Raw genomic sequence first — 57,671 nt, 5'->3', positions numbered from 1 at the left:
CGATACCCCCCGTGCCGCCGGCTCCCCCGCGCCGGCCGCCCCCGGCGGCCCGCCGCCGCGCTACGGCACCCGTCCGACGATGAAGGACGTCGCCGCCCGCGCGGGCGTGGGCCTCAAGACCGTCTCCCGGGTGGTGAACGGCGAACCGGGCGTCACCCCCGACACCGAGCGGCGCGTTCAGGAGGCCATCACCGCCCTCGGCTTCCGCCGCAACGACAGCGCCCGCATCCTGCGCAAGGGCCGCACCGCCTCCGTCGGCCTCGTCCTCGAGGACCTCGCCGACCCCTTCTACGCCCCGCTCAACCGCGCCGTCGAGGAGGTGGCGCGTCGTCATGGCGCCCTGCTCATCAACGGCTCCAGCGCCGAGGACGCCGAACGGGAGCGGGAGCTGGCGCTCGCCTTCTGCGCCCGCCGCGTCGACGGCCTGATCGTCATCCCGGCGGGCGGCGACCACCGCTATCTGGAACCCGAGATCGCGGCGGGCGTCGCCACCGTCTTCGTCGACCGCCCCGCCGGGCTCATAGACGCCGACGCGGTGCTCTCGGACAGCTTCGGCGGCGCCCGCGAGGGCGTCGCCCACCTCATCGCGCACGGCCACCGCCGCATCGGCTTCATCGGCGACCAGCCGCGCATCCACACCGCCGCCGAGCGACTGCGCGGCTACCGCGCCGCGATGGCGGACGCCTCTCTGCCCGTGGACGAGAGCTGGGTCTCGCTGGGCTCCACCGCCCCCGAGCGCGTACGGGCGGAGGCGGAGCGCATGCTCGCCGGCCCGCGCCCGGTCACCGCGCTGTTCACGGGCAACAACCGGGTGACCGTCACCGCCCTGCGCGTCACGGCCCGCCTGCCCCGCCCCGTCGCCCTGGTCGGCTTCGACGACCTGGAGCTGGCCGACCTGCTCTCGCCCGGGGTCACCGTGGTCGCCCAGGACGCGGCCCGGCTGGGCCGTACGGCCGCCGAGCTGCTGTTCCGCCGGCTCGAGGGCGCCGGCGAGGCGCCGCGCCGGGTGGAGCTGCCGACCCGCCTCATCGTGCGCGGCTCCGGCGAACTACCGCCCGCCGGCGACTGACCCGGGCGCCGCACGCCCCGCCAGCGCGTGGAGCTCCTCGCGGCCCAGCCCCGTCAGCGCGGCGACCTCGTCCGCGTCCACCGCGCCGCAGTCCAGCCCGCGCAGCAGGTGGCCGCTCAGCGCCCGCGCGGTGGCGGGCTCGTCCAGCACGGCGCCGCCCCCGGTGCGCGCGACATACGCGGCGAGGCGGGCCGCGTCCCGCTCGAGACCCTCGCGGTGGAAGGCGTAGACGGCGGCGTAGCGGGTCGGCAGATGGCCGGGATGCATGTCCCAGCCCTGGTGGTAACCCCGCGTCAGCGACCGCCGTACGAGCCGGTGGTGCAGCCGCCACGCCGCGTGGACCTGTGCGGTGTCCCCGACGGGCAGCACGTTGGTCGAGCCGTCGGAGAGGCGGACGCCGGTGCCGGCGGCGGCGACCTGCATGACGGCCTTGGCGTGGTCGGCCACCGGGTGGTCGGGCGACTGGTGCGCGGCGTCGATGCCGCAGGAGGCGCTGTAGTCGAAGGTGCCGTAGTGCAGGGCGGTGGCCCTGCCGTCGGCGGCGTCGATCAGCCGGGCGACGGTCGCCCGCCCGTCGGCCCCGAGGATGGCCTGGGTGGTCTCGATCTGGATCTCGAAGCCGATCCGCCCGGGCGCCAGCCCGCGGGCCTTCTCGAACTCCCCCGCCAGCTGGGCCATCGCGGCGACCTGCTCGGGATAGGTCACCTTGGGCAGCGTGAGAACGAGCCCCTCCGGGAGCCCGCCCGCGGCCATCAGCCCGGTGAGGAAGACGTCGAGGGTCCGTATCCCCCGCTCGCGCACGGCCGCTTCCATGCACTTCATGCGAATGCCCATGTACGGCGGGGCCGTGCCGTCCTCGAAGGCCGCCGCGACGAGCCTCGCCGCCCGTGCCGCCGCCGCGTCCTCCTCGGCGTGGGGGCGCGGCCCGTACCCGTCCTCGAAGTCGATCCGCAGGTCCTCGACGGGCTCGCGCGCGAGCTTGGCCCGTACGCGCTCGTGGACCGGCTCCGCCTGCTCGGTGGGCAGTCCGAGGGCGCGGGCGAACGCCCCGGCGTCGGGGGCGTGTTCGTCGAGCGCGGCGAGCGCCCGGTCGCCCCAGGACCGGACGGTCGCGGCGTCGAAGGCGTCGGCCGGGACGTAGACCGTGTGCACGGGCTGGCGGCTGCCGGGGTCGCCCGGGTACCGGCGCGCGAGCTCGGCGTCCACGGGGGCCAGCAGCGCCGCGACGCGCTCGCCGGCCGCGCTGGTGAACGTCGTGGCGACGCCCTGCTGCTGCCCCATGCGACACCCCTTCGCACTTCCGCTGCACGGAATCAACTGTCCGTCGGGCGAAGCTATCCGGGCCCGCGCGGACGGTCAACGGTGCCGTCACGTCCGGCCGGCGTCAGGCGGCGGGCGGCTCGAGCCCCAGGGAGCCGGCCAGGTCCAGCATCTCGTCGCGGTAGAGCGCCCCGGGGTCGGCGGCGACGGGCGACAGATGGCCGTAGAGCTCGAGCGCCAGCAGCCCGTGCATGCGCCCCCATGCGCGCAGCGCCAGCGCGATGGCCGCGGGCGGCAGCCCGGGGTGCTCGGCCCGGACGCGGGCGCCCAGTTCCTCGCCGAAGTCGGACCACTGGTGACGGTCGTGGCGGTGGGCGGCCCGGGCGTGCGGCCACGCGTCCGCGATCAGTCCGACCAGCCCGTCGCAGGCGCGGCCGCGCGCCAGGGCGCCGGGACCGCCTTCCGGCGGCCGGTAGCCGGGGACCGCATCGCCGTAAATGAGGCGGAAACCCTGGGGGTTGGCGAGCGCCCAGGTGCGCAGCGCCTCGGCCCAGGCCAGCAGGCGGCCGGCCGCGTCGTCGGCCGGCCGGGCGTCGCGGGCCGCCTCCACCGTGTCGACGAGGTCGGTGTAGACCTCGCCGATGAGCGTGGTGACGAGGTCGTCGCGGGTGGCGTAGTAGCCGTAGATGGCCCCCGCGGTCATGCCCATCTCTCGCGCGATCGCCCGCAGGGAGATGGCGTCCGGGCCGCCCTCGCCCATGAGCTTCAGCGCGATCGTCCTGATCTCCCGGGCCGTCTCGGCCCGCAGTCGCTCGCGGCGATTCAGCGTCTCGTTCCCCACCGTTGACACTTTACGGCACGGAGTTACTATCAGCCGTACACAAACTGAACGGCGTGTAGTGAATGCACACCGTGCACTGGGGAGGGGATTTCCATGGACATCGGGGTTCTCGGCGCCACCGGTCTCATCGGCCGGGCGGTCGTGGCGGAGGGGCTGCGCCGCGGCCACCGGGTCACCGCCGTCACGCGGGATGCGGCGCGCGTTCCGGCGGACCGCGGCGGCGCGACGTGGCGGGTCGCGGACGCCGGCGACGCGGAGGGGGCGGCGCGGGCCGTCGCCGGGCTGGACGTCGTGGTGAACGCCATCGCCCCGGGGGGCGACATCCCCGACCAGATCGCGCACGCCCACGTACTGCCGGACACCGCCCGGGCGTTGCTGAAGGCGCTGGAGCGCCACCCTGCCACCCGGCTCGTCGTCATCGGCGGCGGTGGCAGCCTGGAGTCGGCGCCGGGCGTACGGCTCCTGGACGACGAGGAGGGCTTCGCCCGCGTCCTGACGGATGTTCTGCACGTGCCCGCCGCATACCGCGCGGTCGTGCTCGCCCACGCCGAGGTGCTGGACCTGTGCCGGTTGTCGGACCGGAACTGGACGTATCTGAGCCCGTCGGCCGGCCGCATCGAGCCCGGCGAGCGCACGGGCCGCTACCGGGTGGGCGGCGACCAGGCGCTCCCACCCCTGGAGGGCGCGGGCGACATCTCCACCCAGGACCTGGCCGTGGCCGTGCTCGACGAGATCGAGACGCCCCGCCACGTCCAACGCCGTTTCACCGTCGGCTACTGAGCCGGGCGTCCGCCGTCCGCGCGGCGGGGCCCGCGAGGCTCGGGCCCACCGGGGCCGAGCGCCGGGCTCAGCGCGCTCCCAGCACGCTCAGGCCCGGCACGAAGGTCACCAGCACCGGTACGAACGGGACCAGGGCCGCGACCGCCGTCAGCCGCAGGCGACGGGCGGCCGTCAGGCGGGGAGCCGGGGACAGGAGGCGGTGGACGCGGTCGGGGACGTGGGAGAGGGGGGTGGGACAGGGGCCGAACACCCCCCGGTCCTCGTTGAGTTCGACCAGGGCCAGGGCCGTGGCGAGGCGGCCGGAGCGGCGGGAGGCGCTGTCGTCGGCGGCCAGCTCGACGAGGTGGTGGACCTGGTCGCGGAACGCGGCGAACACCGGGACCTGCGGGAAGCCGTTGGCCAGGGCCGCCGAGCAGTGCAGGAGCCAGTCGTGGCGGGCGCGGGCGTGGCCCTGCTCGTGGGCGAGGACCGCGTCCAGCTGGGAGTCGTTCAGGCGGCGCAGCGCGGCCGTGGTGATCACGAGCTGGGGCGCGGTGCCGGCCCGCAGCAGCCAGGCCTCGGGGTGGTCGCCCTCGAGGACCACGAGCGGCTCGGCGCCGCGGTCCTCGCCGGGCAGCCGGGGGGACCGTACGAGCAGCTCGGCGCGGCGGCGGCGCCGGCGGGCGCGGGCGTCGCGGATCTCGCGGGTCAGCATGGCGGCCGTCCACACGGCGCCGGAGGCGAGGGCGACAGCCAGCGGGGCGGCCCAGGGCCCGTAGGCGGTGAGGGCGTAGGCCTCCATCACGCCGTGCGGGGCGGGCGCGAAGACGTTGCCGCGTACGGCCTCCCAGGCCGCGGCGGCGCTCAGCGCCATGGCGAGCGCACAGCACAGCAGCACGCCGGCCACCACGCATTGCCAGACCCACAGGGCCAGGACGGGTTCGCGGTCGGGCCAGTCGGCGCGGGTCAGCACGCGCGGTGCCATCGCCGCGGCCAGGCCGCCGAGGACCAGCAGCGCGAGCGGGACCATCATGCGTTCACCCTATGAGGAGGCGGCGGGGCCCGGATACGCGTCGGCACGTTAAGTGACGTACACCACGCGAGCCGTGAGGCGCTCACATGGTCAGCAGCATCGCCAGCATGCCGATGCCCATGGACAGCCGGCAGGCGTCGGTCAGCTCGCGGCCGCAGGGCCGCTCGCGCGGCGGGCCGGGCCAGGGGGCGTCCTGCGAGGCGATGGCCGTCACCGGCACCATTCCCGCCGCGGTGCGCACGACGTAGACCGCGAAGTAGACCAGCAGCAGCCCGGTGACCAGGGGGTTCCCGGCGGGTTCCCGGAGGCCCGCGCCCGCGGCGCCCGCGGTGTGCCCGGCGTGGGCGGCGCCCGGGGATCCCGCCATCGCGAGCGCCATGTAGACCATGGCGAAGGCGCCCACCGCGTGGTGCAGATGGTGCATGCCGGCGCGGCCGCCGCGGGCCAGCGCCAGGGCCCGCAGCCCCACCGCCCCGAAGACCAGGGCGAACGCCACGTGCCCCCACGGCCGGGTGTCCAGGGCCGCGGCCGGGACCGCCATGACGGCCATGCCCAGTCCCATCAGCGCGTCGCCCCCGGCGGCCCGGCGCTCCCCCGCCGCGCCGGCCCGCATCCTGAAGAGGCAGTACGCGCCGGTGGCGGCGCACAGTGCGACCAGCAACCACCCCACCAGCGGCGGTCCGTGCACGGCACACCTCCCCGGCTCCCCCGGACGCGACCCACCCCCGGAGAATGCCCACGGCGACCGCCGCGCACGGGAGCGCACGGGCGCACAGGGGGCGCGCAACGCCCTCCCGCCGCGCGCCCGCGCTGCTCCGGGGCCCGTCAGATGCCCGGGCGGTAGCGCATCGGATGGCCCTCCGGCACCTCCACCACCGCGATGCGCACGCCGTCGGGGTCCGCGATCCACATCTCGATCAGCCCCCACGGCTTGCGCTCGGGGGGCTCGATCACCTCCACCCCGCGCAGCAGGAACTCCTTGTGCGCCGCCGCCGCGTCCGCGACCTGCATCCACAGCTCCAGCCCCGGCCCGGGCGGCGTGTCCGACCGCCCCGAGACCTCCAGGAAGCCGCCGCCCAGGAAGTAGACGACCCCGCGTTCGGGGCCCGTGCCGAACTCGCGGTAGACCGCGAGGCCCAGGGCCCCGCCGTAGAACTCCCGCGACCGCTCGGGATCGGTCGGCCTCAGCAATACCCTGCTGCTCAGTACGTGCACCATGCCCGCGACTGTACGCACGCCTCCTCCGTTAGGGTCGTACATGCGCCCGAAACCGCACGGAGAGGACCACGGGACACCATGGAGACCGCCAGGAGCCGTACCGCAGAGCCGACCTTCCGGGCCGCGACCGCCGTCGACGTGCCCGCACTCGTCGAGCTCGTCGAGTCGGCCTACCGCGGGGACGCGAGCCGCGCCGGCTGGACCACCGAGGCCGACCTGCTCGAGGGCCAGCGCACCGACCCCGAGGGCGTCATGGCCGTGGTCACCGACGAGAACAGCCGGCTGCTGGTCGCGGACGTCGACGGCGAGACCGTCGCCTGCTGCCACGTCGAACACCGCGGCACCCACGCGTACTTCGGCATGTTCGCCGTCCGCCCGACCGCCCAGGGCGGCGGCCTCGGCAAGCTCGTCATGGCGGAGGCCGAGCGGCTCGCGCGCGCCGAGTGGGGCGCCGCCGAGATGCACATGACCGTCATCAGGCAGCGCGACGAGCTGATCGCCTGGTACGAGCGCCGCGGCTACCGGCGCACGGGGCGGATGAGCCCCTTCCCGTACGGCGACGAGCGGTTCGGCATCCCGCAGCGCGACGACCTGGAGTTCGAGCTGCTGGTCAAGGACCTGGCCGCGTAGGGCCAGGCCCCGCCTAGAGCCGCCCCGCCTCCGTCAGGCGCCGCAGGAAGCGCCTGGTGCGCTCCTCGCGCGGCGCGCCGAACACCTCGTCCGGCGTGCCGCGCTCGAGCACCACCCCGCCGTCGAGGAAGCACACCTGGTCGGCCACGTCCCGGGCGAAGCCCATCTCGTGCGTGGCCAGGACCATGGTCATCCCCTCGTCCTTGAGGTCGCGCACCACGCCCAGCACCTCGCCGACCAGCTCGGGGTCGAGCGCCGCCGTGATCTCGTCGAGCAGCAGCAGCCGGGGGCGGACCGCCAACGCCCGGGCGATCGCGACGCGTTGCTGCTGGCCGCCGCTGAGCCGGTCCGGGTACTCGCCGGCCCTGCCCCCCAGGCCCAGCCGCTCCAGCAGCTCGCGGGCCCGCTCCTCGGCCTGAGCACGCGGCACGCCGTGGACGCGGCGCGGGGCGAGGGTGATGTTCTCCAGCACCGTCATGTGCGGGAAGAGGTTGTACGCCTGGAAGACCACGCCGATGCGGCGGCGCACGGTGTCGGGGTTCACGCGCGGGTCGGTGATGTCCTCGCCGTCGAGGAGGATCGCGCCGTCGTCGATCTCCTCGAGCAGGTTCGCGCACCGCAGCAGCGTCGACTTGCCCGAACCCGAGGCGCCGATCAGCGCGGTGACGGTGTGCGGGGCGACGTCGAGGTCGACGTCGCGCAGGACGACCGTGCTCCCGAAGGTCTTGCGCACCGCTTCCAGGCGCAGCACCGGCTGCCCGTCCAGCGGTGCGGGCCGCTCGCTCATACGATCCCTCCCTGGGCCCGGCGGCGGTCCATCCGGGCGGTCACCGCGTCGGTGAACCGGGTCATCGGGATGGTGAGGGCCACGAAGATCAGCCCGGCGACCACGTACGGGGTGTAGTTGAAGCTCTTGCTCGCGCTGATCTGCGCCGCGTAGACGGCGTCGACCGCGCCCGCGACGGAGACCAGCCCGGTGTCCTTCTGCAGGGAGACCAGGTCGTTCAGGAGCGGGGGCACCACGCGCCGCACGGCCTGCGGGAGGACGACGTGGCGCAGCGTCTGGCCGCCGCTGAGCCCCAGCGAGCGGGCTGCGGCGCGCTGGCTGGGGTGGACCGACTCGATGCCGGCCCGGAAGACCTCGCCGACGTAGGCGGAGTACGTCAGGACCAGGGCCGTCCCGCCCAGCAGCACCGGGTCGGTCGTCACGCCTTGGAGGCGCAGCGCCGGGACGCCGAAGACGACCATCAGCAGGCAGATGATCAGCGGCAGGCCGCGGAAGAAGTCGGTGTAGGCGGTGGCCAGGGCCCGCAGCGGGAAGAACACCGGGCCGCGCAGGGTGCGGGCGACGGCGAGCAGCATGCCGAGGGCGAGTACGGCGGCGCCGCAGACGAGGAGCAGCCGGACGTTGAGCCAGAGGCCCTCGAGGACGTGCGGGAGGGCCTCGCGGGCGTAGTGGGCGTTGAAGAAGGTCTCGCGGGTGCGCGGCCAGCCGGGGGAGTTGACGACGACGAGGAAGAGCACGACGACGGTGGCGAGCGTGCTGACGGCCGCGACGGCCGCCGCCCGGCGGGCCCGGGCCCGCTTGAACCGTTCGCGTTCGAGGCGGCGCGCGGACGGCACGTACGCGTCGTGCGGCTTTGCGGGCGGGTCGTGGGGGGTCCGTGCCGCCGGCACGGTGTCCTCGGGCGTCACTTCAGCACCGGTGCGTCGGCGGCTTCGGACAGCCACTTCTTCTCCAGCCGGGCGAGGGTGCCGTCCCGGCGCAGGGAGTCGACGGCGTCGCTCACGCAGCCGGTGATGCCGCTGCCCTTGTCGAGGACCAGCCCGAAGCGTTCGGCCGCGGCGCCCTTGGCCTCGAACTGCCCGACGATCTTCGCTTCCGGTACCTCCGCCGAGGTGATGTAGAAGGCGGTGGGGAGGTCGACGACGATCGCGTCGACCTGGCCGTTCTTGAGCGCCGTCTTGGCGAAGTCGTTCTTCTGGAACACGGCGGGCGCGCGGTCGGGCCTGATGACGTCGTTGACGACGTCGAGGCTGGTGGTGCCCACCTGGGCGCCGAGGCGGGCGTGCTTGAGGCCCGCCACGTCCTTCGCCCCGGCGGCCGGGGAGTCCTTGAGGGCGACGACGGCCTGGCGCACGTCGTAGTAGCCGGAGGAGAAGTCCACCGCGCGGCGGCGCTCGTCGCTGATGGAGACCTGGTTGATGTCGAAGTCGAACTTCTTCGCCCCGGGGGCGACGGCGCTGTTGAACGGCACGGTCTGCCAGACCACGTCCGACCGGTCGTAGCCGAGCCGGTCGGCGACGGCGTAGGCCACGGCCGACTCGAAGCCCTTGCCGCCGGCCGGGTCGTCGTCCTGGAACCAGGGCGCGTAGGCGGGCTTGTCGGTGCCCACGGTCAGCTTTCCGGGGGCGCGGGTGTCGAGCCGCCCCTTGGCGCAGGCGTGCGCACCGGGGGCGGGGCGGTCGGTGGACTTCGCGGCGTCGGTGTCGTCCTGCGGGGCGCAGCCGGCGGCCGCGGCGAGCAGCACGGCGAGTGCGGCGGCCAGGCGTCCGGCGTGGGTGGCGGCGGGCATGGCGCGAGACTGGCAGCGCCCTCGATGATCTGTCCAGGTCAGGACCGGGGATCGTCCGAATGGCGGAAGGTTGTTGCGGCTTCGTGAATTGCGGCCGGGCCGGGAAGGTGCTCGCGGCGGCCGCCTCGCGGCTCCGCCCGGGGCCGCCGGTCATGGCCGGAATCCGACTAGGACGCCGTCCGTGACGGGAGTGTCAGGAGCGACGGAAAGCCGCTTTCGCTCCCTCGGACGGGGGAAGCCCGCAGGAAAAACAGCGGTGCGACCCGGGGGTCCGCAGGATAATTTATCGCTCAACCCCTTGAGCCGGAGAAGCTGACACAGATACGGTGTCTTAACGCCAGGTTCTCCCGAGGAGGGTTAGTCGTGACGGAAATTATTGCGTCGACCGCAGCAAAATCCGACATTTTGTCTGTGGATCGCGTAGTGGAGCACCCGGCCTGGGGCACGCTCAAGGCCGCGGTGGAGACGATCCGGCCCTGGCAGTCCGCCGACGGCTCCATCGACCTCGCCGCGGAGGGCGCACCCCCGGGCCAGGCCGTGCGCGCCGAGTTCGACACCGTCATAGCCGCGATCGAGCAGCTCTCGCCGCTCCTGCCGCACGACGCCGCCTACCACTCCGCGCTCGTGGCCGACCTGCGCCGCTGGGCCGACACGGGCTTCGGCGTGCCGGACTTCCTCGACTCCCTGCTGGCCTTCCAGCCCGCCGCCCAGCGCGCCGACGGCCTGCAGCACCTGGTCGTCTTCCCGATGTACACCCAGAACGGCAACCCCGACCGCAACCTCGAGGCCGTCGTGCTGCGCGTGGTGTGGCCGGAGTGGCTCGCCGAGCTGGAGCGCACCCGCTACGACAACCCCCTCTTCCTCGGGATCACCTTCGAGGACTTCACGGCCGGCTACGACACCAACTCCGCCGTGCTCTTCCCCGAGACGATCGCCGTGCGCGAGGCCCCCGAGCGCTTCACCTGGGGCGGCATCTTCTGCGACCGCGAGGCGGCCCGCTTCCGCCGCATCACCGAGGCCGCCGTCGAGACCCTGCGCCTGGACCTGCCCGCCGACATCGCCGACATGATCGACGACCAGGAGCGCTGCCAGCAGGCGTTCGTCCTGTGGGACATGGTCCACGACCGCACCCACAGCCACGGCGACCTGCCCTTCGACCCGTTCATGATCAAGCAGCGCCAGCCGTTCTGGATGTACGGGCTGGAGGAGCTGCGCTGCGACCTCACGGCCTTCAAGGAGGCCGTCAAGCTCGAGGCCGACGGCTACGCCCAGGCCCGTGACGTGCAGTTCGCCGTCCTCTTCGACCGGATGTTCCGCTTCCCCATCACCGGTGAGCGGGACCGCAACTACGACGGCCTCGGCGGTCAGCTCCTCTTCGCGTACCTCCACAAGCACGACGTCGTACGCTGGACGGACAACACACTGCACATCGACTGGGAGCGCGCCCCGCAGGTCACCAACCAGCTGTGCGGCGACATCGAGAAGCTCTACCGCGACGGCATCGACCGCCCCAAGCTCGTCCACTGGCTCGCCGCCTACGACCTCGTCTCGTCCTACCTCTCCCCCCACCCCGGCTCCACCTGGGCCAAGGGCCCCGACGCCCTCGACCTCTCGCTGCCGCCGCGCAAGCTCGTCGATGACGTGCTTCCGGACGAGTTCCCGCTGAGCATGTTCTACGAGGCCCTTGCCAAGAAGCTGCGCGGCGTGATCGTCTCCACCAAGGGGATCACCGCGGCGGACATGGAGCGGGTGGCCGCGTGAGCGAGGGACAGAAGGAGGCGACGACCATGAGCACTCCCGGCAACGGCAATGGCCGGCTGGAGGGCGCCGTCGTGGCGGTGGCGGGAGCGGCCGGCCCGGCGGGCCGCGCCGCGCTGCTGGCGCTGGCGGAGGCCGGGGCGACCGTGGTCGCCTCCGACGCGGACGCCGCGCGCCTCGCCGAGGCCGTGGACGCCGCCCGCTACGCCCACGGCGGTGCGACCGTCACGGGCGACACCGTGGACCTGCTCGACGTCGAGGCCACCCGTGCCTGGGCCGACCGCACCGAGAAGGAATTCGGCCGCGTCGACGGCCTGGTCCACCTGGTCGGCGGCTGGCGCGGCTCGGCGACCTTCGCCGAGACCGACCTCGCGGACTGGGAGCTGCTCGAGAAGCTGCTCATCAAGACCGTCCAGCACACCTCGCTGGCCTTCGAGGGCCCGCTGGCCCGTAGCGGCAAGGGCCGCTTCGTCCTGGTCAGCGCCGCCGGCGCCAGCCAGCCGACCGCGGGCAACGCCGCCTACGCCGCCTCCAAGGCCGCCGCCGAGGCGTGGACCCTCGCGCTCGCCGACTCCTTCCGCAAGGCGGGGGGCGACGACGCCCCGCCGGCCGCCGCCACCATTCTGGTGATCAAGGCGCTGGTGCACGACGCGATGCGCGCCGAACGACCGAACGCGAAGTTCGCGGGCTTCACCGACGCCAAGGACCTGGCCCAGGCCATCGTCGGCGTCTGGGAGCGGCCCGCCCAGGAAGTGAACGGAACCCGTCTGTGGCTCACCCCGCAACCGTGACCGAGGCCCCCTCGGCCCAGACCGACGCGATACGCCGCCATGACCCGCGGGTGCGCGGCTTCGCCAGCGACAACTACGCCGGCGCGCACCCCGAGATCCTGGCCGCGCTCGCCGTCGCCAACGGCGGTCACCAGGTCGCGTACGGCGAGGACGACTACACCGCCCATCTCCAGGACGTGATGCGCGCCCACTTCGGGCCGACCGCCGAGGCGTTCCCGGTCTTCAACGGCACGGGCGCCAACGTCGTCGCCCTGCAGGCCGCGACCGAGCGCTGGGGCGCGGTCATCTGCGCCTCCTCCGCGCACATCAACGTCGACGAGTGCGGCGCGCCCGAGCGCGTCGGCGGGCTGAAGCTGCTGCACGTGCCCACCGAGCACGGCAAGCTCACCCCCGAGCTCATCGACCGCGAGGCGTTCGGCTGGGACGACGAGCACCGCGCCCAGCCGCAGGTCGTCTCGATCACGCAGACCACCGAGCTGGGCACCTGCTACACGCCCGAGGAGATCCGCGAGATCTGCGACCACGCCCACGAGCGGGGCATGAAGGTCCACCTGGACGGCTCGCGCATCGCCAACGCCGCGGCCACGCTGGGCGTGCCGCTGCGGGCCTTCACCACCGACGCCGGGGTGGACCTGCTCTCCTTCGGCGGCACCAAGAACGGGATGGTCTTCGGCGAGTGCGTCGTCGTCCTCAACCCGGGCGCGGTCAGGGCGATGAAGCACCTGCGCAAGATGTCGATGCAGCTCGCCTCCAAGATGCGCTTCGTCTCGGTGCAGTTCGAGGCGCTGCTCTCGGGCGATCTGTGGCTGCGCAGCGCCTCGCACGCCAACGCCATGGCGGCGCGGCTGGCCGAGCGCGTACGGACCGTGGAGGGCGTCGAGGTGCTGCACCCCGTGCAGTCCAACGCCGTCTTCGCCCGGCTCCCGCACGACGTGAGCGAGCGCCTGCAGAAGCGCTACCGCTTCTACTTCTGGGACGAGACGGCCGGCGACGTCCGCTGGATGTGCGCCTTCGACACCACCGAGGCCGACGTGGACGCGTTCGCGGCGGCGGTGGCGGAGGAGATGGCCAAGCGCTAGCCGGCCCTGCCGTACGAACGAGCGAGCCCCCTGCCATGGGTCATGGCAGGGGGCTCGCTCGTGGTGCGGCCGGGCGCTAGCTGCGGTCCGGGCCCCCGGCCGGGGCGGGCGCCGTGCCGCCGAGGTGTGCGGGGATCCACCAGCTGTCGGCGGGGCCCTCGGAGCGCACGGGGTACGCCCGCTGCGCGGCCTCGAGCAGGTCCTGGACGCGGCCGCGCACCCGCTCGGTGACGGAGTCCGCGCTCTCCTCCCGGCCGGCCGTGAGGGGCTCGCCCACCCGGATCGACACCGGGATGTGCTGCCGGCTCAGATTGCGCTTCTGCCCCTTGGTCCACAGCCGCTGGGTGCCCCACAGCGCCATCGGCACCAGCGGCACCCCGGCCTCCTGGGCCAGCCGCGCCGCGCCGGACTTGAAGTTCTTGAGCGTGAAGGAGGTGGAGATCGTCGCCTCCGGGAAGACGCCGATGATCTCACCGGAGCGCAGGGCGGACAGCGCGTGCTTGTACGCGTCCAGGCCGGCCGAGCGGTCGACGGGGATGTGCTTCATGGCACGCATCAGCGGACCGGACACCTTGTGCCGGAAGACCGACTCCTTGGCCATGAAGCGCACCAGCCGTTTGGCGGGCCGGGCCGCCAGACCGCAGAAGACGAAGTCGAGGTAGCCGATGTGGTTGCTCACCAGCACCGCCCCGCCGCGCTGCGGTATGTGCTCGGTGCCCTCGACGTCGAAGCGCAGGTCCAGCGCCTTGAACATGGTGTGGGCGAAACCGATCACCGGCGGGTAGACGAGCTCTGCCATGCGGGAAGATCCTTCCGGGCGGGGCGGGGGAGGGTGCTCCCGGCTGAAGTGTTCACAAAGCCGCGACGCGGGGGTTACGCGAGCGTAGGATTCCGGCTTTCGCCAGATCGTGCCTGAATGCCCGGGCCGGGGGCCAGCCGGGACGCCCCGGCGGCCGGGAGATCCTCATCACGTCGGGAAATTTCCCCGCTCCCCCGGGTGCTGCACCCTGGAAACCGGACAAGTGCGGGGACAGCCGCGGGAAGGGACGAGCGTGCCGGAGCGGGACGGGGAGACCGTGCGGCTGAGTGCCGCCGACATCGGCGCGGAGCTGGGCGAGCGGGCCACGCTGGTGCAGTTCTCCAGCGCCTTCTGCCAGCCCTGCCGGGCGACGCGGCGCGTCCTGGGGGAGGTCGCGGCGATGGTCGACGGCGTCGCCCATGTGGAGATCGACGCCGAGGCCCGGCTGGAGCTCGTACGGGCCCTCCAGGTCCGCGCCACGCCCACCACGCTGGTCCTGGACGCCGGCGGCCGCGTGGTGCGCCGCGCCGCCGGACAGCCGCGCAGGGCCGACGTCATCGCGGCCCTCGGCTCCGCCGTCTGACACGCCGTGGCGCCCGGGGCCTCAACGGTTCGCGGGGCCGGGGCGTCCCCTTTCGCCGCGTTGGGCAGATCACAGTCGACCGGCCTTGCGTTCGCTGGACACCCTCGGTGTACTGACGAGTAACATTCTGGTCGGGGGCCGAGCCCGCACCCGCCGGAGTCCGCCCCCACAAGGCGCCTATGCTGCCTGCCAAGGCAGCTTTGATAGAGACGATGCAGTAGGAGAGCCGGCGTGAGCTTGAGGATCGTTGTCACTGTGAAGTACGTGCCCGACGCCACCGGCGACCGGCACTTCGCCGAGGACCTGACCGTCGACCGTGACGACGTGGACGGTCTGCTCTCGGAGCTCGACGAGTACGCGGTCGAGCAGGCGCTGCAGATCGCCGAGGAGGCGGACGACGCCGAGGTCACCGTTCTGACCGTCGGCCCCGAGGACGCCAAGGACGCCCTGCGCAAGGCGCTGTCCATGGGCGCCGACAAGGCCGTCCACGTCGAGGACGACGACCTGCACGGCACCGACGCGCTGGGCACCTCCCTGGTGCTGGCCAAGGCCCTCGAGCACGTCGGCTACGACCTGGTGATCTCCGGCATGGCCTCCACCGACGGCGGCATGGGCGTGGTCCCGGCGATGCTCGCCGAGCGCCTGGGCGTGCCGCAGGTGACCCTGCTCTCCGAGGTCAAGGTCGAGGACGGCAAGGTGACCGGCCGCCGCGACGGCGACTCCGCCAGCGAGCAGCTCGAGGCGGCCCTGCCGGCCGTCGTATCCGTCACGGACCAGTCCGGCGAGGCCCGCTACCCCTCCTTCAAGGGCATCATGGCCGCGAAGAAGAAGCCGGTGCAGTCCCTGGACCTGTCCGACCTCGGCATCGAGGCGGAAGAGGTCGGTCTCGAGGGTGCCTGGACCACGGTCGACGAGGCCACCGAGCGCCCGGCCCGCACCGCCGGCACGGTCGTCAACGACGAGGGCGAGGGCGGCAAGAAGCTCGCCGAGTTCCTCGCGGGCCAGAAGTTCATCTGAGCTCCTGACACCCGATTCCTCAACCGCCCTCGCAATTCCCGCAGGAGAGCAGATCCATGGCTGAAGTCCTCGTCTACGTCGACCACGTGGACGGCGCCGTCCGCAAGCCCACCCTCGAGCTGCTGACCCTCGCCCGCCGCATCGGCGAGCCCGTCGCCGTGCACCTGGGTGCCGGCGCGGACACCGCCGCCGCGACGCTGGCCGAGTACGGCGCGGTGAAGGTGCTCGCCGCCGACGCCGCCGAGTTCGCCGACTACCTCGTCGTACCGAAGGTGGACGCGCTGGAGGCCGCGTACAACGCCGTCTCCCCGGCCGCCGTGCTCCTCCCCTCCTCCGCGGAGGGCAAGGAGATCGCGGCCCGCCTCGCCGTCCGCATCGGCTCCGGCATCATCACCGACGCCGTCGACCTCGAGGCCGGCGACGAGGGCCCGGTGGCCACGCAGTCCGTCTTCGCGGCCTCGTACTCCACCAAGTCCCGCGTCACCAAGGGCACCCCGGTCATCACCGTCAAGCCCAACTCCGCCGCCCCGGAGGCCGCCCCGGCCGCCGGCACGGTCGAGCAGCTGGCCGTCTCCTTCGGCGAGAAGTCCACCGGCACCAAGGTCGTCTCCCGCACCCCGCGCGAGTCCACCGGCCGCCCCGACCTGACCGAGGCCGCGATCGTGGTCTCCGGCGGCCGCGGCGTCAACGGCGCCGAGAACTTCGCCATCGTCGAGGCCCTCGCCGACTCCCTCGGCGCGGCCGTCGGCGCCTCCCGCGCCGCCGTCGACGCCGGCTGGTACCCGCACACCAACCAGGTCGGCCAGACCGGCAAGTCGGTCTCCCCGCAGCTGTACATCGCCGCGGGCATCTCCGGCGCCATCCAGCACCGCGCCGGCATGCAGACCTCCAAGACGATCGTCGCCATCAACAAGGACGCCGAGGCCCCGATCTTCGACCTCGTCGACTACGGCGTCGTCGGCGACCTCTTCGAGGTCGTCCCCCAGCTGACCGACGAGATCAAGACCCGCAAGGGCTGATCGGTCCCCATCGCTGTAGCCAGGAAGCCCCGCCGAGTGATCTCGGCGGGGCTTCCCTCGTGTTGCGGCTCCAGCACCATGCCGGCTGCCGGGCGGTGCGCTCGCGCCGACTGGTCGAGGGGCGGCCTGAGCTCAGGTCAACGAGCTGCGAGCCCGCCCCGGCCAGCGCGGAAGTCACGCCTGGTTCGCACCTGGGGGCCATGTGAACGAGTCCGGTGGCCGGACCAAACACGCGACGGCCGACTTGATGTCCTCATCCGTAAGAACAATCAAGTTCCAATCGACCACCCGGATCCAGAGCATGCCGACCCGGGGGGGCCGACTCCAGCGCTTCGAAGAACCCGTTCCATCCGAATCTTCCGTATCGGACGGCGTCGATGCTGGTGTACCTGTACCAATAGTTCATCGAATCACCGCCGCCGCCCAAATGGTGACCTCGTCGGCCGACATACTCAGTTCCCGGCCGTTACCGACAACGCGCCACTGCCCGTCCCATCGCACCATCCACTTCTCGTTCCGGTGGTTCCGCAGCTCAAGATAGGCATCCTGGGCACCCTCAAGGAGCCGCAGCTCGTGCAACAGGTAGTCCGGCGAGACGAAGGCCGGCAGCTCACCGATCGTTCCTGCCCCGGTTTGCGGGTTGTTGAAGCGCACCAGCACAAACGGACTGGGCTTGCGGTTCAAATCCGAGGACTTGAGCATGCGACTGAATCGCTCGGCAGCCTGATCCGCCGATTCAGTACCCGAGATCTCGGATGAGTAGCCCGGAAAAACACCGAAAACAACGCTGTTGAGATCCGGATCTCCCGGGAAAAGCCGATGGACCTCCGGCCTGATCCGGCCGATGACATCGAAATCACGTCCAGGCCAGGAGAAGCCCGGCAGGGCGATCAACGGTTCCAGCCGCCCAACGATCTCGTCCTCCCGTTCACGTACGAACTCAAGGACGGCGCGACACAGTTCCGCATCATACGAATCCTTTGTGTTCAGCCTGAACACATGCCGACGGTCTGAACTCAATGCCGCCAACAACACGAATCCGGGGGCGGGGGACCACTCCCAGGCGTCCGAAACACCTGGAAGCGGCCCCGCATTGGGAAGCGCAGACAGTTTGGCGACGATGTCCATCATCAGGATTCCCCTGCTTCTAGCTATAGCGGCTGTAATGACGCTGGGCCGACAAGGAGCAGGAATCTGGCCCACATGCGCCTGAAGTCTTCTTCCTCGCTGTCCTCAAGCATGGAAGAAGACTTCGCCTGCCAGTGTGCGGCCGTTAACCCAGCGCCGCCACCAGTGCCTCTACGTAAGCAGACCCAACACGCCTGGATGCCGCCATCACTTCGCGCAGATTGACGAGGCCTCCACTTGTTCACCTTGTCATTCGCGCACTGTCAAGGTCACGCCCATGGACTCTGCGGAAGGTCGTCCACCAAGCCCTGAACCACTCCGAACACCTCCTGCATCGCAGCCACGAGATCATCTGGAGTCAGCGCCTCTCGCTTGAAGGCGTTCCACGCGGTCTCAAGTTTTTCATGCTCTTCCAGAAGCGCCTCGAGAAGGTCCAGCAGATCGCCTTCCGAGTGAGACTGCGACGTGTCCCCGACGGCCGAGAACCACCAGGTGATTCGGACGTCGTAAGTGATGATCCGCCCTGCGAGCTCTCTGGGGCGATATCCCATGGCCTTGGGCCATGTGAGGAGCTCCACCATCATCTGGGTAAAGGAGGGATGTTCGACCATCACTGCCCCGCACCTTCCGGAGGAAAGTTCTTCCTGATCCACGGGACCACGTATTTGTGTGGGTGGGCCTTCGCCCCCACCTGCTTCGATGACTCTGCTGCAATAGGTGATGCAGTTGTTGGTCAACCTGTCGTACGCACCTTGGCCCTTGCTTCCTCTGTGCGCCTTCTTCGCATAGGCGATCGCTGCCTCAGGGTTGGGCAGATCGAATTCCGCGGCTCCTCGATACGTACCGGCTATGGAGGAGGTGTGCGGCATCGGCTTGAGGATTCCGCCAGGGTCCATGGCATGGGTGTTGAATGACTCCCCTGACCCTGTCCGAATCTCCACCGTGTAGTGAGGGCCGTCCGCCAGCTCGTACTTGTGCACGGTAGCAGTGCCGCAGTTGTGCACCAGCACGGGCGCAGCCCCCGCCAGCACGTAGTACGTGTGCAGTCCGTCGACAGTGAGGTCGCGATAGTTGCGGGCAGTGCCGTTGCTTCGTTCGCTGGCGACACGAGCGGGGGGTCTATGACCAGACGCGGGGTGCTCTACCACATCGTCTGCGCAGCGGGTCCTGCTGCGGATGCGGTGCGGCTGGTATCGGCTGCGACGGAACACGGCTGGGATGTCTGCGTCATCGCCACCCCGGCTGCTGCCATGGAGCAGCTGGCGTCGCGCGGGCGAGCTGAATCACAACCCTCCGGCTGATGCGGTCATCGTCGCGCCGATGACGATGAACACGGCCAACAAGTGGGTCGCCGGCGTCGCCGATACCTGCGCCCTGAGCGTCCATGGCGGAGGCCGTGGGGCTCGGGATACCGGTGGTGGCGCTGCCGTTCTGGCCGACGGCGCTTGATGGAGACCCGGCAACAGAGCGCTCCGTGGAGGTGCTGCGGAGCACGGGGATCCGGGTGCTCTACGACGAAGGTGAGTCGACACCTCACCTCCCCAACACGGAAGCCTCGTCGAAGCAATTGATCCGACGAGGCTTCCCCACGTCTCAACGAGAGGTGTTAATCGATCGGATCAAGCTCCGCGCCCTCAGCAACCGACTCCGACTCGAGAAAGTACCTGAGGCCCTTCTCTCGCTCAGGCCACTCGAAGGTCTGGGAGAGCTCCGGCCACATGTCTGGGGTCAGCTCCCAACGGCCGATGTCATCGTCAGAGCCGCCCAAATCGAAAAGAGAACGGGCAATGGCCAGTTGCTTGCGGTTGGAAAGAATCCGGCACTCTACAGCACTGTCCTGACCGTACCCCACAAGAACGTAGCGTACCCCGCTTACCCTTACCACCCCATTTCTTCTCTCTTCTACTGTTCCTACTGATCCACCTGATGTGATCCAACAGGCTCGCGGCATTTGGATGCGGAGCATCCAAGCCTCCCTCTCGACGTACTGAAATGCAGTAGGTCAGGCAGTCATTCACTTACACGACGTACGGGCTACCGGTCGATCCCAGTCCCTCTTGGTACGGCATCGCACCACCGCATCAGGAAGATTGAAGACATGAGTCTCCGTCGGCTGCTTGGATCCGCCGCGAACCTTGATGATGGTGTCGGTTTCCGCCTTGTTCGGCACGAGATGGGTGTGGGAAGCGGAGCTTCCGTCCGAGAACTCAATGCTGAAATGGACGTCGTTACCTCTGCCGTACTGATGCAGTCGTGCGCTACCCGTGTTGTAGTTGTGAACCAGGACCGGCGTGGCGCCCGCCAGCACATAGTACGTGTGCAGCCCGTCGACCGTGAGGTCGTACGTGACGGCGTCCGCGTGGTAGAGGCGAACCCCCGGACCTCGACGTTGGCCGTCTCCGTCTGGAGAAGGTCACCGTCGTGCAGATCCTTCGCCTCGGCGAAGGAGGACTGCGTCTGGTCGTAGCTGTGCGCCGTGCCACAACTGGTGGACGGGCGCTTCACATCAGCCGCGATGGCGCCACCGACCGCGCCTGCCACCGCACCGCTGGCTGGTACCACATGCCAAGGGCTGATCGGTCCCTTCGGGATTCCGATTACTTCTCAGGCCCCCGCTCCGGCTCACGCCGGGGCGGGGGTTCGTCGTTGGCCCTGCGACGCAGCCGCTGGGCGGCTGACTCCAGCGCTTGGCGTAGATCGTCAGGGGCGGTGAGGGCGGCCGTCGGCGTGTCAGCGTCCGACTCAGGAAGAACCCACACCCGCTTTCCGAGGCACTTGTCGGGCGGCGGTACGAAGAGCTCGGCGCCGACCGGGTAGACATGGAGTCCTGGTGCTCCGGCAAGGCGGTACCCGGTCCCCAGGGGAACCAGCCACCACATGGCACGCTCGGCGCCGCCCATCACGTAGGGGCCGATGTGCCGACACCGGGCTTTGAGCTCGGTGATCACAGCGGTGGCCAGCGTGAAGTCGATCCATGCCAGGTCCCATCGGCGTCCGACGACGAGCGGCGCGGTCCGGCCGGCGGCCCAGAGCATGGTGGTGAGGTCGGGGTCTGCCGCCGCCTCGTGCAGCCAGTGAGCGAAGGGAGTCTTGATCCGCATGCTCAAAGGACACCGCTGATCACGGCCGTGGCCAGGCCGGACATGCGGACGCGTGACCGGACACCTGGCAGGACATTTCCGAGTTGCCCGGTGAGCCGGCGGACCATCTTGGGGGACAGCACTCACGGAGGTGACCGTGCCGGGGCAGACGGGGAATCCCGTGTTCGTACAGGCTCGCATCGCGGCAGGACTCCACACTCAAGAGGAGTTCGTCGAAGAGTTCGACGACATGGGCCGCCAACTCGGACTCAACGTGACCATCTCGGTCCGTCAGGTGCGGCGTTGGGAGTCCAAGCGGCCGGGGTGGCCTCACCCTGCGGCCCGCGCAGTCCTCCGGGCCCTTCTCCGCCGGGATGCCGAAGCGCTCGGATTCAGCCGGCCCGTCCGGCTGCTTCGGCACACTGCATGCGCCGGGACGTCGGACGATGGTCCTGTGAAGAGGCGCGAATTCGTGACGTACTCATTGGCGGCGATCACGGCCGTACAGGCCCCGGCTCTGCCGGAGGATCTTCTGGCGGAACCAGTGGTTGACCCGTTGGACCAGTTGCGAGACGTTCTGACCGGACAGGTAGTGCCACCAGACCTCTTGTTAGCCCTCAGTACTTGGCTCGCGCCACAGCTGCGGCGAAGAGACAAATTCAACGCTGCGACTACATAGGGGTGTCGCAGCGTCTACCGCGTCTCCTCGCGCAGTTGGAGCCCGAAAGCAGACGAGGGGCCGAACAGCGGCGGGTCGACAGACTCATGGTGGATGCCTACCACACTGCGGCGTCACTGCTGCTGAAGAGCGGTGACGCACCTTCGGCCTGGATCTCGGCTGAGCGCTCCATGGCAGCCGCCCGGCGAGTCGGAGACCCAACAGCGATTGCTACGGCGTCACGCATTCTCACCCATGCGGTGGCGGCGGTAGGACACCATCGTCAAGGCGTCGGAGTGGCCGTGCGGGGAGCGGACGAGGTGTCCGCGGCAGTGAACAGCTCGCAGCCTGACATGGTCGCGGTCTTCGGAGCGTTGTTGCTGCGGGGCCGCCTGGGCTGCCTCTGCCTCGAACGACAGGGATACGGCCTCGGCTCTCCTGGATGAGGCAGAACGAGCGGCAGCCCTGATGGAGGAGTCCAATCGCCGGTGGACCGCGTTCGGGCCGAACAGCGTCCTTCTTCAAAAGGTCACCATCGCTCTGACTTTGGGAGATGCCGGCAAGGCTCTGATGGAAGCGCGGAGGGTGAAGGTGAGGACATTGGCCGTGGCGGAGCGACGAGCCGTCTTCTCGACGGATGCAGCGCGCGCCCTTCACGCATGTGGGAGGACGCAGAAAGCCACGGCTGCGCTGCCGGCTGCGGAGCGGGAGGCACCGCAGGAGGTGCGGTCTCGTCGCGTGGTTCGAGAGCTGATCGGGGAATTGCTGACGCCCGACCGAAGGGGAGAAGCAACCTTGCTTCGGCCGCTGGCGTCGCGAGCAGGGGTTCCGCTATGACGGATACCCGAGTGCTCTACCTGCGCTGCTGGACCCGCCTGCGATGCAGTGCGGCTGGTTCTTGCGGCGTACCCCTGGTGTCTGGCACTGAGCACAGTGGAGGATCTGCTGTAAACACCATGAAGCCCCTGCCGGAGGGCACTCCGGCAGGGGCTTCAGGACTTCCTTATCCAGGTATTGCGGTCACCTTGCTGAGCTTGTGTTTGGCCAGTTGGCCCTCAACGACTGCGGACAGCGACTCCACGTCCTCAGCCCTTGCGGACAGACTGTCGAGCCACACGCTCGCACCCGGCCAGTCAAGGGGCAGCCTGTCCTTCGGCCAGAGGGCCACGAGCGCCTCTGCCAGACGCAATCCGGACTCCACCAGGTCGACCCTTGCGGCAGCAGCGGAGAGGAGGACACTGTCCTCGACCTCCACCACAGCGGGCGGGATCCCTTGGCTCTGCCGCTCAAGAGCAACCGAGTGGTAATTCCCGACGATTTCCTCCAGGGTCGGAGGTTCGACAAGGGAAAGGACGCTCTGTTCAGTCAGCCGGTCGGCCATCAGGCGATATTCGCTCTCATGGTGGGAGAAACGAACACATTCAGGCCGACCGGACGTCCCCTTCAATCTCTGCCCGAGGGTCAGAGACACCACTGGGAAGTCACGGGTAAGTGCGTGGACGTGAGCGGTGGGAATGTATTCCTTACCTGACGTGGATCCATCCAAGCAAATACCTTGCACGACGGGCCCGACTCTCCTGAGCAGACGCATCGGCCGCCAGCGGGTGAACCCAGGGAACACTGCAGCCCAGTCTGACGTGACACGCTTGGCGGTCACTACACCCGACCTTGTCACGGATTCACCTCAATCGTGAGCGATGCACCGGGCACATGATTGGCGTTCAGGTTAGCCTGCCGCTGACCGATTCCCCTGCCGGGGTTCTTAAGGAATTTGTAATCGTAAATGGTACCAGACGCCGGATCATACACGTCGGGCCGAGCACTCCCCGCAGTCCCCTTTGGAACTTGAACTCCGTTCAAGAAACTCTCCTCCACCAGCAAGCCTCGACTTCCGTAGATTCCCTGATAGCGATTGAGAAGCTTCTCTGCATAGGTGTGCTTCTTGGTACCAGGGACTGCACCGCTCCCACCGATCCGTGCCTCTGCCCGGGTGGCTATCGCTTGGATGAGCTCCAAGTCAGAGGGGTTCGTGGAACCATTACACGCGCACGGATTTCCGTTGGGTGCAACACCACCGTTGCAGTTGTGCACGAGGACAGGCGTGTCCCCGGCCACAACGTAATACGTGTGCAGCCCGTCGACCGTGAGGTCGTACGTGACGGCATCAGCGTGGTACAGCCGGACCGCCTTGACCTCGACGTTGCCGTCTTCGGTCTCCAGCAGGTCGCCCTCGTGGAGGTCCTTGGCCTCGACGAAGGAGGACTGGGTCTGGTCGTAGAAGGGGTGGTGGTAGGTGGTGGTGATGGTCGACGGGGAAGGCGTCGACGCGGTGGCCGTGGTGGGGGTCAGGACCGCTGCCGCGGTGGCCACCGTGGCAGCGGCGGTCGCGGCCTTCTTCAGGACTCGGGATCCCAGGCCACCGGTCTTGGTGGTCGGGGCGACCGTGACGTCCACGAAGTCGCGGTCGGTGCGGGTGACGATGACCTTGTCGACCTTGTGGGTCTCCGTGGTTCCCGGCTTGCCCGGTACCGCGTTCTTGACCTGGTCGCCGGCCTTGATCTCGTCGATCCGCTTCGACGAGCCGTCGGCCATGGCCACACGGGTCTCGCCCGTGAAGCTGTGCGCCGTGCCGCAGTTACTCGACCGGCGCAGGGCACCTGCGAGGGCGCCGCCTATCGCACCGCCGATCGCCCCTTCCGCCGCACCGCTGGCTGCCGCCCTGCCCGCACCCGACCAGGAGCAGCCCGCTCCGCTGCGGGAGCAGCTGATGCCGTACTCCGTGGCACCGACCGAGCCGCCCGACAGGCCGCCTACCGCGGCACCTTCAAGCGTGCTGGTGACGACCTTCGGCAGGATGCTGCCGAGCGCCGACTCCGCGAGCTTGCCGCCGAGTGCGCCGCCCAGGGCGCCGCCGATCGCGCCGCCGGCGGCGCCCATGCCGACCGCGCCCGCGAAGGCGCTCACCGAGCAGCCGCCGGACTGGCCGGACATGCACTTCGCGCCCTGGCTGATGGCTCCGCCGACGGCGCCGGCCAGTGCGCCGCAGCCGGCGACGCCGATGATTCCTCCGACACCGGTGGTGACGGTGAGCGCGGCTTCACAGCCGGCGAAGACGGCGGCCGAAGCGGCGAACGAGGCGATGGCCGCCGCGTGGTTCTTCACGAAGACCGCGGCCGTACGGACCGCCTTCGCCGTCGCGTGGTACGTGGTCTTCACCGCTTGGACGGTGTGGTGATAGGCGTGGCTCACCACGTGTTTGGTCACGTGATAGGCGTGACTCGCGGTGCGTCTGACGTAGCGGTAGCCGTCGTGGACCACCCGGCTCACCCGGGACACCTGCCGGTGCGCGTAGCGCGACGCCGCGTGGTAGGTGTGCTTCACGTACGACGAGGCGCGGTGGTACGAGCTGGAGACCCAGCTGGAGGCGTGCTCATAGGCGCTGGTCGCCCAGGACGAGACGGTGCTGGTGACGCTGCTCGTCCAGGACGAGAAGCTGTTCCAGCCGCTCGAGACGGCGGACGTGGTGCTGTGCCAGGCGCTGGACGCCTTCTTCTTGAGGTTGCCCCACCAGCCGTGGCCGGAGGGGTCGGTGCCCTTGAGGGGGTTGTCGTCGACGTAGGCGAACGGGTTGGCGGTGACCGAGTTGGGGACCGGGTCGAAGGCCATCGTGTCGCGGTTCATGAACTGGCCGGTGGACGGGCTGTACCAGCGGGCGGCCATGTTGACCTTGCCGGTGGTGTTGTCCGTCCAGCCCGACTGGTAGCCGAGCCGGCCCTGCGGGGCGCCGGTGGTGCCCGTGGGGTTGCCCAGCGGGTCGTAGCCGGTGGAGCCGGTCAGCTCCGTGCCCGTGGCCGTGAAGTTGCCGATGACGTCGTCGTGCTGGTCGGTCAGGGCGAGCACGCCGCCGGTGGACGCGCCGGGCGTGCCGATGCCGGTCAGGCCGCCGTCGGGGGTCCAGGTGTAGGTGTTGCCGCCGTCCGAGGCCACGGTGTTGCCGGTACCGGTGTAGGCGAAGGAGGTCTTGGCCCCGTTCGCGCCGGTGGCGGTGACGACCCGGCCGAGGGCGTCGGTGACGTAGGTCTGGGTGCCCTGGGTGAGCTGCTGGTCGAAGGCGTCCGAGGCGAAGGCGGTCGGCGTGCCGGTGGCCGTCGACTGCTGGGTCATGGTGCCCCGGGCGCTGTACCGGTAGGTGTTGGTTCCGTCGCTGGTGAGCTGGTCGCGGGCGTCGTACGTGTACACGTTGGACCCGGCCCGGATCCGGTTGCCGGCGTCGTCGTAGCCGTACGCGGTCGTGGTGGTGCCGTTGTTCCAGGAGGTGAGGCGGTCGGCCCAGTCGTAGGTGTAGGTGTTGTTCGACGGGCCGGCCAGGCCGTTGGTGGTCTTGCTGGTGGTGTTGCCGTTGGTGTCGTAGCCGTAGCCGATGGAGGCGACGGTGGCACCCGCGGCGGTCTTGAGGGTGTCGTCGGTCAGCCGGTTCAGCTTGTCGTAGCCGAACCTGCGGACGTTGCCGTCCTTGTCGCCCTGCGCGTACTGGATGCGGGACGGCTTGGAGAGGGCGTTGTAGGTGTAGGTGAGCCGGCTTCCGGTGGCCGGGTCGGTCAGGGTGGACAGGCGGCCGGCGGTGTCGTAGCCGTAGCCGGTCGTACCGGCGGCGTCGGTACGGGCCGTGACCAGGCCGTCGCCGTTGTAGGCGAAGGAGCTGGAGCCGGAGGTTCCGGCGGTGGTCAGCAGCAGGTCCCGGTCGTTGTAGGTGAAGGTGTTGGACGTTGCCGGGACGGTGACGCTTCCCGTGAGGGCGCTGGTCGCGGCGGAGGTCATACGGCCCTCGGCGTCGTAGCCGAAGCTGCGGGTCGCCGTGCCGATCTCGGCACCGCTGCCGGACTGGATCGTCAGATTGCCCAGTGCGTCGTACTCGGAGGTGACCTTCACCCCGCCGGGCGCGGTCTGCGTCACCGGCCGGCCGGCCGCGTCGTAGGACGTGGTGAACGTCGAGTCCGCAGCGCTGGTGTAGCTGTAGGTGGACGTCGACACCGGCGGCTCGACGACCGACTCGGGCAGGTTCCAGGAGTTGAACGTGTAGTAGCGGGCGTTGCCGCGGCCGTTGGTGAAACGGGTGCGGTGGCCGGCCGGGTCGTAGCCGAAGCCGGTCGTGATCGAGTGCGTCGCGTCGACCGGCTGGACCTGGCCGGTGACCTGGCCGAGCGCGTCGCGCGTGAAGGTGCTGGTGTGCTGGTTGGCGTCCGTGGAGGACAGCAGCTGACCGGCGGCGCTGTAGGTCGCCGACCGCGTCGAGAGCACCGTCTTCTTGTCGGTGTCCAGCGACTGCGTCCGGACCGGGTTGCCCAGCTGGTCGTAGGTGACGGTGTTCCACGTGCCGTCGGGCAGGCCGACGGCCGTCTTCTGGCCCTTCAGGTCGTAGGTGTTCTGCGTGGTGTTGCCCGCGGCGTCGGTGACCTGCGTGATCTCACCGACACGGTTGTAGCCGTAGCTGGTGGTCACACCGTTCTGCGAGGTGGTGAAGGCGAGGAAGGCGCCGCCCGGGTTGCTCGCGGAAGCCGCGTAGGAGTGGGTGGTCGTCGACGTGGTCGGGTTGGGGAAACGGTCCAGGACCGTCGTGGTGAGCTTGCGGCCCATGAAGTCGTACGTCGCCTGGGTCTGCGCGCCGGTCGGTGACGTCACCGACAGGGCCTCGCCGTTGGCGTCGTACACGGTGCGGGTGACGCGCTTGTTGGCGTCCGTCACCTGCACGACGTCGCCGAGCTGGTCGTAGACGTACCCGGTGGTGTGCTTCAGCGGGTCCGTGATCAGCGTGACGTTGCCGAGTGCGTCGTACGTCCAGTTCGTCGTGGCACCGGTGATGGGCGTGCCGGCGCCGGGCGGCGTGTAGCCGGGCAGGGTCTGGGCGGACTTGCGGCCCTCGGCGTCGTACGACGTGGTGACGGTGTTGCCGTTGGGGTCCTGCGTCTCCGTCTGGTCGCCGAAGGTGTCGTAGCCGACCATGGTGGTCGGGTGCACCAGGGCCGGTGCCCCGCCGTTGATCTCCGCATTGACCGCCGGAGCGACGGTGACGGTCTGGTGACCGGCCTCGTCATGGGCGTAGCTGGTGACGTTGCCGTCGGGGTCGGTCATGCTCACCGGCAGGCCCCGCTTGTCCAGCTTCCAGCTCGTCGTCGCCTGGTCGCTGGACGCCGTGGTGCCGCCGGAGCGGTCGGCGCCGTACAGGCGGGTGACCTCGTCGCCGGACAGGGCGCGGGGATAGGCCTGGACGTTGTCGATCGCGCCGTTGACCTGGTTGTACAGGCCGCCGCCGATGGTGTGGAGTGCGCCGAAGGTCGTCTGGCCGGGGGCGTTCCAGGGGCTGGAGTTGGTCGCCGTGCCGGCCTGCCGGCCGTTGACGTAGAGCTTCATCGCGCCGGTGTCCGAGTCGAACGTCGCGGCGAGGTGCGTCCAGGCTCCGGCGGCCGCGCTGCCGGCCGGCGCGAACGCGGCCGGGTAGGCGGCGGTGGGGCCGTCGTTGGTGCTGGTCGCGAAGGCCCAGGCCTTGGTGGCGGCGCTGTAGCCGAGGTAGAGGGACTGGTGGTTGGCCCCGCCCTGACCGACGAACGTCTGGTCGTTGGAGGTCTGGCTGTTCAGCTTGACCCAGGCGGAGACGGAGTACGACGAGGCGGTGTTGAGCGCGGGACCGTTGGTGCCGATCACGCTGCTGGTGCCGTTGAGCGAGGCCGCTCCGTCGTTCCAGGCGACGCTCGTCGCGACGGCCGTGTTGCCGGTGCCGGAGGCGTCGGTGACCGTGCTGCCGGACGTCTGGTTCAGCTGCCACCATCCGGTCGGGCGGCCGACGCCGTCCTGCCGTATGGAGCGACCGGTCAGGTTGCCCATCGCGTCATAGGTGGAGCTGGTGGTGTGGACGGTGTCGCCGCCGTCGCTCAGGGTGCTGGTGGCGACCCGGTCGTCGGGCGTGTACGACACCGTGGTCGTGCGGTTGACGCCGGCCGGGTCGACCGTGGTCGCGGTCACGCGGTCGGCGGCGTCGACGGTGGATTTGGTCACCGTGGCGCCGTTGTTGGTGGCCTGCTCGATGAGGTTGCCGGCCGCGTCGTAGGTGTTGGCCTGCTGGACGAAGGTGTTCTTCCCCGCCGCGTCGGACTTGGCGATCGTCGCGGTGAGGTCGTTGCCCGTGTAGGTGTACGCGGTGGTGTTGCCCATCGCGTCGGTGATGGACTGCAGCCGCCCTGCCGGGTCGTAGGCCCGGGAGGACTGGACCAGGTCCTTCGCCGGCGAGGGGTTGACCGGGTCACCCGTGTAGCCCTTGAGGGTCTGGGTGAGCAGGTGCCCGTTCGCGTCGTAGGCGTAGGCGAGGGTGCTGCCGAGCGGGTCGCGCTCCGTGGCCTTGTTGCCGTACGCGTCGTAGGTGAAGGTCGTGGTCGCCTTCGTCGCGTCGGTGCTCGTCTCCAGCTGGTTGTACTGGTTGTACGTGGAGGAGACGGTGCGCGGCGCGTCGCCGCCGGAGAGGTCGGCGACGGTCTGCGAGGTGACCAGTCCGTCCGCGTCGTAGACCGTGGTGGTCTTCGCCTGGTGGACGGCACCGGTGACGCGGTTGGTCACCGCCGGATCGGTCTGCTCGACGACCTGCGACTCGGCGTCGTAGGTGTACCGCGTGACCAGGCCGTTGGGGAAGGCGTCGGAGACGGTCTTCTTGGTGACCGGCCGGCCGAGGTTGTCGTAGCCGAAGCTGGTGACCAGCCCGTTGGGGTCGGTGGTGGAGGCGACGTCGCCGTTCTTGAAGTAGCTGATCGTCGTCGTGGCACCGCCCGGCGAGACCGTCCTGTACGGCAGGCCCTTGGGCGCGAAGCCGCCGTCGGCCGCCGCGATCGACGTGCCGTCGGTGTAGGCGACGGTGGTGGTCCGGCCCTTGGGGGAGCCCGGCACGGCCGGGGTCGTCACACCGGTCTTGTTGCCCGCCGCGTCATAGGAGAACGACGTCAGGTACGTGTCGTCCGTCGCGGAGGACGAGCGGCCGTCGCGCACGGTGGCCGGCAGGTCGTTCTGCGGGTTCGGCGTCAGCTGTGCGCTGGTGTCGTCCGGCAGATACGTCATGTACGTCGTCGAGCAGGCCTGCGCCGCCTGGTTCTGGCACGTGGTCCGGGCGACCTCGTTGCCGCGCACGTCATGTCCTGTGGTGACGACGTTGCCGTTGGGGTCGGTGACCGTGTGCTGGAAGCCGGCGGTGTCGTAGCCGTAGGTGGTCCTGGACCCGCGGCCGTCGATCTGTGCGACGGTGCGGTTGCCGTTCCACAGGTCGTACTGGTAGGTGACCGTCTTCGTCCCGGGGTCGGTGACCTTGACGACCTTCAGCGGGGACAGCCCGTTGGCGTTGCGCCCGGCGGACCAGTGGGCGGCGGCGTCGCCGCCGCTGAGCTCGGTCCGGTAGAAGGCGGCTTCCGCGATCGAGCCGGGGAAGTAGCCGAGGGCGTTGGCGGGGCGGGCGGGCCAGCCGTTGGACTCACCGGCGCCGATGTAGTTGTATCCGGCGGCCGAGCCCTTGAGCGCGGCCGTGGTGGAGCCGACCTGGACGCCGTCGAGGTACAGGTGCTGTCCCTTGCCGGAGCCGGTCAGCAGGGTGTGGTGCCACTTGCCGTCGTTGACCGGTGCGGACGAGGTCATGCCGCCGGAGACGCCGTTGGTGTCCCAGAACTTGCCGTGCAGCTTGCCGTCGGTACCGACGTAGAGCGCGGGAGTCCAGTCGTTGGCGGTCGGGTTCGGGCCGTTGACGGCCGCGCCCGACTGGCTGAAGAGGACGCCGCCCGCGGTGTTGCCCTGCGGGTCCTGAACCACATCTCCGCCGAGTTCGGTCCCGTCTGCACCTGCTGGCTCGCGGGCAGCTGGACGAACGAGGACGACCCGTTGAAGGCCGCGCCGGTGGAATCGGTGAAGGGCCCCTCGGAGCCGAGCGTGACGTTCGCGTATGTCGCCGCGCCGGAGTTCACCTCGTTGGCTGCCTGTCCGGCACCGGCCGAGTCGTCGAGCCGGTAGTAGGCGGCCGGGGCGGAACCGAGGACGGAGGAGCGGTAGACCTCGCTGGAGCCCTGCACCGTGGGCGCGCCCATGGCCCAGGTGCCGCCATTGGAGTCCGTCAGGCGCGTGACGTCCGCGGTGATGGGGTCGTAGGAGACCGAGGCGAAGGTCTTGCCCGAAGGGCGCACGACCGAGCTCAGCAGGCCGGCCGGCTTGGTGGCGGCGCGGTACAGGTCGGTGACCTCGGGCTGGCCCAGCGGCTTCCCGTAGAAGGAGACGTTGGACAGGGAGCCCTTGAAGTAGCTGCCGTAGAACGTCGTCGAGTTGGGGTGCGGCTGGTCGGGCCAGGTGTGGCCGAGGTAGCCGGTGCCCAGGTAGACGTTGCGGTACAGCCAGGGCATGGCGTTGCCGTTGCTGCCGATGGACTGGTAGCCGGGGGCCGTGCCGATCTTGTTGCCGTCCAGCCACATGGTCTGCGCGGTCCAGGAACCGGCGAGCACGACGTGGTGCCACTTGCCGTCGGTGACCGACGCCGAGGTGGTGATGGGCTTGGTCTGCATGTCGTACCAGAACAGACCGTTGAGCTTGCCGGAGCTGCCGACGTACAGCGTCGGCATGAAGTTCCCCTGCGTGGAGGTGTCCTTCACCGGCTTGTCGGAGGAGGAGAAGAGCACTCCGGCCGTGCTCGACGTGGTCCTGAACCACAGCGAGACGGACTGGGACGACGACGCGTACAGGCCCAGGTTCGGCAGCTTGACGGACGAGGACGTGCCGTTGAACTCGGCGGCGGTCATGCCGCTGCCGGCCAGCGGTCCGGGCGCTCCGAGGGTGACGTTGCTGTAGGTGGCGTTGTCAGCGCCGGCCTGGGAGAGCACGGCGCCGGCGGCCGTGGTGCCGGAGGTCTCGGCGAGCGGCCAGTACGAGGCGGGGCCCTGGTCGAGGACCTGGTTGTGGTACTGGGAACCCGAGGCGTAGCCGTAGCGGGCACAGCCGGTGACGTCGACGGGCGAGCACACCTGGGTCAGCTGGTCGCCGGTGTAGGAGTACGTCCAGGTGGCCGCGGTCGACGGCTGCCCCGCGGTGGCCGGGTCGGTGGCCACGGTCGCCACGTGCGGCGCGGTCGCACCGGAGGGCGTGGACCAGGTCAGGAACAGGGACCGGCCGGAGACGGCCGAGGTCATGGTCGTGATGCGGCCCGAGGACCAGGTGAGCTTCGTGGCGCGGCCGTTGGCGTCCGTGATGGACGTCAGTCCGTACCCGCCCGATCCGAGGGACTGGGTGAAGGCGTAGACCGTGGCGCTCTTGTCGGTGAGCGTGTAGCCGCCGCCGGAGACGGGCGCGAAGGTGGCGAAACGTCCCTGCGGTGGGGAGAACGAGCCGTCCGGGTTCTTGCCGTAGCCGACGGCCGATCCGTCGGGGTAGGTCACCTGGACGCTGGTCACCGCGCCGGAGGAGTCGTACTGCTCGGCCGCCCTGGAGTCGAAGATGCTCGACCAGCTAGCGCCGAAGGCACCGGTGACCCGGGGGTCACGGGAGTTGTAGTCGCGGGTGACCGTCAGGGACGGACCGGGGGTCGAGACGTCGGCGTCGGTGGCCGAGGTGGTGTAGTTGCCGATGGCCGGGCTGTAGCCGTGGCCGTCGGTGTTCTGGGACAGGCTCGCGGTCACCGCCGGCTGTGGCACCTGCGTGGTCATCTGCTGCCAGTTCGGGCCGGCCGAGTAGTTGGTGCCGTCGAAGGACTGCACTTCCCAGTAGTAGGACCTGCCCCACTTCAGCTTGCCGGCCGGCACGGTGTAGGAGCTGGAGCTCGTCAGGCCCGAGTCGGCGAGCTTGTTGCCGTCGGTGTCGTAGACCTGGAAGTTGAACTTCGGCGCACTGCCGAGGTTGGGGTCGGTGGACCCGACCGCCGTCAGCTGTGGGGTCAGGGTGTTCACCGGGGCGTTGTTCGCCGGCGTCGTCCGGTGGATCTGGGGCAGGGTGGCCCCGGTGTAGGTGATCTGCAGCGAGGGGAAGCCGTCGACGTTGTTCATCGACCCGAACTGCTTCCAGTGCAGGTTGTCCGAGGTGGACGCGTAGACGGCCAGGCCGTAGTCGTTGGTGGCCCCGGAAGCCGAGGCCCAGTTGTTGAAGACGCCCGTCGACAGCGGCACCGTCAGCCGGTCGCCCTTGGCCGTGTCCCCCTTGGTGTTGCCGCAGCTGTTGGGGACGTTCGGCGTCAGGTTGCCGATCGAGGAACCGTAGGAGGGGCCGGGCCAGCTGGTGACCTGCTGCGGCGCCCATGCCTTGGTGACCGGCGCGACGTCGAAGCGCTGCGGAGTACAGGTGGAGGACCAGATGGCGAACAGGCTCAGCTTCGCGTCCGAGACCGTGACCCGGGAGTTGTCCAGGCCCAGGTTGGGGAACTGGAGGTACGACACCGCGGAGTGCGGACCCGAGTCGAAGGAACCGACCTTCATGGTCAGCTCCATCGAGTGGTCACCGGGCTCGCCGGACTCCGCGTAGGTGGTGATGGGGCTCTCGTTGTTGACCGACGGGTCGACCACGACGGGGAAGACGCGCTTCTTGTCGTGCAGCCAGGAGGCGTCCAGCGTCATGCGCAGCGCCGTCCTGCCGCCGGACTGCACCAGGCGGTAGGTGACCGCGTGGGTGGTGGCGTGGTCGCCGGAGGCGCGGTCCACGTGGGAGTCGTAGGCGTAGGCGGGCGGGATCACCACCGAGGCCTTGCCCTTGGCGTCGAGCAGCTGGACGGAGCCGTTCTTGGTGAGGACGGGCCGCAGGCCCTCGGCCTGAAGCGGGAACGTCCACTCGTTGCCGGCCTTGGCCGAGCGCAGGACCAGCGCCTCCTTCAGGCCGACGGGGCCCGAGTGGAGGTCGAGGTCGGTGTCCGGCAGGACGTTGCGGTAGTGGGCGGTGGATCCGGAGACCTCCGGCTCGACCGCCGCCGCACCCTGCAGACCGTAGGCCAGCGCGTGCTTGCCGTCGGGCGCGACGCGGGCCAGCGCGGAGTCCGTGGCGCGGGGGGCGAAGTCGACCGCGATGGAGTTCGCGCCCTGGTGCAGGCGGCCGTCGGAGCCCTTGCGCACCGTGGTGTCGATGCGCTGCCAGTCGCCGTGGCCGTCCCGGTAGTTGACCGGCGCCGGCGTGAGGCTACGGGTGTAGGACCCGTCCTCGTTCTCGTAGTAGTCCGAGGTGGCCGTGGACTTCGAGGCGACGCGCTTGCTGGTCCTGGCGCTGAAGCCCAGCCCGCCCTTGCTCGGGCCCTTGGTCACCTTGCGCGCGTAGGGCTCGTAGGCCGGCAGCTCGCCCTTGCCGTGCCGCGGCTTGGTGCCGGCGCCGCGGCCGGCGCGGGTCGAGGCCGCCGAGGCGTTGTGGCCGCGGCCGGCGGCGCTGCCCGACGCCTGCTGCGGCGTGCGGTCCCAGTGCGGGGCCTTACGGCCGGTGAACCAGGAGGTCAATCCGGACAGACCGGGCTGGGACAGCGGCTCGAGCCGCGCTCCCATGGCCACGGCCTGTTCACCGGTCAGAACCGTGGCGAGGGCCATGAGGACGGCCATGGCCACAGTGCGGAAGAGACGTGGATATCGATGTCTCCACCGGCCTGGCCGGTGGAGAGCTCGGGGACGCATGAAAACGACTCCATTGAAGATCAACTGCAAAACAGCTGACCTTCACCCATGGGGGTCGTTTCACGCCAGAGTCATGATCATGACCTTAAGATTTCTTTATCTCCCCGAGACCTGCCATGACCTGCGAAAACGGACCATTCACGAATGGTCTACACCAATCGGTCAGTCCTTCGGCTTGTCCTGAACCGCCTCCTTCACCACCCGCGCGGCGGCGGCCCGCGTGCCTTCCGTCCGCGGAATCACCGTCACATTCCCCTCGGTCCTGCCGTCCCCGACCACCGCGAACCGCGTTTTCGGGGTCCGTCCGGCGACGTCACGCGTCGCCGCCACCGGTGTCCCGCCCACGGCGATCACGACGTCACACCGTCGCTGGACGAGGGTGTTCACGTAGGGCACGGCGTTCGCGGTGGTGTCCGGACCGAACACCGGAAGGTTCATCACCTTCGCCTTGGTGGCGAGGGAGGCGTCCTCCATCCCGGCCCAGACCGGGGCCGCCTCACGCCCCGTCACCCCCTGACCGTCGGTCAGCAGACAGGCGCTGTGAGCGCTGTACTGGCGAGCCCTGGGCGCGGGATCTCCGTCGTCGCCCCCGCTCAGCACGACGGCCGCGATCACCCCGCCCACCAGCACCACTGCTCCGGCCCCGGCGGCCGCCCATGACCTGCGACGCATCGCGCGTGTCCTCTCTGTGGGACCGGGCCCGCTGCCCGGTCGTCGATCCGCGCGAGCATAGGCACAGGCCGCGGGCGAGCCGCTCGCCGGGGGTGCGGCTCCTTGGCACGCGGGGGGGGGGCGTCCGGCGGCAGGCGGGGGCACCGCGCTCCGGTCCGCGCTCAGGAGGCGGGGACGTTCGCGTACCGTACGGCCCATGGCATCGGAGCCCGCACCCTCGCGCTGGATGGTGAAGGCATCGGCAGTCGCATCCGCCGTCGCCTGCCTCGTCGTTCTCGCCGCGTGCGGAGGTGGCGGCGGGCCGGCGGACGAGGACGAGGGCCGGGGCGAGGAGACGGCCCGGTCGGCGTTCGAGGAGGGCTTCGAGGCCGGCCAGGAGGTGCTCGAGGAGCACGGCAAGGGTGCGGCCGTCCGGGAGACGGTGTGGGGCGGGTGCGAGAAGCGGGCCGAGGAGGCCGGGACCGGGTATCCGGACGACTGGGTGCGCGGATGCAGGAAGGGTGTTCAGACCTTCTCCGGCGGTTGACGTCCCTCGCGCGCCAACGGGTGGCACAGTTGCCCCATGAGCAATCTTGATCTTCACCCGGCGGCCACCCGGTGCGGTGGTCGGGACGGGGTGGGTGCGGGGCCCGTGCGGGAGTTGTCGGCGGGCAAGGAAGTGCGGCTCGGGGAGAGCACGATGGTGCGGCGGTTGCTGCCCACGCTCGGGCGGCGCATGGTCGGGGCGTGGTGTTTCGTCGATCATTACGGGCCCGACAACGTCGCGCAGGCGCCCGGGATGCAGGTGCCGCCGCATCCTCACATGGGGTTGCAGACCGTCAGCTGGCTGCACGACGGCGAGGTGGTGCACCGTGACAGCCTCGGCAGTGTGCAGACGTTGCGGCCGGGGCAGTTGGGGCTGATGACGTCGGGGCGGGCCATCAGTCACTCCGAGGAGTCGCCGCGGGAGCACGCGCCCGTGCTGCACGGCGCGCAGCTGTGGGTGGCGCTGCCGGAAGCGCACCGGCACACGGCGCCGGCGTGGGAGCACCACGCCGCGCTGCCGGAGGTGACCGGCGGCGGAGGTCTCACCGCCACCGTCATCATGGGCGAGCTGGACGGTGCCGCCTCCCCCGGCACCGCCTTCACTCCTCTCGTCGGCGCGGACGTCGCCCTCGCCGCTGGGGCGTCGGCGCGTCTGCCGCTCCGGCCGGACTTCGAGTACGCCGCGCTCACCATGTCCGGTGAGGCCGAGGTGGACGGCGTGCGGCTCGCGCCCGGCTCGATGCTGTATCTGGGGTGCGGGCGGACCGATCTGCCGCTGCGGGCGGACGTGGACAGTTCGTTCCTGCTGCTCGGCGGCGAGCCGTTCGAGGAGCGGATCGTCATGTGGTGGAACTTCGTCGCCCGGACGAACGACGAGATCGCGCAGGCGCGGGAGGACTGGATGACCGGCGATCGCTTCGGTGACGTCCACGGCTACGACGGCGACCGGCTCGGCGCTCCCGCCCTGCCGCCGGTGCCGCTCAAGCCGCGGGGAAGGGTGCGCTGACCTCGGGCGCGGTTTCAGGACATGGCGGTGAAGGCGAACCCCCGGTCGCTGTAGTAGCCGTCGTCGTCACAGGTCACGATCCGGGTCCCGAACCGGTCCCGGTGCCGGACGACGGCGGTCTGCCTCTCGCCCCCGTCCGCCGCGCACACCACGGACACCACGGTCGGGGCGGAGGCGAACGGGCCGTCGAAGTAGACGTCGTACGTGCCCGTGCCGGCCTTCTCCACCCGGAACCCCGCGCCCGAGACGACCTGCCCGTCGGCGCCGACGACGCCGTGGACGACGGTGACCGGCCCCATCTCCGCCCCTCCCCCGCCGGCTACGGGGCCGTGACGCGCCGGACGGCGTCGGTGATGATGTCGACGGCGGTGTCGATGTCCTCCAGGCTCTGGGCGGCCGTGACGTTCAGGCGCAGGCGGGCCGTCCCGGCGGGGACGAGGGGCGGCACGGCGGCCAGGACGTACAGGCCCTCCTGCTGGCACAGCCGGCTCACCTCGATGGCGACCGCGTTCTCGCCCAGGATGACCGGCACGATCGCGCTGCGGCTGTCGGTGGTGCGCAGCCCCTCCTTGCGCACGCGCTGGCGCAGGTGGTCGAGGTTGCGGTGCAGCCGCGCCCGGCGCTGGTCGCCTTCCCGCCGGACGAGGCGGATCGCGGTCAGGGCGGCGGCGGTGTTCGGGGGCGAGGGGGCGCCGGTGTAGACGTAGGCGCGGGTGGTGAAGCGCAGGGCCTCGATGATGTCCCGGGGGCCGGCGACGAAGCCGCCGGAGGCGGGGATGGACTTGCTGAGGGTGCCCATGACCAGGTCGGCCGCGTCCGGCAGGCCGTAGTGGTCCTGGGTGCCTCCCCCGTGGGGGCCGACGACGCCGAGGCTGTGGGCCTCGTCCAGGAACAGCAGGGCTCCGTAGCGGCGGCAGAGGTCCGAGACGGCGGGCAGGTCGACGAGGTTGCCGTCCATGCTGAACACGCCGTCGGTCACGACGAGTTTGGCCGCCTCGGGCGGGGCCTGGGCCAGCAGGTCCTCGAGGTGGGCGGGGTCGTTGTGGCGGTAGACCTTGACCTGCGCGCCGGCGTTCTTCGCCGCCAGGCAGCCGTCGACGATGCTCGCGTGGTTGCGCTGGTCGGACAGCACCCAGTCGCCGGGGCCCGCCAGGGAGGCGATCGCGGAGTAGTTGGTGACGTACCCCGAGGCGAACACCAACGCGGCCTCCCGGCCGACCCATTCGGCGATCTCGTGTTCCAGTTGCCGGTGGAGCGTGAGGCTGGCTCCCCAGACGCGGGAGCCGTGTCCCCCGGTCCCGAAGGTGTCGATCGCGTCCTTCGCCGCCTGATTGACGCGCGGGTCGTCGAGCAGGCCCAGGTAGTCGTAGGTGGCCAGCATGATCGGGTGGGTGCCGTCGGTGAACCGCACCCGGGAGCCGTCCAGCGCCGCGATCGTCTTCTCGTACATCCGGCGCGCGTCCCCGGTCTGCAGCGCGTTCCGCAGCAACCGGTCGATGATTCCGTGCGATGTGTTCGTGGCAGGAGTGATGACAGGCTGGTTCGTCATGAATCCCCCTCGAGAAACGGCACAAGGCCATGAGACGGGAACGCGAATATGCGTCCCGCATCGCGCGCCGCGGACTCCACACGCGCCGCACCATTGATTCACGACACTAAGGACAGGCTTCAAGCGGTGTCAATACCGCAGCATTCCCGCCGAATTATGAGATGAATTGAGGATGTCGCCCGGCGGCCGTCAGCAACCGGCCTCTCCGTACATGGCGTGTTCCCAATCGGTGACGGTACTGCAGAAACGGCCCCATTCATCGGCTTTCAGTTCCATGAACAGCCGTGAGATTTCCGGTCCGAGTGCCCGGGTGACGACCGGATCGGCGGCGTACCGCTCGAGCGCCTCCCCGAGCGTCAGCGGCACCGTGCCGAAGCGGTCGCTCCCGTCGCCGGCGACGGCGCCCTCGGGCGGGCCGGGATCCGTTCGGTTCACCAGGCCGTCCTCGATCGCGGCGATCAGGACCGCGTGGGAGAGGTAGGGGTTGACCATGGCGTCGGGCAGCTTGAACTCCAGGCGCCCGACCGCCGGCACCCGTACGGCGCAGGTCTTGTTGTCCATGCCCCAGTTGATCCGCAGGGGGGCGAGGTGCCCCTCGTCCGCGTAGCGCTTGTACGAGTTCACGGTCGGCCCCATGACCGCGGTGGCGGCGACGGCGTGGGCCAGGACGCCGCCGAGGGCGTGCCGGGCCGTCTCGGTGAGGTGCAGCTCCGACAGGCCCGGGTCCACGAAGACGTTCCGGCCGTCGCGCCAGAGGCTGATGTTGTGGTGGCAGCCGTTGCCCAGCTCGGCGGCGGCGCGCTTGGGCAGGAAGCTCACGGGGACGCCGGTCTCGCGGGCGACCTGCCGGCAGATCTGGCGGTGGACGATCAGGCGGTCGGCGGTCCGGTCGGCGCGGTCGAACATCCAGTTCAGTTCCAGCTGGCCGGGGGCCTCGCAGTTGCCCTCGGTCATGTCGATGCCGAGGGCCCGCCCGTACTCGATGACCTTCTGGTAGACCGGCCGGTACTGCTCCATGTGGTCGACGTGGTAGATGGTGCTGACGGCGTGCGGGTCGCGGCCGGCGGCCGCCCCGGGGAGCGCCCAGGTCATCTCCGGCTCGCAGCCGCTGCGCAGCTCCAGGCCGGTGCGCTCGGTGAAGCCGGCGTGCACCCGCTTGAGGTTGCCCCGGGCGTCGGCGGCGAGCGGCCGGCCGCTGACGTCTTCCGGCATGTGGGCGGATTCGTACAGGTCGCAGAAGAAGAAGCCGGTACGGGTGTCCCACGGCAGGACGCCGAAGGAGTCGAGGTCGGGCATCGCGGTGCACTCGGTGCCCTCCACGCCGGCGCCGAGCATGGTGCCGGACCGGTCGACCCGCGCGTCCGTCAGGATGGCGCGGTGCATCTGCACGCCGTTCTCGATGTGACGGACGAGCTGGGCGGCGGGCGCCACCTTGCCGACGACGCGGCCGGTCAGGGTCACGGTCTGGTGGTACACGTACTCCACCCGCGACTCGGCGATCCGCTCCTGGACCGTCCTCACGGCCGCCGCGCCGGCGTTCCGCTCACGGTGCTCGTCCAACCCGGTGGGAAGGCTGCCGGTCCTCATGGGCGTCTCCCGCTGAATGAAGCCATGCCGCACAAAGTGAACATATGGGAACCAGGCAAAGCTATGTCCCTACGACCGGAAGCGCGACCGCAGGGGCGTAGCCCAGGTCCCGTACCGCGTTGCCGATGGAACAGCTCCAGTCGGCGGCCCGCAGGTCGCCGAGGCGGTCCCGGGTCATCGAAGGGCTGCGGCCCCGCCGGCGGGCGGACGATTCGGCCCAGCTCGCGGCTGCCGCGGCCAGCGGGCGGGGCATTCCGGCGATCCACACCCTCCGGCGGCGCAGGACCCGTGCGACGGCGGCACGGATGTCCTCGGCGCGGTGGTCGGCGCCGTCGGAGATCTGGTACACGCCCTGCCCGGGCGTGCCGGGAGCGACCGGCCTGCCGTGCTCCGCGGCGGCCAGGAGGGCGGTGCACACGTCGTCGACGTGGACGACGCTGAGGAGGCGGGGGGCCGCGGCCCATGTCACCAGGACGGCCGGCGCGGCCGTGGCGACCGCCAGGCCCGGCAGGAACCCCAGGTCCTCGCCGGGCCCGTGGACGAAGGTGGGCCGCACGATCACCCCGGGCACCCGGCCGGCGGCCTCCAGCAGCACCCGCTCGCCCCCGAGTTTGCTGCGCCCGTACCAGGAACGAGGAGCGGGACGGTCCCCCTCCGCTCGCCGGCGCCCCGGAGCCGAGGGGCCGCCGGCCGCCAGTGAGGAGCAGTAGACGACGCGCGGCGGACGGGACCGCTCGGCCGCGGCGGCGCACAGGCGGGCGGTGCCCTCGGTGTTGACCGTGAGGTAGTCGGCCGCCCGGGCGGCGTGGGTGACGGCGGCCAGGTGCAGCACGCGGTCGACGGCGCCGAGCGCCCGGGACAGCGCCTCGGGGTCGGTCAGGTCCCCGACGACGACACGGACGACCGCGGGGGAGGCCGGCAGCCGTCGGCGGTCGCGGACCAGAACGGTCGCGTCGTCTCCCCGGGCCGCGAGGTGGTCCAGCAGCCGCCGGCCGATGAACCCGGTGGCGCCGGTGAGGAGGTAGTGCATGCGGCGGCTCCCCTGCTGCGTACGAAAGGCTCCGACCGTCCGTGGGGCCGGCCGCGACCAGCGTGACCCGGCCGTCGGCGCCCCGCACCCGCGGCGGCGAGGAGGCGTCCGACGGGTGGCACTCCCGGAGGAACACCGATTCCCCGGGAATTGGTTCGCCTGCGGGGAATTTCAGTGAATCCTCAACGACCGCATCACCCGGACGGCCCATCGGACAATCTTCCGCGTTTACCCCGCCATTCGCTGGAGATTCCTATGGAGGGGGAGTTCGTGGCCGCGGCCGAGCACTCGGGATGCCACTGAAGCCGAGCCCCCGTATATCTGCGTCCCGCATCACGTCATACGTCGGACCGGAATACTCTCCGGCGATTTCCTCGCCTCCGCGCCCGGAACGCATCGCACGCACAGGGCGAACACCCGCCGAATTCGCAGCCGACTACCGGTTTTGACGACCCGCCATGCCATCAGAGGGGGATTTCGCATGAGCGACAGCATGACGACGACCCATTATGTGCACCGGCAAGGAGATGCGGTGACCCGCTTCTTCGTGGCCGCGCCGGACTCGGGCCGGCGCCCCGCGAACGGCGGGCTGCGCCTCGCCCCGGGGCTGGAGGACAGAGCGGCACGGGCGCTGGCCGAGCGGCTCGCCCATGAGATGGCCGTCAAACACGACCTGTACGCCACGGGGTTCTGCGGCGCGAAGATCGTGGTCGTCGGCTTCCCGTCGCGCTCACGGTTGTGGCCGGCCGTGGCCGACGCCCTCAACCGCTTCGGCGGATCCGTCCTGACCGGATGCGACATGGGGGTGGAGTGCGAGGACATGCGGTCGCTGTCCGGTCTGACCCCGCACGTCCTGTGCGGCTTCCGCAATCCGTCCGTCGACGTGAACACCGCCACGGCCGCGGGAGTGGTGGGCGCGGTGGACAGCGTCGCGGACGCGCTGGGCAAGGAGCGGTCCGGCCTGTCGGTGCTGGTGCACGGCGTGGGGAAGGTGGGCGCGCGGGTGGCCGCGATCCTGCGGGACCGCGGGGCCGAGGTGTTCACCCACGACATCCGGCCGGAGGCCGTGGTGGACGGCTGCGTGCCGGTCGGGGACTGGCTGGGGCGGCCCGTGGACGTGCTGGTGCCCTGTTCGGGAAGCGGGCTGATCGACGAGCGGACGGCCGAGCGTCTGCCCTGTCGCGCGATCGCGGGCGCCGCCAACGCGCTGCTGACCCGCCCCCAGATCACCTCCCGCATCCTGCGCCGGCGTGGCATCACGCACCTGCCGGGACCGATCGTCAGCTCCGGCGCCGTGATCTGCGACTCCATCGAGTACTACGCCCCCGCCGCGTTCCACGGCGCGCGCCCCGAGGAGCTGTACGCCTTCGTGGGGCAGCGGACCTCGCGGATGGCCGCGCGCTTCCTGCGGCGCGTGCGGGACGACCGGCACGGCAGCGCGGCGCGCATCGTGAAGGAGATGGCGCAGGAGGGCAGGAACGCCCCGCCGTGCTCGGCGCTCTTCGCGCCCGTGGGATCCGCCGCATGAGCGCGGGCATCGTCGTCGTGGGCGGGGGCATGGCCGGATGCGCCGCCGCATGGGCCCTGGCGGAGCGGGGCGAGGCGTGCACGGTGGTCGAGTCCACGCACCCGGGCAACCCGGCCGGGGGATCGTCCGGCACCAGCCGGATGTTCCGGCGCATGTACTCCGACGCCTACTACGCGCGCCTGGCCCGGGCATCGCTGCGCGCGTGGCGGCGCCTGGAGGCGGACAGCGGCAACACCCTGCTGGCGGAGTGCGGCCTGCTGTTCTTCGGCGACCGCGGCGAGAAGGACTCGGTCGAGGGCAACATCCCCGGCGCACGCCGGGTGATGAGGGAGCAGAACGTGCCGTTCGACGAGCCGGACACCGAACGGATCGCGGCCCGCTGGCCGCTCCGGCCGCCCGAGAACTCGGAAGGGCTCTTCGAGGCCACCGCCGGCACGTTGCACTCCCGGCGCGCCCTGGAGGTCATGGCGGGTCGCGCGGTGCGCGCCGGGGCCGACTTCCTCAACAACGAGACGGTCACCGGCATTCACGGGGCCGCCAGCGGCCGGCGGCCGCTCACCGTGACGCTGAGGAGCGGGCGCGTCCTCGCGGCCGACCGCGTCGTCCTGGCCGCCGGGGCCTGGACCAACCGCCTGCTCGCCCACCTGGGGTTCAGGATCCGCATGGAGCTCTGGGGAATGCTCTGGGCCCACTACGCGGTCGACGCCTCCCTGGCGGCGTCCTACCCCCAGTGGTTCTGCTTCAAGCCGCCGTCCGGCGCCGACGAGGGCCTGTACTACGGCTTCCCGGCCGAGGGCGATCCCCCGGTCATCAAGACCGGCGTCGACTGGTGCCCGCCGGCCATGCGGGCGACGGATCCCGACCGGCTGCCGGACGCCCCCGACCCCGAGGTCGCGCGGCTGCTGGACACGTTCCTCCACACCCACCTCACGGGCGTGCGGCACTGCGTCGGCCGGTACGTCAGCCCGTACGCGATGACGGCGGACAACGGATTCGTCCTGGATACCGTGCCGGCCGACCGGCGGATCACGGTGTTCGCCGGCGACTGCGGCCACGCCTTCAAGTTCGCCCCCGTCCTCGGCCACCTGATGGCCGACCTGGTGCTCGGCCGGCCGCCCGCGATCGATCCGGCGCCGCTCAGCATCACCCGCGACGCCGTGGGCCTGACCGCGATCTGACACGGGAACACCCGTGCACCCCCGCCCCGTAGACACCCGGACACACGAAGGAGGCCACGCGATGCCTCTTCCCTCCCGGCCCACCACCCCGAATCCCTCCCGGCCCGCCGCCCTGAATTCCTCCCGGCCCGCCGCCCTGACCGAGTACGTCCTGGAACACGCCCCGCGACCCGGCGGCCGGACGGCGCTGATCGACGCGCACACGGCGGCCACCACCCCGTACGACACCCTGCTGACCGCCATCGCCCAGGTGCGCGCCGGTCTCGCCGCCTCCGGCGTCACACGCGGCACCGTGGTCGCGCTGCAGATCCCCAACGGCGCAGCGCTCCCGGTCCTGCTGCACGCCGCCCTGTCCCTGGGCGCGGTCGTCACCCCCATCGGGGTGCTCAGCAGCCCGCAGGAGACCCGGCGCCAGCTCGCCCACAGCGGCGCGGCCGTCCACGTGACCTGCCCGCCGGGCCGCCCGGCCCACGGCCCGGGGCGGCCGGGCCCGCGCACCTTCACCCTGGCGTCCGCCGGCGCCGACCACGACTTCGCCGGGCTGCGGCACGACACGCCCCCGGCCGCCGGGCCGCCGCCGTGCACGGGCCGGGGCGGGGACATCGCGCTGCTGCCCTACTCCAGCGGCACCACCGGCCACCCCAAGGGCGTCATGCTCAGCCACGCCTCCCTGGTCGCCGGCATGGCCGCCATGGCCGCGGCCCACCGCGTCGGGGCCGACGAGACGGTCCTGGCCACCGGGCCCCTCACCCACGTCTACGCCCTGCAGTGCGCTCTGCACCCCGCGCTGCGCGCCGGTGCCCGCGCGGTCACCATGCGGCGGTTCGAACTGACGCTGATGCTGCGGCTGATCGAGGAGTACGGCGTGACCCGGATCTACCTCACGCCCGCCGTGCTCGCCGCCCTGGCCAGGGCACCCGAAGCCGCGGCCCGGCACGACCTGTCCACCCTGCGGCTCGTCGTCTCGGCCAGCGCGCCCCTGGGAGCCGGCCTGCACCACCGGGCCGAGGCCCTGCTGCGGGCGCCGGTCGTCGAGGGGTTCGGGATGACCGAGACGGGCAACTGCACCCACATCGTCCCCGACGCGTGCCCTCCGGCCGTCGGCACCGTCGGCCGCGCCCTGCCCCGTACGGAATGCCGCATCGTCGCTCTCGGCACCGGCTCTCCCCTGGGCCCCGGCTCCGTGGGCGAGCTCCAGGTCCGCGGCCCGCAGACCATGACCGGATACCTCGCCGACCCCGGGGCCACGGCCGCCGCCCTCGGCCCCGACGGCTGGCTCCGCACCGGCGACGTCGGGCTCCTCGACGGGGACGGCAACCTCCGGCTCACCGGACGGGTCAAGGAGATGATCAAGTACAAGGGCTATCAGGTGGCGCCCGCCGAGCTGGAGGACGTCCTGCGCGGCCATCCGGACGTCGCGGACGCCGCCGTCGTCGGCGTGCCCGACCCGGTGGCCGGGGAGGTGCCCAAGGCGTACGTGGTCCTCAGGCGCCCCACGTCCCTCGAGGCCGTCCGGCAGCACGTCGCCGAGCAGGTGGCCCCGTACAAGAAGATCCGGCAGATCGAGAGCGTCGAGAGGATCCCGCGCTCCGCCACCGGCAAGATTCTGCGCCACCGGCTCACCGCTGCCCCGCCCGCCGGCGCGGCGCCCGGCACCGCGCCGGCCGGAGTCCGGTCCCGCCAGGAGGGTGGCTTGCCGCGGCCCGCCCGGTGAGCCGCCCGCCGGCCCCGGCCCTCGTCGAACATCCTCGCCCCACGGCCGCGTCCACCGCGCACGGGACGGGCCGGACGCGTCGACGCCCGTTCGGAGGCAGGGATGGTTCTCGGTTCACGCCCGGCAGTCGTCCGGGGGCTGGTCGCCCTGGGTGCCGTCGCGCTCCTCGCGACCGGGGCCGCCCCGGTCCACCCGGCGGCGAACCGCCCGGGATCCGCGGCCCCGGCCAAGAACGCCGTCGCCACCGGCTACGGCGGCGCGGTGGCCAGCGTCGACGCCGACGCCACGGCCGCGGGCATCGAGATCCTGCGCCGTGGCGGCAACGCCGTCGACGCGGCCGTCGCCACCGCCGCCGCCCTCGGGGTGAGCGAGCCGTACGCCGCCGGCATCGGGGGCGGCGGGTACTTCCTCCACTACAGCGCCAAGAGCCACGAGGTCCACGCGATCGACGGCCGTGAGACGGCTCCGAGGAGCGCCGACCGCCGCCTCTTCCTCGAGCACGGCAAGCCGATCTCCTTCGCCGACGCCATCACCAGCGGTCTCGCCGTCGGCGCGCCGGGCACGCTCGCCACCTGGGACCGGGCCCTGCGCGACTGGGGCAGCCGCTCCATGGGGCAGGTCCTCGAGCCCGCCGAACGACTCGCCCGGCGGGGCTTCGTCGTCGACGACACGTTCCGCCGCATGACCGCGGTCAACGCCAAGCGCTTCTCCTCCTTCCCCGACACCGCCCGGCTGTTCCTGCCGGGAGGGCGTCCGCCCGCGGTGGGCACCGTCCTGAAGAACCCCGACCTCGCCGCGACCTACGCCGAGGTGGGCCGCAAGGGAGTGGGGGCCTTCTACCGCGGGGCCATCGGACGCGACCTGGTCCGGGCCGTGCGCAAGCCGCCCGCCCGGCCCGCGGACCGCCGGCTCGTCCGCCCGGGCCGTCTGACCACCGCCGACCTCGCGAAGTACCGGGCCCTGCGGCAGAAGCCGACCCACGTCCGCTACCGCGGCCGGGACGTCTACGGAGTCGCTCCGGCCGCGGCCGGCGGCACCACCGTCGGCGAGGCGCTGAACATCCTGCGGCACACCGACCTGTCCTCCCTGAGCGAGGACCGGTACCTGCACCGTTTCATCGAGGCCGGCCGCCTCGCCTTCGCCGACCGGGGGCGCTGGGTCGGCGACCCGGCGTTCGAGCGCGTCCCCACCGCCGGGCTGCTGTCCCCGCGCTACGCCGACTCCCGCGCCTGCCTGATCAAGGACGGCAGGGCGCTCACCAGCCCGCTCGCGCCCGGAGACCCCAGGCACCCGAAGCCGTGCGACGGCACCCGCGCCCCGGCCCGTGCCGCTGCCCGCGCCGCGCACGAGGGCAGGAACACCACGCACCTGACCGTCGCCGACCGGTGGGGCGACATCGTCTCCTACACCTTCAGCATCGAGCAGGCCGGCGGCAGTGGCATCACCGTGCCGGGCCGGGGCTTCCTGCTCAACAACCAGCTGACCGACTTCTCCTTCGCCCCCGCGAACCCGGCCGTCCACGACCCGAACCTGCCCGGCCCCGGCAAACGGCCGCGCTCGTCGATGGCCCCGACCATCGTGCTGAAGAACGGCCGGCCCGACTTCGCGATCGGCTCACCCGGCGGCGCGACGATCATCACCACCGTGCTCCAGGTGCTCATCGGCCACGTGGACCGCGGCCTGCCCCTGGCCAAGGCCATCGCCGCGCCACGGGCCAGCCAGCGCAACGAGGTGGCCACCGAGCTGGAACCGGCGCTGTACGACAGCCCGCTGCGGGCCCGGCTGGAGAGGATCGGCCACCGCTTCGTCGTGAATCCGGCGAACTACTTCACGCTCAACCCGGAGATCGGCGCGGCCACGGGAGTGCAACGGCTGCCGGACGGGCGCTGGCTCGCGGCCGCCGAACCGGTCCGTCTCGGCGGCGGATCCGCCATGGTGGTACGCCCCTCGCCGGCGCACTGAGCACTGAGCCCGGATCCGGTCGGGCGATTGCCCCCGGGCGGGAGCGCCGACGACGCCGTCCGGGCGATACTGGCCGCGTTCCTGCCCGACGGGGGGTCACGTGACGGGCACGCCGATCGAACGACCGGAGGGGAGAACGTGCGGACGAACGGGAAGGACCAGGAGGCCACGGAGACGGGTGTGGTGACGGGGGTCAGGGGGGTTCTCTTCGACTTCTCCGGGACGCTCTTCCGCGTCGAACCCACCGCATCTTGGCTGCGCGCCGCCCTCGGCCGTGCCGGCGTCGCGGCCGGGGACGAGGACGTCGCGCGTCTGGCGGCCCTGCTGGAGGAGGCCGGCGCCCAGCCCGGCGGCACCCGCCCGTGCCGTGTGCCGCCGCACCTCGCGGACGCGTGGGCCGGGCGCGACCTCAGCCCCGAGCAGCACCGGGCCGCGTACACGGGCCTCGCCCGCCAGGTGCCGCTGCCGGGTGCCGGGCTCCACGAGGCGCTCTACGCCCGGCACATGGAGCCCGCCGCCTGGCGGCCGTACGCCGACGCCGCCGACGTCCTCGGCGAGCTGCGGCGGCGGGGCGTGCGCACGGCCGTGGTGAGCAACATCGGCTGGGACCTGCGGCCGGTCTTCCGCGCGCACGGCCTGGACGAGCTGGTGGACTCCTACGTCCTGTCGTACGAGCACGGGGCGCAGAAGCCGGAGCCGCGGCTGTTCCGCGTGGCGTGCGAGGCGCTCGGGCTGCCGCCGGGCGAGGTCCTCATGGTCGGTGACAATCAGCGCGCGGACGGGGGTGCCGGACGCATCGGGTGCGCGGTGCGCTTCGTGGAGCACCTGCCGGTCGAGGAGCGGCCGGAGGGCCTGCGGCCGGTGCTGGGCCTCGCGGTCTGACGTCCGGGCGCTGCGCCGGCCTCACTCCGCCTCGCGCGCGGCGCCCGCCCACGCCCTGAGCGCCGCGCGGTCGGCGAAGCGGCCGACGTTGCGGTCCAGGCCCCCGTCCCAGCTGTACTGGTGGAAGGTCCACGGGTGCTGTACGGCCGGGTGGCCGGGGGCGTGCGCGGGATCGGCGATCCACAGCCCGTCGCCCGCGTCGCTGGTGGTGTCCCGGTTGAACCAGTAGTCCCGGTTGCAGTAGAGGACCACCTTGTGGCCGCTCGCCTCCTGGCGCACGTGGCTCAGCCAGCGGTCCTTGTCGCGGCCCCAGACGTCGGGGTGTTCCCAGTCGAGGGCGAGCACGTCGCCCTCGCGTAAGGCTATTTTGCCGAGGAAGTAGTTCCCCTGCGCCGACATGGAGCCGGGGGTGACGTAGTGGTAGTAGCCGACGACCAGGCCGGCCCGCCGGGCCCGGTCGCGCTGCTTGACCCATTTCGGGTTGGTGTACGACGTTCCTTCCGTCACCTTGACGAAGACGAAGTCGTAGCCGTCGACGGGGTAGTTCTCGCTGTTGTGGCTGCTGACATCGATGCCGTGAAGCATGCCGGTCACCTCCGGTACCGCGGACGAACGACGGAGCGTGGGCAGTATCGGTCCGTACCGGCGCTACAGCGAGAGCTTTGGCCCTACGTTTTTCCGCCGTGCGGCGTCACGGGCCCACCGGCACCCGGGGCCGCCGGCTGCCGGCCGCCGTGTGCAGGGCCAGGGCGGCCAGTGCCTCGGGGGCGCCGCGCTGGCCCCTGATGCCGGGGAAGGCGTTGATGTCGACGATCACGGGTGCGCCGCCGCCCGCGTCGAGCAGGTCGACGCCGTAGACGTCCAGGGCGAAGACCTCCCCCACGCGCCGGACCACCTCGAGCCACTCGCCAGGCAGTTCGCCGAGGCCGAGCGTGCGGGTGCGCTTGTCCGCGCCGCCCTCGGCCAGTTCCGAGCGGCGGAGCCCGGCGAAGATCTCGTCGCCCACCACCCACATCTTGTGGTCCCAGCCGCTGTTGGGCGTGAAGGGCTGGATCACCACCGGCTCGTCGGGCCAGCGCGCGGCCAGCTCCCGCAGCCGCTCGGAGTCGTCGACGCGGGCGACGAGGTCGTGGCGGCGGCTGTGGCGGCTCTTGACCACCACGGGCCAGGCGGGCTCCCCCGCCGGCCCCGGCAGCCGCAGCGAGGGCTCGGTGCGGGTGGTGACGAACGGCAGTCCGGCGCGCAGGGCGACGTCCGCCATGGCGGTGCGGTCCTGGCAGAGCTCGGTGGCGGCGGCCGAGTTCAGCACGGGCGCGCCGTGCTCCTCGAGGTGGCGGGCGTAGGCCAGGGCGCGCGGTGTGCGCGTCTTCAGCAGGTAGACGTCGGCGAGCGTCGCCGGGTCGGGGAGGTCGTCCGCGGCGCCCGGGTCCAGCCATTCCACGGTGTGGTGGGACGTCAGCAGGTCCGTGGTCCGGGCCAGGAGCGGGTGATCGGGGGCGGGCGTCAGCAGGCAGATCCTCATGCGCGGCCGCCCAGGCCCCGGGCGGCGGCGACGGGCGCGGCCGGTGGCGGGACCGCGGGCGTCCGGTCCGCGCCGGCCAGCCTCAGGACGGCCCGGGCCACCCTGGCGACCGCGTCGGGCACCTGCCGGAAGCTGGGGAAGTCGTTGACGTCGACGACCACCGGGCCGTCGGGGCCGAAGACGATGTCCACCCCGTACAGGTCGAGGCCGAAGGCCGCGCCGACCTCGGCGGCGATGTCCGCCACCTCGCCCGTCAGCGGCACCTGGCGTTCGCGCGCGGGGTGGTCGGGGTGCAGGGGGCTGCGGCGCTCGGTGGCGTACAGCTCGCCGTCGACGCAGTACACCTTCAGGTCGACGCCCGCGTTGGGCACGTACGGCTGGGCTATCAGCATGCCGCCCGCCTCGGACGTCCCGGGCGCGGGCAGTCGCTCCGGGTCCGGTACGAGCCGTACCGCGCGCCCCGAGCTGCCGTCGGCGGGCTTGACCACCAGCGGGTACGCGCTCGCGGGCAGCTCGGCGAAGTCCTCGGCGCGCATCGCCGCGTACGTCGGCGGCACGGGAAGGCCGCGGGATTCGGCGATCACCGCGGCCAGGGCCTTGTCCCGCACGCCGCGTATGGCGCGGGCGTCGTTGACCGTGGTCAGGCCCACGGCCGCAGCGCCTTCCAGCAGCGTCAGCCCCGGGCCGCCCGACACCGTCTTGAGCACCCAGGCGTCGTGCCGCCCGGCACGCACGGTCTCGGAGAGCGTCATCAGCGAACCGCCCGGCCGCAGCACGTCCACCCGGTGTCCCCAGGCGGTCAGTTGGCGGATCACGTCCACCGGCATGCCGTCGTACCGGTACTGCTCCTCCACCAGGAAGCAGAGTCTCATGTGCTGCATCATCCTCGATATCCCGGACATCCGCCGATCCGCTCTCCCCGGCAGAACTTGACGGCTCAGGATGTCATGGGCGCGAGGGTGGAACGTACAGCGCCGACCGCGGCCGGTCACGGGGGCGAGCGGAACGCCTCCAGCAGCCGCTCGGCGGCCAGGCTCGCCGTCAGGGTGCCCTCCCGCACCCGCTGTTCCAGGTCGGGGCCCAGGCGGCGCACCCCGGGGTGGGCGCGCAGCTCCGCCAGGAGCTGTTCGCGGACCATGGTCCAGGTCCAGTCGACCTGCTGGTCGCGGCGGCGGGAGGCGAGTTCGCCGGTGGCCTCCAGAACGCGCCGGTGCTGCTCGATCCGCTCCCACAGGGTGTCCAGTCCGGTGTTCTCGCGGGCGCTGCAGGTCAGGACGGGCGGGTTCCAGGCGGCGTCCGGGGACTGCATCAGGCGCAGGGCGCCGGCGAGCTCGCGGGCGGCGGCCTTGGCGTCGCGTTCGTGCGGTCCGTCCGCTTTGTTCACGGCGACGAGGTCGGCCAGTTCCAGTACGCCCTTCTTGATGCCCTGGAGCTGGTCGCCGGTGCGGGCGAGGGTGAGCAGCAGGAAGGTGTCGACCATGTTGGCGACGGCCGTCTCGGACTGGCCGACGCCGACGGTCTCCACCAGCACCACGTCGTACCCGGCGGCCTCCATCACCACGATGGTCTCGCGGGTGGCCTTGGCCACGCCGCCGAGCGTGCCGGCGGTGGGCGAGGGGCGGACGAAGGCGGCCGGGTCGACGGCGAGCCGTTCCATGCGGGTCTTGTCGCCGAGGATGCTGCCGCCGGTGCGGCTGGAGGACGGGTCGACGGCGAGGACGGCGACGCGGTGCCCGAGTCCGGTGAGCATCGTGCCGAGGGCGTCGATGAAGGTGGACTTGCCGACCCCGGGCACGCCGGTGATGCCGATCCGCCGGGCCGCTCCCGCGTGCGGGAGCAGCTCGGTCAGCATGCGCTGGGCGAGGGCGCGGTGGTCGGAGCGGGTGGACTCGACGAGCGTGATGGCGCGGGCGATGGCCGCGCGCTTCCCGTCGAGCACACCCTTGACGTAGGCGTCGATGTCGATCGCGCGGGCCATCAGGGAAGCGGCCTCACAGCTCGTGGCCGAGGACCCCGGCCAGGGTCTTCAGCAGGTCGTGGGCGGCGTCCGGGATGACCGTGCCGGGCGGGAAGACCGCGGCGGCGCCCATCTCGAGCAGCGTCGGGACGTCCTGCGGCGGGATGACCCCGCCGACGACGATCATGATGTCCTCGCGGCCCTGCTCCTCGAGCTGTTCGCGCAGCGCGGGGACGAGCGTGAGGTGGCCGGCCGCGAGCGAGGAGACGCCGACGATGTGCACGTCCGCCTCGACCGCCTGCCGGGCGACCTCGGCCGGGGTCTGGAACAGCGGGCCGACGTCGACGTCGAAGCCGAGGTCGGCGAAGGCCGTGGCGATCACCTTCTGGCCGCGGTCGTGGCCGTCCTGGCCCATCTTGGCGACCAGGATGCGCGGCCGGCGGCCGTCCTGGCGCTCGAACTCCTCCACCAGGGCGCGCGTGCGCTCCACCCCGGACGACGGTCCCGCCTCGTCCCTGTACACACCCGAGATCGTACGGATCTGGCCGGCGTGCCGTCCGTACACCTTCTCCAGGGCGTCGGAGATCTCGCCCACGGTGGCCTTGGCGCGGGCCGCGTCGACGGCCAGCGCCAGCAGGTTGCCCTCGAGCCCCGGGCCGGGGGTCGCCTCGGCGGCCCGGGTGAGCGCGTCCAGCGACGCCCGGCAGGCGCTCTCGTCGCGCTCGGCGCGCAGCCGGCGCAGCTTGTCGATCTGCTGGGTGCGCACCGAGGAGTTGTCGACCTTGAGGACCTCGATCTGCTCGTCGCTGTCGACCCGGTACTTGTTGACGCCGATCACCGGCTGGCGGCCGGAGTCGATGCGGGCCTGGGTGCGGGCCGCGGCCTCCTCGACGCGCAGCTTGGGGATGCCCGCGTCGATGGCCTGGGCCATGCCGCCGGCCGCCTCGACCTCCTCGATGTGCTGCCATGCGCGGCGGGCGAGGTCGTGGGTGAGCCGCTCGACGTAGGCGCTGCCGCCCCAGGGGTCGATGACCCGGCAGGTCCCGGACTCCTGCTGCAGCAGCAGCTGGGTGTTGCGGGCGATGCGGGCGGAGAAGTCGGTGGGCAGCGCCAGGGCCTCGTCGAGGGCGTTGGTGTGCAGCGACTGGGTGTGGCCCTGGGTGGCGGCCATCGCCTCCACGCACGTGCGGGCGACGTTGTTGAAGACGTCCTGCGCGGTCAGGGACCAGCCGGAGGTCTGCGAATGGGTGCGCAGCGACAGCGACTTGGTGTTCTTGGGGTCGAAGCGCTTGACCAGGCGGGCCCACAGCAGCCGGGCCGCCCGCAGCTTGGCGATCTCCATGAAGAAGTTCATGCCGATCGCCCAGAAGAAGGACAGGCGGGGCGCGAAGGCGTCCACGTCGAGGCCCGCGCCGAGGCCGGCGCGCAGGTACTCCACGCCGTCGGCGAGGGTGTAGGCCAGCTCCAGGTCGGCGGTGGCCCCGGCCTCCTGGATGTGGTAGCCGGAGATGGAGATGGAGTTGTAGCGCGGCATCTTCTGCGAGGTGTACGCGAAGATGTCGGAGATGATCCGCATCGAGGGCCGGGGCGGATAGATGTAGGTGTTGCGGACCATGAACTCCTTGAGGATGTCGTTCTGGATGGTCCCGGCCAGCTTCTCGGGCGGTACGCCCTGCTCCTCGGCGGCGACGATGTACAGCGCCAGCACGGGCAGCACCGCGCCGTTCATCGTCATGGAGACGCTCATGCGGTCGAGCGGGATGCCGTCGAAGAGCTGCCGCATGTCGTAGATCGAGTCGATGGCGACGCCCGCCATGCCGACGTCACCGGTCACGCGCGGGTGGTCGCTGTCGTAGCCGCGGTGGGTGGGCAGGTCGAAGGCGACGGACAGGCCCTTCTGACCGGCCGCCAGGTTGCGGCGGTAGAAGGCGTTGGACTCCTCGGCCGTGGAGAATCCGGCGTACTGGCGGATGGTCCAGGGCTGGTTGACGTACATGGTGGGGTACGGGCCGCGCAGGTAGGGCGCGATGCCCGGGTAGGTGCCCAGGAAGTCCAGGCCGTCGAGGTCCTCGGCGGTGTAGAGCGGCTTGACGCCGATGCCCTCCGGGGTCTGCCAGAGCAGGTCCTCGACGCTCTTGCCGGTGCTCTCCTTCAGCGCCGCGCGCCAGGCGCCGGGGTCGGCGGGGCCGGCGTTCGCCGGGCCCAGGCCGATGCCGGAGAAGTCGGGGATCGGCATCACGCCACTCCCATCTGGTCGAGGGCGGAGGAGAGGACGGCGACGGCGTCGCAGCCCGCGAAGACGAACTCGTCGACTCCGGCCCGCCGGTGGGCCTCCCGCTGTTCGCCGGCGGGCCGGCCGGCGAGGAGGACCCGGCCGGCTCCGGCCGCCTTGAGGGCGGCGGCGACGGCGTCGGCCTGGTCGGCGTAGAGCGCGTCGCTGGAGCACAGGCAGACGAGCGTGGCGCCGCTGCCGGCGAGGGCCGCGGCGGCTGTCTCCGCGGTCACCGGTTCGGCCAGCGGCTCGATGCCGCCGGCCCGGAAGAGGTTGGCGGCGAAGGTGGCCCGCGCGGTGTGGGCCGCGGCCGGGCCGAGGGTGGCCAGCAGGACGCGCGGGCGGGTGCCGGTGGCGGCGAGGTGGGCGTCGGAGCGGGCGCGCAGCGCCTCGTACGCCTCGTCGCGGCGGACCTTCGGCAGGCCGCCGGCGGGGGCGGCGGGGGCCGGCTCGCGGTGCAGGGGCCGCTCGCCGAGGTGGGGGAACTCGCTGACGCCGGTGATGGGTTCGCGGCGCGTGGCGAGGTCGGCGGACCGGCTCTGCCAGGTCGCGGCGAGCCGTTCGGCGACGAGGCCGGAGCGCAGGGCGGCCGCCTGGCCGCCGGCGCGCTCGATCTCCTGGAACCACGCCCAGGCGGCGTGGGCGAGTTCGTCGGTGAGCCGTTCCACGTACCAGGAGCCGCCGGCCGGGTCGACGACCCGGGCCAGGTGGGACTCCTCCAGCAGGATCGAGGAGGTGTTGCGGGCGATGCGGCGGGCGAAGGCGTCCGGCAGGCCCAGGGCCTCGTCGAAGGGCAGGACGGTCACGGCGTCGGCGCCGCCCACTCCGGCGCCCAGGCAGGCGAGGGTGGTGCGCAGCATGTTCACCCACGGGTCGCGACGGGTCATCATCACCGGTGAGGTGACCGCGTGTTGGCGCTGGGCGGCCGCCGGGCCGCGGGCGCCGCTGACCTCGGCGACGCGGGCCCACAGGCGGCGGGCGGCGCGCAGCGTGGCGATGGTCAGGAACTGGTCGGCGGTGGCCGCGTAGCGGAACTCCAGCTGTGCGCAGGCCTCGTCGACGCTCAAGCCTGCGTCGGTGAGCGCGCGCAGGTAGGCCACGCCGGTGGCGAGGGAGCAGCCCAGTTCCTGGGCGGGCGAGGCGCCCGCTTCGTGGTAGGGCAGGGCGTCGACGGTCACGGCCCGGATGCCCGGGCGGTCGGCGGCGCAGGTGACGGCGAGGCGGGCGGCGGCCGCCAGCGGTCCGGCGGGGTCGTCCGCGCCGCCGGTGCGGGCGAGGACGCCCAGGGGGTCGGCGCCGAGGTTGCCCCGGGCCGCGCCGCGCGGCAGGCCGCGCTCGTCGTGGAGGGCCAGCAGGTGCCGGGCGGCGGTCTCGAACTCCGCTCCGGCGTCGAGGACGACGGGTGCCAGGTCGAGGTAGACGCCGTCGAGGGCCGCCGGGAGGGCGTCGGCCGGCAGTCCGGCGGAGCCGACGGTGAGCCACAGGGAGGTGACGCCGTTCTCGAGGTCGGCCAGGACGGCCTCGTTGGCCCGGCGCGGGTCGGGGTCGCCGTGGTGCTGGCGTACGTCCCAGCCGTCGATCGCGGTCCCGGCGGTCCGGCCGCCGCGGACGAAGGGCGGGAAGCCGGGAAGGCCGGGCGCGCCGCCGGCGTCGTCGGCGGTGTAGAGCGGGCGGGTGGCGAGCCCGTCCTGGAGCGCCGTGGCCAGCGCGTCCTCGGCCGCCGGTCCCTCGGCCGCGGTGCCCGCTCTGCTCAGCACGCCCTCGACAAGGCGCTGCCACTGCTCGCGGGTCGCGTCCGGGAACTCGGCGGCCAGGTGGAAGCCGTCGTCGGGCAGGACCGTCATGGGGGGAAGGCTAGGGGAGCGGGCGCGCCCCGCAGCAGGGGCAACCGCTGTGACCTTGGCCTCTTCCTGCCGGGCGGGCCGGCGCGGGTCCGGGGGCGCTCTCGGGGGCGGGCGGCCGGTCTTCAGTCGGCGGCGTCGGCGGCGTGCTGCCCGTCGGTGACGACGAATTCGCACCAGACGGACTTTCCGGTGCCGCGCGACTCCACGCCCCAGACGTCGGTCAGCTCCTCGACCAGCAGCAGCCCCCGGCCCGAGACCCCCGCCTCGCCCGGCTCGCGGCGGCGCGGCAGGACGCTGGACTTGTCCTCGACCTCGACCCGTACCCGCCGTTCGGGGCCGGGCATCATACGGATCGTCACCACGGCGGCCCCGTCGGTGTGCAGCAGGGCGTTGGTGACCAACTCGTCGGCGACCAGCTCGATCTCGTCGGATCGTTCCCGGGCGCCCCAGGCCCGTACCGCCGCGCGGATCATGTGCCGGCCGGCCGAGAGGGCCTCGGGGTCGGCGGGGGCGATGTGCTGCTGCAGCCGTCCCCCGCCGCGTACGGCGGGGCCGTGGCGGCGCAGCAGCAGGACGGCCATGTCGTCCTCCCCGATGCGCTCACCGATCGCGTCGCACAGCAGGTCGGCCAGCTTGTGGAGGTCGTAGGGGCCCTCGCGGACGGCGGTGGAGAGCGTGCGGATGCCCTCGTCGAGGTCGGATCCGGGCTCCTCGACCAGACCGTCGGTGAACATCATCAGGGTCTCCCCCGGGTCCAGTTCGACGGTGGTCACGGGGTAGTCGAGGCGGCCGAACTCGGCGGACAGGCCCAGCGGCAGTCCTCCCGAGACGGGCAGGCGGCGGACGGTGCCGTCGGTGTGGCGCAGCAGCGGGTCTATGTGGCCGGCGCGGACCAGCTGGACGACCCCGGTGGCGAGGTCGGCCTCGGCGTAGGTGCAGGTCGCGAAGCGGTCGGTCTCGAGCTCGTAGAGGAAGGAGGAGGCGCGGGCCATGACGGTGGCGGGGGCGTGGCCCTCGGTGGCGTAGGCCCGCAGGACGATGCGCAGCTGGCCCATGACGGCCGCGGCGTGGGTGTCGTGGCCCTGGACGTCGCCGATGACGGCCCCGACCCGGCCGCCGGGCAGCGGGATGGCGTCGTACCAGTCGCCGCCGATGTCCCGGCCCATGCGGGCGGAGCGGTAGCGGACGGCGATCTGGGCGCCGGGGATCTCGGGGATGCGGCGCGGGAGCATGGCCTGCTGGAGGCCCTCGGCGAGGTCGTGCTCCTGGTCGAAGAGCATGGCGCGGGCGATGCTCTGGGCGAGGCTGCTGCTCAGCGCGATGAAGAGGTTGCGCTCGTGCTGGGTGAAGCCGCGCGCCTCGCGGTAGAGGAGGCCGAGGGCGCCGATGGGGCGGGCCTGGGCGACCAGCGGGAGGTAGGCGGCGGAGGCGATGCCGATGTCCTTGATGCGCTCCCACAGCCAGGGGTAGGAGGTGGCGAACTCCTCGCGGGACTCGATGAAGCGCGGGACGAGGGTGCGGATGACGTCGCTCATGGGGAAGTTGTCGTCGACCCGGGTGTAGCGGGTGCCGGGGATGAAGTGCTCGGAGGGGCCCTCGGCGACGAGGTGGATCCGGCCGGACTCGACGAGGCCGAGGACGAGCAGGTCGGAGCCGAGGTGCTCGACGGCCTGGGCGTCCTTGAAGAAGTCGATGACGTCCTGGACGGTCCTGGCGTGGGCCAGGGCGGCGGTGATGGCCTCCACCACGGTGGTCTGGTGGCGTCGCTCGAGGTCCTGCTCGCGCGGCCCGGCCTGGCCGAGCTCCTCGCCGGCGTCACGGACGATGCCCATGATGCGGCAGGGGCGTCCCTGCTCGTCGCGCCGGATGAGGCCCTGGGTGTACGTCCAGCGCAGGCTGCCGTCCTCCCCTCGGACGCGGTAGTAGGCGCCGTAGCTCTCGCGGCCCTCCTTCAGGGCGCGGGCGACCTGGGCGTCGAGCCTGGTGGCGTCGGGGCGGGGCAGCCGGCCGGAGAGGTCGGAGATGTTGCCGTGGAAGGCCTCCGCCGGCATCTCCAGGACCTCGAGGGCCACGGGGTCCAGGTGCAGGCGTCCGCTGACGAGGTCCCAGTCGAAGCTTCCCGTGCGGTGGAGGGCGTGGATCAGCTCCGGGCGGGCGGGCCAGTCGTCCGGCGGCGCTGCGGCGGCGGGCGTCGCTCCCCGATCAACCATAGGGCCACTCTGCCACCTTTTGTCGGTTTCTTCGATGGGACTGCGAGCTCCCGGCGGCAGCGGTGGTACGGATACCGGCATGGAGTGGTTCACGGCCCCCGGCTACTGGCTGAGCCGGCTCGTCCTGCAGCGCGCGCTCGCCGCCGTCTACCTGGTGGCCTTCCTCTCGGCCGCCCTGCAGTTCCGCGCGCTCATCGGCGCGCGGGGCATGCTGCCGGTGCCCCGGTTCGTCGCCTACGTCCCCCTGCGCCGGTCGCCCAGCGTCTTCCACCTCCACTACTCCGACCGCTTCTT

General features: G+C 71.6%; 43 protein-coding genes and 3 pseudogenes (2 of these 46 only partly in view). 18 read left to right on the top strand and 28 right to left on the bottom strand.

Annotated elements, in window-relative coordinates; all coding sequences use genetic code 11:
* Positions 1–1,069: the 3' portion of a LacI family DNA-binding transcriptional regulator gene (locus IE295_RS28510; RefSeq protein ID WP_190066649.1), read on the top strand. 14 nt of this gene lie to the left of the window's left edge; the window shows 1,069 of its 1,083 coding nt (coding positions 15–1,083); its start codon lies off the left edge, out of view; its stop codon occupies positions 1,067–1,069.
* Here the strand turns inward: IE295_RS28510 and IE295_RS28505 are convergent.
* Together IE295_RS28505 and IE295_RS28500 are read right to left on the bottom strand one after the other, a co-directional pair.
* Positions 1,049–2,350, bottom strand: a complete 1,302-nt coding sequence (locus IE295_RS28505) for a DUF6986 family protein (protein ID WP_190066648.1) — start codon at positions 2,348–2,350, stop codon at positions 1,049–1,051. The two genes, IE295_RS28510 and IE295_RS28505, sit on opposite strands and share 21 nt — an antisense overlap.
* A 103-nt stretch (positions 2,351–2,453) precedes the next feature.
* Entirely contained in the window at positions 2,454–3,170 is a 717-nt protein-coding gene (locus IE295_RS28500) for a TetR/AcrR family transcriptional regulator (RefSeq protein WP_224323426.1), read from the bottom strand.
* Between the two features lie 93 nt (positions 3,171–3,263).
* Between IE295_RS28500 and IE295_RS28495 the strand changes: the two genes are divergently transcribed.
* Entirely contained in the window at positions 3,264–3,950 is a 687-nt protein-coding gene (locus tag IE295_RS28495) for an NAD(P)-dependent oxidoreductase (protein WP_190066647.1), read from the top strand.
* A 67-nt stretch (positions 3,951–4,017) separates the two neighbouring features.
* Here the strand turns inward: IE295_RS28495 and IE295_RS28490 are convergent, their stop codons facing one another.
* From IE295_RS28490 to IE295_RS28480, 3 genes are all read right to left on the bottom strand, one after another.
* Positions 4,018–4,962 (bottom strand): M56 family metallopeptidase, encoded by a 945-nt coding sequence (locus tag IE295_RS28490; RefSeq protein ID WP_190066646.1) that lies wholly within the window; start codon positions 4,960–4,962, stop codon positions 4,018–4,020.
* A gap of 82 nt (positions 4,963–5,044) precedes the next feature.
* Positions 5,045–5,650, bottom strand: coding sequence for a DUF5134 domain-containing protein (locus IE295_RS28485; protein ID WP_190066645.1), 606 nt, complete (start codon positions 5,648–5,650; stop codon positions 5,045–5,047).
* 137 nt (positions 5,651–5,787) lie between these two features.
* Positions 5,788–6,180, bottom strand: a complete 393-nt coding sequence (locus IE295_RS28480) for a VOC family protein (RefSeq protein ID WP_190066644.1) — start codon at positions 6,178–6,180, stop codon at positions 5,788–5,790.
* Positions 6,181–6,258: 78 nt separating this feature from the next.
* On the opposite strand from IE295_RS28480, the gene IE295_RS28475 reads away from it, so the two are divergent.
* Entirely contained in the window at positions 6,259–6,810 is a 552-nt protein-coding gene (locus IE295_RS28475; RefSeq protein WP_190066643.1) for a GNAT family N-acetyltransferase, read from the top strand.
* A 13-nt stretch (positions 6,811–6,823) separates the two neighbouring features.
* Here the strand turns inward: IE295_RS28475 and IE295_RS28470 are convergent, their stop codons facing one another.
* The 3 genes from IE295_RS28470 to IE295_RS28460 are packed head-to-tail and all read right to left on the bottom strand — an operon-like array spanning position 6,824 to position 9,386.
* Positions 6,824–7,597 carry an amino acid ABC transporter ATP-binding protein gene (locus IE295_RS28470; RefSeq protein ID WP_224323427.1) on the bottom strand — a complete coding sequence of 258 codons (774 nt, stop codon included), beginning with the start codon at positions 7,595–7,597 and terminating at the stop codon, positions 6,824–6,826.
* Positions 7,594–8,487, bottom strand: a complete 894-nt coding sequence (locus tag IE295_RS28465; RefSeq protein ID WP_224323440.1) for an amino acid ABC transporter permease — start codon at positions 8,485–8,487, stop codon at positions 7,594–7,596. The genes IE295_RS28470 and IE295_RS28465 overlap by 4 nt, the downstream gene beginning before the upstream one ends.
* A gap of 14 nt (positions 8,488–8,501) precedes the next feature.
* Entirely contained in the window at positions 8,502–9,386 is an 885-nt protein-coding gene (locus tag IE295_RS28460; RefSeq protein ID WP_190066641.1) for an ABC transporter substrate-binding protein, read from the bottom strand.
* Positions 9,387–9,749: 363 nt separating this feature from the next.
* Here IE295_RS28460 and IE295_RS28455 point away from each other — a divergent pair, with 363 nt between their 5' ends.
* From IE295_RS28455 to IE295_RS28445, 3 genes are read left to right on the top strand one after another with little or no spacing between them, the layout of a single operon-like run.
* The gene (locus tag IE295_RS28455; protein WP_190066640.1) at positions 9,750–11,147 is read left to right on the top strand and encodes a DUF6421 family protein; all 1,398 of its coding nucleotides are present in this window, start codon (positions 9,750–9,752) and stop codon (positions 11,145–11,147) included.
* Between the two features lie 26 nt (positions 11,148–11,173).
* Positions 11,174–11,935, top strand: coding sequence for an SDR family NAD(P)-dependent oxidoreductase (locus IE295_RS28450; protein WP_190066682.1), 762 nt, complete (start codon positions 11,174–11,176; stop codon positions 11,933–11,935).
* Positions 11,914–13,014 carry a threonine aldolase family protein gene (locus IE295_RS28445; protein ID WP_372479418.1) on the top strand — a complete coding sequence of 367 codons (1,101 nt, stop codon included), beginning with the start codon at positions 11,914–11,916 and terminating at the stop codon, positions 13,012–13,014. Before IE295_RS28450 ends, IE295_RS28445 begins: the two co-directional genes overlap by 22 nt.
* 76 nt (positions 13,015–13,090) lie before the next feature.
* On the opposite strand, the gene IE295_RS28440 is transcribed toward IE295_RS28445, so the two are convergent.
* Positions 13,091–13,813 (bottom strand): lysophospholipid acyltransferase family protein, encoded by a 723-nt coding sequence (locus IE295_RS28440; RefSeq protein ID WP_190066638.1) that lies wholly within the window; start codon positions 13,811–13,813, stop codon positions 13,091–13,093.
* A 253-nt stretch (positions 13,814–14,066) separates the two neighbouring features.
* On the opposite strand from IE295_RS28440, the gene IE295_RS28435 reads away from it, so the two are divergent.
* From IE295_RS28435 to IE295_RS28425, 3 genes are all read left to right on the top strand, one after another.
* Positions 14,067–14,396 carry a TlpA family protein disulfide reductase gene (locus IE295_RS28435; RefSeq protein ID WP_190066637.1) on the top strand — a complete coding sequence of 110 codons (330 nt, stop codon included), beginning with the start codon at positions 14,067–14,069 and terminating at the stop codon, positions 14,394–14,396.
* A gap of 231 nt (positions 14,397–14,627) precedes the next feature.
* Positions 14,628–15,413, top strand: a complete 786-nt coding sequence (locus IE295_RS28430; RefSeq protein ID WP_190066636.1) for an electron transfer flavoprotein subunit beta/FixA family protein — start codon at positions 14,628–14,630, stop codon at positions 15,411–15,413.
* 56 nt (positions 15,414–15,469) lie between these two features.
* A complete protein-coding gene (locus IE295_RS28425; protein ID WP_190066635.1) occupies positions 15,470–16,432 on the top strand; it encodes an electron transfer flavoprotein subunit alpha/FixB family protein in 963 nt (320 codons plus the stop codon).
* Between the two features lie 402 nt (positions 16,433–16,834).
* Here the strand turns inward: IE295_RS28425 and IE295_RS28420 are convergent, their stop codons facing one another.
* A complete protein-coding gene (locus IE295_RS28420) occupies positions 16,835–17,563 on the bottom strand; it encodes a hypothetical protein (protein ID WP_190066634.1) in 729 nt (242 codons plus the stop codon).
* A 985-nt stretch (positions 17,564–18,548) separates the two neighbouring features.
* Positions 18,549–18,624 (bottom strand): annotated as a pseudogene (locus tag IE295_RS34535) (hypothetical protein); the annotation flags it as partial.
* Between the two features lie 320 nt (positions 18,625–18,944).
* On the opposite strand from IE295_RS34535, the gene IE295_RS28410 reads away from it, so the two are divergent.
* Positions 18,945–19,478 (top strand): hypothetical protein, encoded by a 534-nt coding sequence (locus IE295_RS28410; RefSeq protein ID WP_224323429.1) that lies wholly within the window; start codon positions 18,945–18,947, stop codon positions 19,476–19,478.
* 350 nt (positions 19,479–19,828) lie between these two features.
* On the opposite strand, the pseudogene IE295_RS34525 reads toward IE295_RS28410, so the two are convergent.
* From IE295_RS34525 to IE295_RS28385, 6 genes and pseudogenes are all read right to left on the bottom strand, one after another.
* Positions 19,829–19,907: pseudogene (locus tag IE295_RS34525) on the bottom strand (hypothetical protein); the annotation flags it as partial.
* Positions 19,908–20,157: 250 nt separating this feature from the next.
* A complete protein-coding gene (locus tag IE295_RS28400) occupies positions 20,158–20,661 on the bottom strand; it encodes a hypothetical protein (RefSeq protein WP_190066632.1) in 504 nt (167 codons plus the stop codon).
* A gap of 1,640 nt (positions 20,662–22,301) precedes the next feature.
* Positions 22,302–22,679 carry a hypothetical protein gene (locus IE295_RS28395; RefSeq protein ID WP_190066631.1) on the bottom strand — a complete coding sequence of 126 codons (378 nt, stop codon included), beginning with the start codon at positions 22,677–22,679 and terminating at the stop codon, positions 22,302–22,304.
* Positions 22,680–22,969: 290 nt separating this feature from the next.
* Entirely contained in the window at positions 22,970–30,133 is a 7,164-nt protein-coding gene (locus tag IE295_RS28390) for a LamG-like jellyroll fold domain-containing protein (protein WP_190066630.1), read from the bottom strand.
* A gap of 431 nt (positions 30,134–30,564) precedes the next feature.
* A pseudogene (locus IE295_RS34520) lies at positions 30,565–32,007 on the bottom strand (LamG-like jellyroll fold domain-containing protein); the annotation flags it as partial.
* A 2,094-nt stretch (positions 32,008–34,101) separates the two neighbouring features.
* Positions 34,102–34,611 (bottom strand): type 1 periplasmic-binding domain-containing protein, encoded by a 510-nt coding sequence (locus IE295_RS28385; protein WP_190066629.1) that lies wholly within the window; start codon positions 34,609–34,611, stop codon positions 34,102–34,104.
* 196 nt (positions 34,612–34,807) lie between these two features.
* Between IE295_RS28385 and IE295_RS28380 the strand changes: the two genes are divergently transcribed.
* Entirely contained in the window at positions 34,808–35,137 is a 330-nt protein-coding gene (locus IE295_RS28380) for a hypothetical protein (protein ID WP_190066628.1), read from the top strand.
* Between the two features lie 36 nt (positions 35,138–35,173).
* Positions 35,174–36,142, top strand: coding sequence for a pirin family protein (locus IE295_RS28375; protein WP_190066627.1), 969 nt, complete (start codon positions 35,174–35,176; stop codon positions 36,140–36,142).
* A 14-nt stretch (positions 36,143–36,156) separates the two neighbouring features.
* Here the strand turns inward: IE295_RS28375 and IE295_RS28370 are convergent, their stop codons facing one another.
* The 4 genes from IE295_RS28370 to IE295_RS28355 all read right to left on the bottom strand — a co-directional run bounded on the left by IE295_RS28370 (position 36,157) and on the right by IE295_RS28355 (position 40,308).
* Positions 36,157–36,441 (bottom strand): hypothetical protein, encoded by a 285-nt coding sequence (locus tag IE295_RS28370; protein WP_190066626.1) that lies wholly within the window; start codon positions 36,439–36,441, stop codon positions 36,157–36,159.
* 20 nt (positions 36,442–36,461) lie between these two features.
* Positions 36,462–37,691: an aminotransferase class I/II-fold pyridoxal phosphate-dependent enzyme gene (locus tag IE295_RS28365; RefSeq protein WP_190066625.1), complete on the bottom strand. Its 1,230-nt coding sequence runs from the start codon at positions 37,689–37,691 to the stop codon at positions 36,462–36,464.
* Between the two features lie 189 nt (positions 37,692–37,880).
* Positions 37,881–39,278 (bottom strand): glutamine synthetase family protein, encoded by a 1,398-nt coding sequence (locus IE295_RS28360; protein ID WP_190066624.1) that lies wholly within the window; start codon positions 39,276–39,278, stop codon positions 37,881–37,883.
* Between the two features lie 61 nt (positions 39,279–39,339).
* Positions 39,340–40,308 (bottom strand): NAD-dependent epimerase/dehydratase family protein, encoded by a 969-nt coding sequence (locus IE295_RS28355; RefSeq protein WP_190066623.1) that lies wholly within the window; start codon positions 40,306–40,308, stop codon positions 39,340–39,342.
* 481 nt (positions 40,309–40,789) lie between these two features.
* Here IE295_RS28355 and IE295_RS28350 point away from each other — a divergent pair, with 481 nt between their 5' ends.
* The 5 genes from IE295_RS28350 to IE295_RS28330 all read left to right on the top strand — a co-directional run bounded on the left by IE295_RS28350 (position 40,790) and on the right by IE295_RS28330 (position 47,572).
* A complete protein-coding gene (locus IE295_RS28350) occupies positions 40,790–41,836 on the top strand; it encodes a Rossmann-fold NAD(P)-binding domain-containing protein (protein WP_190066622.1) in 1,047 nt (348 codons plus the stop codon).
* Positions 41,833–43,014, top strand: coding sequence for an FAD-dependent oxidoreductase (locus tag IE295_RS28345; RefSeq protein WP_190066621.1), 1,182 nt, complete (start codon positions 41,833–41,835; stop codon positions 43,012–43,014). The genes IE295_RS28350 and IE295_RS28345 overlap by 4 nt, the downstream gene beginning before the upstream one ends.
* A 61-nt stretch (positions 43,015–43,075) precedes the next feature.
* Positions 43,076–44,728: an AMP-binding protein gene (locus IE295_RS28340; protein ID WP_190066620.1), complete on the top strand. Its 1,653-nt coding sequence runs from the start codon at positions 43,076–43,078 to the stop codon at positions 44,726–44,728.
* Positions 44,729–44,830: 102 nt separating this feature from the next.
* The gene (gene ggt / locus IE295_RS28335; RefSeq protein ID WP_190066619.1) at positions 44,831–46,690 is read left to right on the top strand and encodes a gamma-glutamyltransferase; all 1,860 of its coding nucleotides are present in this window, start codon (positions 44,831–44,833) and stop codon (positions 46,688–46,690) included.
* Between the two features lie 183 nt (positions 46,691–46,873).
* The gene (locus IE295_RS28330; protein ID WP_190066680.1) at positions 46,874–47,572 is read left to right on the top strand and encodes an HAD family hydrolase; all 699 of its coding nucleotides are present in this window, start codon (positions 46,874–46,876) and stop codon (positions 47,570–47,572) included.
* A 21-nt stretch (positions 47,573–47,593) separates the two neighbouring features.
* Here IE295_RS28330 and IE295_RS28325 read toward each other — a convergent pair whose 3' ends face one another.
* The 7 genes from IE295_RS28325 to IE295_RS28295 all read right to left on the bottom strand — a co-directional run bounded on the left by IE295_RS28325 (position 47,594) and on the right by IE295_RS28295 (position 57,377).
* A complete protein-coding gene (locus tag IE295_RS28325; protein ID WP_190066618.1) occupies positions 47,594–48,157 on the bottom strand; it encodes a glycoside hydrolase family 25 protein in 564 nt (187 codons plus the stop codon).
* A 106-nt stretch (positions 48,158–48,263) separates the two neighbouring features.
* Positions 48,264–49,094, bottom strand: a complete 831-nt coding sequence (locus tag IE295_RS28320; RefSeq protein ID WP_190066617.1) for an ATP-grasp domain-containing protein — start codon at positions 49,092–49,094, stop codon at positions 48,264–48,266.
* Positions 49,091–49,966, bottom strand: a complete 876-nt coding sequence (locus IE295_RS28315) for an ATP-grasp domain-containing protein (RefSeq protein ID WP_190066616.1) — start codon at positions 49,964–49,966, stop codon at positions 49,091–49,093. The genes IE295_RS28320 and IE295_RS28315 overlap by 4 nt, the downstream gene beginning before the upstream one ends.
* Positions 49,967–50,082: 116 nt before the next feature.
* Positions 50,083–51,072 (bottom strand): methylmalonyl Co-A mutase-associated GTPase MeaB, encoded by a 990-nt coding sequence (gene meaB / locus IE295_RS28310; protein ID WP_190066615.1) that lies wholly within the window; start codon positions 51,070–51,072, stop codon positions 50,083–50,085.
* 13 nt (positions 51,073–51,085) lie between these two features.
* Complete coding sequence (scpA, locus tag IE295_RS28305) at positions 51,086–53,287, bottom strand: methylmalonyl-CoA mutase (RefSeq protein WP_190066614.1); 2,202 nt, start codon at positions 53,285–53,287, stop codon at positions 51,086–51,088.
* Positions 53,287–55,167, bottom strand: coding sequence for a methylmalonyl-CoA mutase small subunit (gene mutA / locus IE295_RS28300; protein WP_190066613.1), 1,881 nt, complete (start codon positions 55,165–55,167; stop codon positions 53,287–53,289). Before mutA ends, scpA begins: the two co-directional genes overlap by 1 nt.
* Positions 55,168–55,289: 122 nt before the next feature.
* A complete protein-coding gene (locus tag IE295_RS28295; RefSeq protein ID WP_190066612.1) occupies positions 55,290–57,377 on the bottom strand; it encodes a SpoIIE family protein phosphatase in 2,088 nt (695 codons plus the stop codon).
* A 79-nt stretch (positions 57,378–57,456) separates the two neighbouring features.
* On the opposite strand from IE295_RS28295, the gene IE295_RS28290 reads away from it, so the two are divergent.
* A protein-coding gene (locus IE295_RS28290) for a lipase maturation factor family protein (protein WP_190066611.1) crosses the window boundary here: on the top strand, positions 57,457–57,671 show its start. The gene runs 1,216 nt beyond the window's last position; only the first 215 of its 1,431 coding nucleotides appear in the window; its start codon is at positions 57,457–57,459; the stop codon falls past the right edge of the window.

Source organism: Streptomyces griseocarneus, from assembly GCF_014655595.1.
Taxonomy (GTDB): Bacteria; Actinomycetota; Actinomycetes; order Streptomycetales; family Streptomycetaceae; genus Streptomyces; species Streptomyces griseocarneus.
This window is presented reverse-complemented; position numbering and strand designations above follow the sequence as displayed.

Coding starts and splice junctions, on each gene's coding strand:
- IE295_RS28385 (WP_190066629.1), bottom strand. CDS start 34,611: ATGCGTCGCAGGTCATGGGCGGCCGCCGGGGCCGGAGCAGTGGTGCTG.
- IE295_RS28315 (WP_190066616.1), bottom strand. CDS start 49,966: ATGAGACTCTGCTTCCTGGTGGAGGAGCAGTACCGGTACGACGGCATG.
- IE295_RS28470 (WP_224323427.1), bottom strand. CDS start 7,597: ATGAGCGAGCGGCCCGCACCGCTGGACGGGCAGCCGGTGCTGCGCCTG.
- IE295_RS28420 (WP_190066634.1), bottom strand. CDS start 17,563: ATGATGGACATCGTCGCCAAACTGTCTGCGCTTCCCAATGCGGGGCCG.
- IE295_RS28475 (WP_190066643.1), top strand. CDS start 6,259: ATGGAGACCGCCAGGAGCCGTACCGCAGAGCCGACCTTCCGGGCCGCG.
- IE295_RS28350 (WP_190066622.1), top strand. CDS start 40,790: ATGAGCGACAGCATGACGACGACCCATTATGTGCACCGGCAAGGAGAT.
- IE295_RS28495 (WP_190066647.1), top strand. CDS start 3,264: ATGGACATCGGGGTTCTCGGCGCCACCGGTCTCATCGGCCGGGCGGTC.
- IE295_RS28295 (WP_190066612.1), bottom strand. CDS start 57,377: ATGGTTGATCGGGGAGCGACGCCCGCCGCCGCAGCGCCGCCGGACGAC.
- IE295_RS28395 (WP_190066631.1), bottom strand. CDS start 22,679: ATGGCCGACCGGCTGACTGAACAGAGCGTCCTTTCCCTTGTCGAACCT.
- IE295_RS28410 (WP_224323429.1), top strand. CDS start 18,945: ATGGCGGAGGCCGTGGGGCTCGGGATACCGGTGGTGGCGCTGCCGTTC.
- IE295_RS28450 (WP_190066682.1), top strand. CDS start 11,174: ATGAGCACTCCCGGCAACGGCAATGGCCGGCTGGAGGGCGCCGTCGTG.
- IE295_RS28440 (WP_190066638.1), bottom strand. CDS start 13,813: ATGGCAGAGCTCGTCTACCCGCCGGTGATCGGTTTCGCCCACACCATG.
- mutA (WP_190066613.1), bottom strand. CDS start 55,167: ATGACGGTCCTGCCCGACGACGGCTTCCACCTGGCCGCCGAGTTCCCG.
- IE295_RS28490 (WP_190066646.1), bottom strand. CDS start 4,962: ATGATGGTCCCGCTCGCGCTGCTGGTCCTCGGCGGCCTGGCCGCGGCG.
- IE295_RS28345 (WP_190066621.1), top strand. CDS start 41,833: ATGAGCGCGGGCATCGTCGTCGTGGGCGGGGGCATGGCCGGATGCGCC.
- IE295_RS28505 (WP_190066648.1), bottom strand. CDS start 2,350: ATGGGGCAGCAGCAGGGCGTCGCCACGACGTTCACCAGCGCGGCCGGC.
- IE295_RS28340 (WP_190066620.1), top strand. CDS start 43,076: ATGCCTCTTCCCTCCCGGCCCACCACCCCGAATCCCTCCCGGCCCGCC.
- IE295_RS28365 (WP_190066625.1), bottom strand. CDS start 37,691: ATGACGAACCAGCCTGTCATCACTCCTGCCACGAACACATCGCACGGA.
- IE295_RS28370 (WP_190066626.1), bottom strand. CDS start 36,441: ATGGGGCCGGTCACCGTCGTCCACGGCGTCGTCGGCGCCGACGGGCAG.
- meaB (WP_190066615.1), bottom strand. CDS start 51,072: ATGGCCCGCGCGATCGACATCGACGCCTACGTCAAGGGTGTGCTCGAC.
- IE295_RS28360 (WP_190066624.1), bottom strand. CDS start 39,278: ATGAGGACCGGCAGCCTTCCCACCGGGTTGGACGAGCACCGTGAGCGG.
- IE295_RS28320 (WP_190066617.1), bottom strand. CDS start 49,094: ATGAGGATCTGCCTGCTGACGCCCGCCCCCGATCACCCGCTCCTGGCC.
- IE295_RS28355 (WP_190066623.1), bottom strand. CDS start 40,308: ATGCACTACCTCCTCACCGGCGCCACCGGGTTCATCGGCCGGCGGCTG.
- scpA (WP_190066614.1), bottom strand. CDS start 53,287: ATGCCGATCCCCGACTTCTCCGGCATCGGCCTGGGCCCGGCGAACGCC.
- IE295_RS28400 (WP_190066632.1), bottom strand. CDS start 20,661: ATGCGGATCAAGACTCCCTTCGCTCACTGGCTGCACGAGGCGGCGGCA.
- ggt (WP_190066619.1), top strand. CDS start 44,831: ATGGTTCTCGGTTCACGCCCGGCAGTCGTCCGGGGGCTGGTCGCCCTG.
- IE295_RS28480 (WP_190066644.1), bottom strand. CDS start 6,180: ATGGTGCACGTACTGAGCAGCAGGGTATTGCTGAGGCCGACCGATCCC.
- IE295_RS28380 (WP_190066628.1), top strand. CDS start 34,808: ATGGCATCGGAGCCCGCACCCTCGCGCTGGATGGTGAAGGCATCGGCA.
- IE295_RS28375 (WP_190066627.1), top strand. CDS start 35,174: ATGAGCAATCTTGATCTTCACCCGGCGGCCACCCGGTGCGGTGGTCGG.
- IE295_RS28325 (WP_190066618.1), bottom strand. CDS start 48,157: ATGCTTCACGGCATCGATGTCAGCAGCCACAACAGCGAGAACTACCCC.
- IE295_RS28425 (WP_190066635.1), top strand. CDS start 15,470: ATGGCTGAAGTCCTCGTCTACGTCGACCACGTGGACGGCGCCGTCCGC.
- IE295_RS28460 (WP_190066641.1), bottom strand. CDS start 9,386: ATGCCCGCCGCCACCCACGCCGGACGCCTGGCCGCCGCACTCGCCGTG.